This is a genomic window from Fluviicola sp. (assembly GCF_029266855.1).
In the GTDB taxonomy this organism is placed as follows: domain Bacteria; phylum Bacteroidota; class Bacteroidia; order Flavobacteriales_D; family Crocinitomicaceae; genus Fluviicola.
Map to the genome: position 1 here is coordinate 1 of NZ_JAQSWB010000002.1, position 57,671 is coordinate 57,671.

General features: G+C 41.2%; 48 protein-coding genes and 3 pseudogenes (1 of these 51 running past the window's edge). 27 read left to right on the forward strand and 24 right to left on the reverse strand.

Features of this window, described 5'->3' with window-relative positions:
• Positions 1-306 precede the first annotated feature (306 nt).
• Genes greA through K0S23_RS05455 form a run of 3 tightly spaced genes read left to right on the forward strand, consistent with a single transcriptional unit; the run spans position 307 to position 1,953 of the window.
• Positions 307-780 carry a transcription elongation factor GreA gene (gene greA, locus K0S23_RS05445; RefSeq protein WP_300355369.1) on the forward strand — a complete coding sequence of 158 codons (474 nt, stop codon included), beginning with the start codon at positions 307-309 and terminating at the stop codon, positions 778-780.
• Positions 780-1,169 carry an HIT family protein gene (locus K0S23_RS05450; RefSeq protein ID WP_300355371.1) on the forward strand — a complete coding sequence of 130 codons (390 nt, stop codon included), beginning with the start codon at positions 780-782 and terminating at the stop codon, positions 1,167-1,169. The genes greA and K0S23_RS05450 overlap by 1 nt, the downstream gene beginning before the upstream one ends.
• Positions 1,162-1,953 (forward strand): SGNH/GDSL hydrolase family protein, encoded by a 792-nt coding sequence (locus K0S23_RS05455; RefSeq protein ID WP_366944287.1) that lies wholly within the window; start codon positions 1,162-1,164, stop codon positions 1,951-1,953. Before K0S23_RS05450 ends, K0S23_RS05455 begins: the two co-directional genes overlap by 8 nt.
• A gap of 295 nt (positions 1,954-2,248) precedes the next feature.
• Here K0S23_RS05455 and K0S23_RS05460 read toward each other — a convergent pair whose 3' ends face one another.
• The 4 genes from K0S23_RS05460 to K0S23_RS05475 all read right to left on the reverse strand — a co-directional run bounded on the left by K0S23_RS05460 (position 2,249) and on the right by K0S23_RS05475 (position 7,828).
• Positions 2,249-3,274, reverse strand: a complete 1,026-nt coding sequence (locus K0S23_RS05460) for a DUF4886 domain-containing protein (RefSeq protein WP_300355375.1) — start codon at positions 3,272-3,274, stop codon at positions 2,249-2,251.
• A complete protein-coding gene (locus K0S23_RS05465; protein ID WP_300355377.1) occupies positions 3,271-4,527 on the reverse strand; it encodes an acyltransferase in 1,257 nt (418 codons plus the stop codon). Before K0S23_RS05465 ends, K0S23_RS05460 begins: the two co-directional genes overlap by 4 nt.
• Positions 4,528-4,592: 65 nt before the next feature.
• Positions 4,593-6,836 carry a hypothetical protein gene (locus K0S23_RS05470; RefSeq protein WP_300355379.1) on the reverse strand — a complete coding sequence of 748 codons (2,244 nt, stop codon included), beginning with the start codon at positions 6,834-6,836 and terminating at the stop codon, positions 4,593-4,595.
• Positions 6,818-7,828 carry a PorP/SprF family type IX secretion system membrane protein gene (locus K0S23_RS05475; protein WP_300355381.1) on the reverse strand — a complete coding sequence of 337 codons (1,011 nt, stop codon included), beginning with the start codon at positions 7,826-7,828 and terminating at the stop codon, positions 6,818-6,820. The genes K0S23_RS05470 and K0S23_RS05475 overlap by 19 nt, the downstream gene beginning before the upstream one ends.
• Positions 7,829-7,914: 86 nt before the next feature.
• Between K0S23_RS05475 and K0S23_RS05480 the strand changes: the two genes are divergently transcribed.
• Positions 7,915-8,307, forward strand: coding sequence for a hypothetical protein (locus K0S23_RS05480; RefSeq protein WP_300355382.1), 393 nt, complete (start codon positions 7,915-7,917; stop codon positions 8,305-8,307).
• Positions 8,308-8,403: 96 nt separating this feature from the next.
• Here K0S23_RS05480 and K0S23_RS05485 read toward each other — a convergent pair whose 3' ends face one another.
• Positions 8,404-9,366 carry a hypothetical protein gene (locus K0S23_RS05485; protein WP_300355384.1) on the reverse strand — a complete coding sequence of 321 codons (963 nt, stop codon included), beginning with the start codon at positions 9,364-9,366 and terminating at the stop codon, positions 8,404-8,406.
• 190 nt (positions 9,367-9,556) lie between these two features.
• On the opposite strand from K0S23_RS05485, the gene K0S23_RS05490 reads away from it, so the two are divergent.
• Together K0S23_RS05490 and acs are read left to right on the forward strand one after the other, a co-directional pair.
• Positions 9,557-10,072, forward strand: coding sequence for a hypothetical protein (locus tag K0S23_RS05490; protein ID WP_300355386.1), 516 nt, complete (start codon positions 9,557-9,559; stop codon positions 10,070-10,072).
• A 79-nt stretch (positions 10,073-10,151) separates the two neighbouring features.
• Positions 10,152-12,068: pseudogene (gene acs / locus K0S23_RS05495) on the forward strand (acetate--CoA ligase); the annotation flags it as partial.
• Between the two features lies 1 nt (position 12,069).
• Here acs and K0S23_RS05500 read toward each other — a convergent pair.
• The 8 genes from K0S23_RS05500 to purL all read right to left on the reverse strand — a co-directional run bounded on the left by K0S23_RS05500 (position 12,070) and on the right by purL (position 20,812).
• Positions 12,070-12,498, reverse strand: a complete 429-nt coding sequence (locus tag K0S23_RS05500; RefSeq protein WP_300355388.1) for a DUF3995 domain-containing protein — start codon at positions 12,496-12,498, stop codon at positions 12,070-12,072.
• 69 nt (positions 12,499-12,567) lie between these two features.
• Positions 12,568-13,218: a hypothetical protein gene (locus K0S23_RS05505; protein WP_300355390.1), complete on the reverse strand. Its 651-nt coding sequence runs from the start codon at positions 13,216-13,218 to the stop codon at positions 12,568-12,570.
• Between the two features lie 3 nt (positions 13,219-13,221).
• Positions 13,222-13,677, reverse strand: a complete 456-nt coding sequence (locus tag K0S23_RS05510; protein WP_300355392.1) for a DUF1801 domain-containing protein — start codon at positions 13,675-13,677, stop codon at positions 13,222-13,224.
• A 24-nt stretch (positions 13,678-13,701) separates the two neighbouring features.
• Positions 13,702-14,952, reverse strand: a complete 1,251-nt coding sequence (locus tag K0S23_RS05515) for a SpoIIE family protein phosphatase (RefSeq protein ID WP_300355394.1) — start codon at positions 14,950-14,952, stop codon at positions 13,702-13,704.
• 227 nt (positions 14,953-15,179) lie between these two features.
• Positions 15,180-17,060, reverse strand: a complete 1,881-nt coding sequence (locus K0S23_RS05520) for a T9SS type A sorting domain-containing protein (RefSeq protein WP_300355396.1) — start codon at positions 17,058-17,060, stop codon at positions 15,180-15,182.
• A 9-nt stretch (positions 17,061-17,069) separates the two neighbouring features.
• Entirely contained in the window at positions 17,070-17,690 is a 621-nt protein-coding gene (locus K0S23_RS05525; protein WP_300355398.1) for a hypothetical protein, read from the reverse strand.
• A 173-nt stretch (positions 17,691-17,863) separates the two neighbouring features.
• A complete protein-coding gene (rsmG, locus tag K0S23_RS05530; protein WP_300355399.1) occupies positions 17,864-18,496 on the reverse strand; it encodes a 16S rRNA (guanine(527)-N(7))-methyltransferase RsmG in 633 nt (210 codons plus the stop codon).
• Positions 18,497-18,574: 78 nt separating this feature from the next.
• Positions 18,575-20,812, reverse strand: a complete 2,238-nt coding sequence (gene purL / locus K0S23_RS05535) for a phosphoribosylformylglycinamidine synthase subunit PurL (RefSeq protein ID WP_300355401.1) — start codon at positions 20,810-20,812, stop codon at positions 18,575-18,577.
• A gap of 187 nt (positions 20,813-20,999) precedes the next feature.
• Here purL and K0S23_RS05540 point away from each other — a divergent pair, with 187 nt between their 5' ends.
• From K0S23_RS05540 to K0S23_RS05555, 4 genes are all read left to right on the forward strand, one after another.
• The gene (locus K0S23_RS05540) at positions 21,000-22,448 is read left to right on the forward strand and encodes a hypothetical protein (RefSeq protein WP_300355403.1); all 1,449 of its coding nucleotides are present in this window, start codon (positions 21,000-21,002) and stop codon (positions 22,446-22,448) included.
• Positions 22,445-23,209, forward strand: a complete 765-nt coding sequence (locus K0S23_RS05545) for an SDR family NAD(P)-dependent oxidoreductase (protein ID WP_300355405.1) — start codon at positions 22,445-22,447, stop codon at positions 23,207-23,209. The genes K0S23_RS05540 and K0S23_RS05545 overlap by 4 nt, the downstream gene beginning before the upstream one ends.
• Entirely contained in the window at positions 23,209-24,837 is a 1,629-nt protein-coding gene (locus K0S23_RS05550) for an amidohydrolase (RefSeq protein WP_300355407.1), read from the forward strand. The genes K0S23_RS05545 and K0S23_RS05550 overlap by 1 nt, the downstream gene beginning before the upstream one ends.
• Positions 24,838-25,074: 237 nt before the next feature.
• Complete coding sequence (locus tag K0S23_RS05555; protein ID WP_366944289.1) at positions 25,075-26,871, forward strand: AMP-dependent synthetase/ligase; 1,797 nt, start codon at positions 25,075-25,077, stop codon at positions 26,869-26,871.
• 90 nt (positions 26,872-26,961) lie between these two features.
• Here K0S23_RS05555 and K0S23_RS05560 read toward each other — a convergent pair whose 3' ends face one another.
• The 3 genes from K0S23_RS05560 to K0S23_RS05570 form a co-directional block, all read right to left on the reverse strand.
• Entirely contained in the window at positions 26,962-28,014 is a 1,053-nt protein-coding gene (locus K0S23_RS05560; protein ID WP_300355409.1) for a DNA topoisomerase IB, read from the reverse strand.
• Positions 28,015-28,114: 100 nt separating this feature from the next.
• Positions 28,115-28,717, reverse strand: coding sequence for a sigma-70 family RNA polymerase sigma factor (locus tag K0S23_RS05565; RefSeq protein ID WP_300355410.1), 603 nt, complete (start codon positions 28,715-28,717; stop codon positions 28,115-28,117).
• Positions 28,708-29,844 carry a glycosyltransferase gene (locus tag K0S23_RS05570; protein ID WP_300355412.1) on the reverse strand — a complete coding sequence of 379 codons (1,137 nt, stop codon included), beginning with the start codon at positions 29,842-29,844 and terminating at the stop codon, positions 28,708-28,710. The genes K0S23_RS05565 and K0S23_RS05570 overlap by 10 nt, the downstream gene beginning before the upstream one ends.
• A gap of 81 nt (positions 29,845-29,925) precedes the next feature.
• On the opposite strand from K0S23_RS05570, the gene tgt reads away from it, so the two are divergent.
• From tgt to K0S23_RS05590, 4 genes are all read left to right on the forward strand, one after another.
• Positions 29,926-31,056, forward strand: coding sequence for a tRNA guanosine(34) transglycosylase Tgt (tgt, locus tag K0S23_RS05575; protein WP_300355414.1), 1,131 nt, complete (start codon positions 29,926-29,928; stop codon positions 31,054-31,056).
• Positions 31,057-32,169 carry an LptF/LptG family permease gene (locus K0S23_RS05580; RefSeq protein ID WP_300355416.1) on the forward strand — a complete coding sequence of 371 codons (1,113 nt, stop codon included), beginning with the start codon at positions 31,057-31,059 and terminating at the stop codon, positions 32,167-32,169. It begins immediately after the preceding gene.
• On the forward strand, positions 32,169-32,930 hold the full coding sequence (locus K0S23_RS05585; protein WP_300355418.1) for a DUF481 domain-containing protein: 762 nt from the start codon (positions 32,169-32,171) through the stop codon (positions 32,928-32,930). The genes K0S23_RS05580 and K0S23_RS05585 overlap by 1 nt, the downstream gene beginning before the upstream one ends.
• Before the next feature lie 125 nt (positions 32,931-33,055).
• Positions 33,056-33,274 carry a hypothetical protein gene (locus tag K0S23_RS05590; RefSeq protein WP_300355420.1) on the forward strand — a complete coding sequence of 73 codons (219 nt, stop codon included), beginning with the start codon at positions 33,056-33,058 and terminating at the stop codon, positions 33,272-33,274.
• Between the two features lie 342 nt (positions 33,275-33,616).
• On the opposite strand, the gene K0S23_RS05595 is transcribed toward K0S23_RS05590, so the two are convergent.
• The gene (locus K0S23_RS05595) at positions 33,617-34,846 is read right to left on the reverse strand and encodes an MFS transporter (RefSeq protein WP_300355422.1); all 1,230 of its coding nucleotides are present in this window, start codon (positions 34,844-34,846) and stop codon (positions 33,617-33,619) included.
• A gap of 6 nt (positions 34,847-34,852) precedes the next feature.
• The gene (locus K0S23_RS05600; RefSeq protein ID WP_300355424.1) at positions 34,853-36,988 is read right to left on the reverse strand and encodes a DNA mismatch repair protein MutS; all 2,136 of its coding nucleotides are present in this window, start codon (positions 36,986-36,988) and stop codon (positions 34,853-34,855) included.
• A gap of 189 nt (positions 36,989-37,177) precedes the next feature.
• Here K0S23_RS05600 and K0S23_RS05605 point away from each other — a divergent pair, with 189 nt between their 5' ends.
• The 5 genes from K0S23_RS05605 to K0S23_RS05625 all read left to right on the forward strand — a co-directional run bounded on the left by K0S23_RS05605 (position 37,178) and on the right by K0S23_RS05625 (position 43,001).
• A complete protein-coding gene (locus K0S23_RS05605) occupies positions 37,178-37,942 on the forward strand; it encodes an exodeoxyribonuclease III (protein ID WP_300355426.1) in 765 nt (254 codons plus the stop codon).
• A gap of 72 nt (positions 37,943-38,014) precedes the next feature.
• On the forward strand, positions 38,015-39,124 hold the full coding sequence (locus tag K0S23_RS05610; RefSeq protein ID WP_300355428.1) for an outer membrane beta-barrel protein: 1,110 nt from the start codon (positions 38,015-38,017) through the stop codon (positions 39,122-39,124).
• 198 nt (positions 39,125-39,322) lie between these two features.
• Complete coding sequence (locus tag K0S23_RS05615; protein ID WP_300355430.1) at positions 39,323-39,955, forward strand: porin family protein; 633 nt, start codon at positions 39,323-39,325, stop codon at positions 39,953-39,955.
• A gap of 138 nt (positions 39,956-40,093) precedes the next feature.
• Positions 40,094-41,671 carry a replicative DNA helicase gene (gene dnaB / locus K0S23_RS05620; protein WP_300355432.1) on the forward strand — a complete coding sequence of 526 codons (1,578 nt, stop codon included), beginning with the start codon at positions 40,094-40,096 and terminating at the stop codon, positions 41,669-41,671.
• A gap of 76 nt (positions 41,672-41,747) precedes the next feature.
• On the forward strand, positions 41,748-43,001 hold the full coding sequence (locus tag K0S23_RS05625; RefSeq protein ID WP_300355433.1) for an asparagine synthetase B: 1,254 nt from the start codon (positions 41,748-41,750) through the stop codon (positions 42,999-43,001).
• Between the two features lie 15 nt (positions 43,002-43,016).
• On the opposite strand, the gene K0S23_RS05630 is transcribed toward K0S23_RS05625, so the two are convergent.
• Positions 43,017-43,382 carry a four helix bundle protein gene (locus K0S23_RS05630; RefSeq protein WP_300355434.1) on the reverse strand — a complete coding sequence of 122 codons (366 nt, stop codon included), beginning with the start codon at positions 43,380-43,382 and terminating at the stop codon, positions 43,017-43,019.
• Positions 43,383-43,709: 327 nt separating this feature from the next.
• Between K0S23_RS05630 and K0S23_RS05635 the strand changes: the two genes are divergently transcribed.
• The 6 genes from K0S23_RS05635 (at position 43,710) to K0S23_RS05660 (ending at position 51,647) form a co-directional block, all read left to right on the forward strand.
• Complete coding sequence (locus K0S23_RS05635; protein ID WP_300355436.1) at positions 43,710-44,753, forward strand: rhodanese-related sulfurtransferase; 1,044 nt, start codon at positions 43,710-43,712, stop codon at positions 44,751-44,753.
• Positions 44,754-44,785: 32 nt separating this feature from the next.
• The gene (gene lgt / locus K0S23_RS05640) at positions 44,786-45,676 is read left to right on the forward strand and encodes a prolipoprotein diacylglyceryl transferase (RefSeq protein WP_300355438.1); all 891 of its coding nucleotides are present in this window, start codon (positions 44,786-44,788) and stop codon (positions 45,674-45,676) included.
• A gap of 522 nt (positions 45,677-46,198) precedes the next feature.
• On the forward strand, positions 46,199-47,512 hold the full coding sequence (gene rimO, locus K0S23_RS05645; RefSeq protein WP_300355440.1) for a 30S ribosomal protein S12 methylthiotransferase RimO: 1,314 nt from the start codon (positions 46,199-46,201) through the stop codon (positions 47,510-47,512).
• A gap of 348 nt (positions 47,513-47,860) precedes the next feature.
• On the forward strand, positions 47,861-48,214 hold the full coding sequence (locus tag K0S23_RS05650) for a hypothetical protein (RefSeq protein WP_300355442.1): 354 nt from the start codon (positions 47,861-47,863) through the stop codon (positions 48,212-48,214).
• Positions 48,215-48,225: 11 nt separating this feature from the next.
• The gene (locus tag K0S23_RS05655) at positions 48,226-50,508 is read left to right on the forward strand and encodes a choice-of-anchor J domain-containing protein (protein ID WP_300355444.1); all 2,283 of its coding nucleotides are present in this window, start codon (positions 48,226-48,228) and stop codon (positions 50,506-50,508) included.
• Between the two features lie 134 nt (positions 50,509-50,642).
• Entirely contained in the window at positions 50,643-51,647 is a 1,005-nt protein-coding gene (locus tag K0S23_RS05660) for a hypothetical protein (protein WP_300355445.1), read from the forward strand.
• A 173-nt stretch (positions 51,648-51,820) separates the two neighbouring features.
• On the opposite strand, the gene xerD is transcribed toward K0S23_RS05660, so the two are convergent.
• A complete protein-coding gene (gene xerD, locus K0S23_RS05665) occupies positions 51,821-52,726 on the reverse strand; it encodes a site-specific tyrosine recombinase XerD (protein ID WP_300355447.1) in 906 nt (301 codons plus the stop codon).
• Between the two features lie 2 nt (positions 52,727-52,728).
• Between xerD and aroQ the strand changes: the two genes are divergently transcribed.
• The gene (gene aroQ / locus K0S23_RS05670) at positions 52,729-53,160 is read left to right on the forward strand and encodes a type II 3-dehydroquinate dehydratase (RefSeq protein ID WP_300355449.1); all 432 of its coding nucleotides are present in this window, start codon (positions 52,729-52,731) and stop codon (positions 53,158-53,160) included.
• A 98-nt stretch (positions 53,161-53,258) separates the two neighbouring features.
• Complete coding sequence (locus K0S23_RS05675) at positions 53,259-53,666, forward strand: GxxExxY protein (protein WP_300355450.1); 408 nt, start codon at positions 53,259-53,261, stop codon at positions 53,664-53,666.
• Positions 53,667-54,195: 529 nt separating this feature from the next.
• Here the strand turns inward: K0S23_RS05675 and K0S23_RS05680 are convergent.
• The 4 genes and pseudogenes from K0S23_RS05680 to K0S23_RS05695 all read right to left on the reverse strand — a co-directional run.
• Positions 54,196-54,546: pseudogene (locus tag K0S23_RS05680) on the reverse strand (DUF1304 domain-containing protein); the annotation flags it as partial.
• Positions 54,547-55,369: 823 nt separating this feature from the next.
• Positions 55,370-55,720, reverse strand: a pseudogene (locus tag K0S23_RS05685) (DUF1304 domain-containing protein); the annotation flags it as partial.
• 12 nt (positions 55,721-55,732) lie between these two features.
• Positions 55,733-56,569 carry a class I SAM-dependent methyltransferase gene (locus K0S23_RS05690; RefSeq protein ID WP_300355452.1) on the reverse strand — a complete coding sequence of 279 codons (837 nt, stop codon included), beginning with the start codon at positions 56,567-56,569 and terminating at the stop codon, positions 55,733-55,735.
• Between the two features lie 161 nt (positions 56,570-56,730).
• On the reverse strand, positions 56,731-57,671 hold the 3' portion of the coding sequence (locus tag K0S23_RS05695; RefSeq protein ID WP_300355454.1) for a hypothetical protein. 694 nt of this gene lie beyond the right edge of the window; the window shows 941 of its 1,635 coding nt (coding positions 695-1,635); its start codon lies beyond the right edge, outside the window; its stop codon occupies positions 56,731-56,733.

Sequence of the window (57,671 nt, forward strand, 5' to 3'; positions counted from 1 at the left end):
TGTAGAAGTTCCGGGAGTTGGTGAGCGTATTGTGAAGTTCTTCGGAGGAATGCGCCAGGTCGATCTTGAAACAATTTAATTCATTCTGTAAGTAAAACGAATATTAATGAGACAATGCCTCCTCGTTTTTCAGCTATTCATTTAGTTGATTAGTCTGAATATAAAACTTCAGTTTGGCAGTAAAAACAAGTTGAAATAAGAGAAATTGGCTTGTTTCGATAAATAAAAAAACATATATTTGTTGCAACAGGAGAGTCCATTGGGCTCTCTTGTTGTTATTTATAGCTTACAACAGAAGAAAGAATTATGTCAGATTTCGCATATTATACAGAAGAAGGCCTGAAGAAGTTGAAGGATGAATTGCACGAAATGAAAACAGTGCAACGTCCCCGTATATCGGAACAAATTGCAGAAGCAAGAGACAAAGGAGATTTGTCTGAAAATGCCGAATATGATGCAGCAAAGGAAGCGCAGGGATTGTTAGAGATGAAAATTGCTAAGATGGAAGAACTGGTTTCCAAAGCAAGAATCATCGATAATACATTGATTGATAACTCAAAGGTTTTCATATTGTCACGTGTTAAGATCAAAAACGTGAATAACAATATGGAAATGGAGTACACCTTGGTTGCTGAAAGTGAGGCAGATCTGAAGGAGAAAAAAATCTCTGTAGATTCACCGATCGGAAGAGGACTTCTTGGAAAAAAAGTAGGAGACATTGCAGACGTACAAACACCAAACGGAATTATGAAGTTTGAGGTAATGGATATCGCAAGATAATGGCTACGATCTTTTCAAAAATCATATCAGGAGAAATACCTTGTCATAAGATCGCCGAGAATGATGATTTTCTGGCATTTCTGGACATCATGCCTTTGAGAAAAGGACATGCTTTGGTGATTCCTAAGAAGGAAACGGACTATATATTTGATATGGATGACGCAGACCTCGCAGCAATGATGATCTTTGCCAAATCCGTGTCACATAAAATAAAAAAGGTTTTTCCATGCCGGAAAATAGGTGTTACCGTAATCGGTTTGGAAGTTCCACATGCACATATTCATTTAATTCCGATTAATGGAATTGCCGATATGAATTTTTCACAGGAGAAATTGAGTTTAAGCCAGGAAGAATTGGCTCAAATTGCACAGGATATTCAAAATGCATAGAAGAAGTTTAGGCAGAACAAATAGTTTTTTATTTGTTCTGCTACTGATTGTATGTTTTTCATGCTCGGAATCTAAAAAAACAACACATGTACTTTTCGTAGGTAACAGTTATACCTATCGGAATAACATGCCCAAAATTTTCGAGGAGATTGCTGAATCGAAAGGTGAAGAAGTCAGCGTGTCTCACATAACCCGCGGAAAGTATACCTTTTATCTTCAATCGAAAAGGAAAAAATTATACCGCGCTTTACATAACCAGGATTGGGATGTAATTGTCCTTCAGGGATCTTCCAGGGATATGCTGCGGGATTCTGCACGATTCAAAAAAAAGACCTATCCTGCCTTGGATAAAATGATGGAGATGATCCAAAAAAATCAAAAGGATGCTAAGGTGTATTTCTATATGACCTGGCCATACCGGAAAGGTGATCCGAAAACAAAGCGTTTCTCAGACCCGGATTCTATGCTGAGTGCAGTTGCTGCTGGATATAACAACCTGCGAAACAGGTACAAAGTCCCGGTTATCCCGGTAGGAAAAGTTTGGAGAAATTATGCGATTGCTTATCCGGAAGCAGATTTGTACATGAAGGATAATTCACATCCATCGTACGAAGGTTCTTATTTGGTTGCTTGTACAATGTATTCCGCTATATATGGAAAGAGCCCGGTAGGAGCAAGCAGTCTTACAATCCTCGATCAGGATGAATATGCGAGGATCCAGAAATTTATCACTAAGCAATACCGCACACCTGAGTTCCAGTTTTATCTGAAAGACTCCATTTAAATAGGTTCGTGTTCTGAAATCTCATTCGGAATAATCTATGAGTCCGGTACAATCCAACGTATTGGAGAATATTCCAATCTATAAAGTGAAAAATAAGTTAGGTAGAGTATGGATAGAGTATGGATAGAGTATGGATAGAGTATGGATAAAGCATAGATACCCCACCTTGAGACGCAGCGACTGCAAAGCCTGCTACTGTCACCTTGAGACGTAGCGACTGTAAAGTCTGCTACTGTCACCTTTTTTATCATACGAAGTTTGCAGAACGAAGTATGATTGTATTAATGACTAATAGCTATTTATTCGCTCTTTTTATTTTGTTTGAAACGGTTACCCTTTTCTTCAATGTGAAGTTGTTGCAGTTCTGTCTCATGTGTAAAGTCACGGTGTAAGTTCCTGAGGTTTTATAATAATGTTTCGGATTTTTCTTTGTTGAAGTCACTCCATCTCCGAAATCCCAATAATACTCACCTTTGTCGTTTGTTTCATTGGTGAACTGTGCAGCCAGCCATGTTTCCTTGACTCTGAAATCAAGTACAGGAGTTTCCTTTATATTGAAAACACGCGTTTGATTCAATTTGTATAAATTCAGGTTTTTCAGAACCACGTTAGCTGCTGCCTGTTCAATTATTTTCCAATAGGTGCTGTCAACTCTTTTTGGAGCTGTTCCTCCAACAGGTGATTCCTTGAAAATAGATGTAAATGCAGTACAAGCGGCTGTAAAACTTCCCAAAGCATTGGGATGGTAGCGGTCGGTGAAATAAAGGTCAATATCCGGATGCATTTCGCGAATATTTTTCCAAACCATGCCCACCGGAATGACCGGGTAATGCAATGAGTCACTCATCAGCATGTATCCGTTCCAGATCCGTTGCTGCATTTTTTGATACGTGTCATTTGCTTCTTGCTCAGGATATCCTTTTTCGTATCCCCAGGTCATATAGAAATAGACCTGTGCACAGGGACTTGTTTTAAGTACGCTGTCAATAAGGATTTTTGCGTAGGGTATTGATTCTTTCAGTACGATGGAACTGTCTTCTGCAAACTCCCTGGAGAATCCCTGGATCAGGACATAATCCCATTTCCGGCTCTTCATTTTGGCATAGGTACTCGGACGTTCACTATGTGCCTTTAAGGTACTTCCACTTACAGCAATCGAGTCCGCATAAACATTTTTCCCTTTTGATTTGGCAAGATGCTCAAAAATTTTAGGCATGTTGTTCATGTGTGTGAAACTATTCCCGATAAAAAGAACATTCGTAGGCTGCTGGCCAAAACTAAGACTGGTGATTAAGGAAAAAAATAAGGCTAACCTATTCATTTACGAAGCTTTTTTCGTTTAGGATAGAAAAATCCAAAGACTTTATAATACAACTCGGTTAATGGCTCGATATACTTCACCATTATAACAAAAACAGTAATAAAGAACGCGGATATTGAAATTGCAATCCACGGATTAAACTGTCGATGATACCAATCTGACGGATCAAGTCCTATGCCAATAATTCCACCGTAAAGAATAATTACGTGAACGATATAAACAGGGAAGGTTGTTTGCCCCATTTTCAGGAACAAAGGTGCGTTGATTTTAAAGTTTGCATCGATGAGCATTAAGGATCCCAAAAGCATAGCAACCTGGCCCATTCGCGCAAAACCTGTAGTATTGTTCTCAAAACACCCGTGAGCTGTCAATCCGATCCAGTTGGTAAACTGATCTATTTCATGGAAAAGTGATTGCGATGCAATATTGAAAAATAAACCGATCACCAGGAATGTGACTCCAAACCACCATTTACGCACATTCTTTTCGTATTGTCTAATGATTGCACCGATCATTCCTCCCATCAGTACATATCCTGAATAACGAACAAAACTGAAGTCGGAGAATTCACCATAGATCATGTTCTGGATGAATTTCGGAGCTCCCTGCGGGATAAAAGCACTTGGATCCTTAGCAGTTTTTATTCCCTCCATGACACCATAAAGCTTAATATGTTCCTTCAGGTATCCGTAAATGATAAAAATAACCAATGCTCCAATGAGGTAATACAAATAAAGCGGGCCTCTTTTAATGATCTTGTAAATTCCGAAAATTAGTAGCAGGAAGAAAATCCCGAACCCGATTGATTGCAGTACATGAAAGGCCTGGAACCAATCCAGGTGATAAACGAATCCGCGTGTTCCGCCTTTGATCATATCTTCAAATCCGTAATACGTATCCCGGATAAATGTGATCAGGTCAAATTGGATCAGGTAACCCCAGAATAAGAGCATTCTAACCCGCCCGAATCCTTTCTTTACGCGTTCATTCTGGAAATAAGGTTCATCCGTTGAGCGGCTCAACAGATAAATGAATACAACCCCGGTAACACAAAAGAACAGGGGAGAAGTAAGTCCATGCAGATTATGCCAAAAGCTAAAGAGCCAATTGTTATCATCCCGGTATTTATCAGCAAGTGCAGAACCGGTGAAATGGCCTTCAAGCATCATTAGAATGGCTATCGAACGAGCCATATCTATAAATTTCAATCTTGGACGAGCCGCCAATGGCAACTCACCATTCTCTCCTGACATAGTTTGAATTTACAAGCAAAGATACATTTTATCCCGATAGCTATCGGGATTCAATCCAATAAAATCTACTTGGGTGTTTCTCCCAGTACCATCAGGCGGATCGGCGTGCTATATCCTTCGAAATAAATTAGAATCGGAAAGGAGAAAATCCCATCGGGCAATTTTTTTACAGAACTGACTTGAACCACTGTATTTCCCTTAGGAGAAATAGTTGTTTTGTAGGTAAAATCCAGGTAATCGTTCTCTGCTTTTATTGCTGTAATCTTCAGGTTTTTTTCGTGATTATTGTGAACAGAAAATTGAAAGTTTTGTTCTGCTTGCTGTATTTTTCCAAGTGTAATCACATTCGGCACACAATCAACAAAGAAGAAAATGGAATCCGTTTCCAGGTAACTCACGCTCTGGATCTCAATTTTCCGTTCCCGGGCTGCCGCTCTTGAAAAAACGGAGTTTTTCACATCATTCGGATTGTCACTCGTGATTTGGTTTGCGGTGTATTCCCCATAAGGAACCCCTACCAGTTCCAATTTTCCTCCATTGGAGGATGTTCCGTCCAGGTAAGGAGCAAAAATCCCATTGTCATATGCTCTTAAATAATTCCCCAGAGACATAATTCTTCGCTGAGTTAAAGCAACATTGTATTCTGTTTTTGCCAAGGGTGAAGCAAAACCGCGGATATTCAGGCGGATTTGAAATCCCTTTTGAAGTTCTTCCAGAAGAAGACTTTGAAACAACACCAGGTCTTTCACTCCTTGCTCGACGTATTGAAGGAAAAAACTTTCGATATCCTCTTCCGCTTCCACGACCTTTTCCCCGCTCAAACCCTTTGAATATTCTTTCCGGTATTCGGGAAGCATGGCAATGTAATCGTTGTAGCTGTTGATGTAATTTACTTTGGTGGTTGTTTCTTTTGAACGCGGATCCGGAATGTCATTATGGAAATAGAGGGTAACGGGTAAGCGCTTATTTAATTCGGCCAATGTTTCTTTCTTGGTTTCCGGAATGATGATTCGCGGATGTTTATATCCGAAAATATCGCTGCAACAAGTTGGGTTTTTTACATATTGAACCCCAAGCCGGTTGCTTGAAACATACATGCTGTCGCGGTCCTCAAAATAATACAAATCATTTGCCGGACTGTTGAAAGGCAGGCCTAAGTTTTGGGGAGCTTCAAAACGTCCGTTCTTTAACTCTGTGTAGAAAACATCGTATCCGCCAAATCCGTCGAACCAGGATGAGGAAAAGTATAAACGCTTCTTATCCGGGTTATAAAACGGGCTGATATCATTATCCAATGAGTTTGCAGCATTGAGTGCCCTGACCTTGGAGAATTGATTTCCATTGTTTTTCATAACGGAATAGTACAAATCCATTCCTCCCTTTCCGTCTTCGCGATTGGAAGAAAAAATGAGCCATTCTTCGTTTTCAATTACGGCGATGGTTGGTGTTGTATTGTTTGTTCCGGGTTCATTAACGATTTCACTAAGTGGATTGGGGTTGGACCATTTTCCGTTTTGGTAGGAAGAAACCCAAATTTGACAATTAAACTGGTTTTCATTGCCGCCGCAATTGCTGTAGTAGAATCGCTTTCCATCAGGCGAAAAACACCCGTTCCCGGTATTGATTTCAGCCTTGTTCAGAGCTTCCAATAATCCCGGATTTACTTCTTTTAAACTATCTTTCCATTCGGTGAAATAAAGCCTGTTTTTATAATTATCGTCCAGCATTTCTTCCCCGATATTTTCTTTCTTGCTTCTCATGGATGAAAGCACGAACTGTCCCTGAGAGATCGTATGTCCGAATTCTGAATTCACCGTGTTCAGTCCTTTGGGGAGTTCTATTTTTTCCAGGTCAGCGGTGTCTTTTAAAGCCGTTTGGGCCCACAGGCAAGACTCCAGTTCCCGTTTCGATTTCAGGTAGTTGTAAGTGCGTTTGTCTTTGGAGTATTTCTTTTTCGCCCGTTTAAATAATTCGATTGCCGCTTCGTAATTTCCATTGTGTTTCTCCATCAATGCCCATTGAAGCAAACTGGAAGGGTAAATTGCCGTTTCTTCCTTTTCGTAAACTTTTTGGTAATAATAGCTTGCTCTGCGGTAATCTTTATATGCTCTGAGTGATTCTGCATATTTCCAAAGAATACTCACACTGTTGGAATCGAGTTCCATTGCTTTTTCATAATATTGAAGCGCATAAATGTAATCTCCCTTTGCATATTGCTCATCTGCAAAATCCAGGTATTTCCCCAACAGATTTTGTCCGTAACCGGTAAATGAAATGAAAGCAAAAAGGATTAAATATAATCTGGGCATATGCGGTGAATAACTTTTTTGGGTTTAAAACGTGTAATGATGTATTCTACGGAAAGTTCTAATCCTCCGCGAGCTGTACTGGCAGGAATAAGTTTGGAAATATTGGTGTCATAGCTTGCTGCTACCGACCAGTTTTGCATCGCCAGCCCCAGTCTCACGACAACTGCATCCCTTGAACGGAACCACAAGCCACCGTCAACTGCACGATAAGTTCCCAGTTTGTTTATCAGGGTGTAGCGAACCTGTGATCCGATCAGTAGTTCCCTGTATTTTCCCTGTAGATTGAACCCGATTCCCGGGATAACCGCCAATTCTTTATTGATTGCATGATCTAATTGGGAAAAGAAACTAAGGCGAATGTCTCTCGGAACTTTAGATCCGTAAAAACCCTGGTTCGGGCGATTTAAATTGTGACCGCTGATTCCGGTTTTTAGCGAATTTGCTTTACCGTAGTAATAGGAGTGTACGATTCCTGCTCCGCTCGTAAGGTTTGCACGGCTGTCGTTTTGATAAGACTCATTGGTTGGTAAACTGGCGTCAAAAATGAGTCCGTTGAATTGATTGTCGAAGTAAAACTTGTCCATGTTTACTTTCCGGTAATTCAAACCAACCTGGATCCCGACGCTCAAAGTCTGGGTGGAATCACTGTTTAATTTCAGGTTTTTGGAAACACTTCCCAACAATTCCAATGTCTGATAGAATCCGTCTCCCACATTGTCGTGAAAGAGAATTGCACCAAAATTGATTCCCTTTTGTTTCCATTTCATATCTCCGGCAGCAGCAAAGGTTTGAAAAGGTACGGTAACGCTTCTCCATTGATCTTTGTAATTTCCGGTCAGGCGGATGTCTCCTGCGAAAAGTCCCGTATTTGCCGGGTTCTGATAAATTGGCTGTCTGTTAAGATGAGAAAAATGAATGTCCTGAGCAAATAACCTGAAAGTACATGCTGCTACGAAAAGTCCGGTAAGTAGGTAAGAGTTCCCTTTTCTCATTGAATCAAATATACAATAAAATCAATCATGGGTGTACTTCAGTCAAGCAGGAATAAAAGATGAAATAAATTGGGTATTTTCGTTTTATGATGCAAAAGTTTTTTTTAATCATTGGTATTGCTTTACTTCTTTGCTCGTTCAAAAGTGACGGACTAATTGAAAATGTTTATCCCGAACTATTAGGAGACTACGAATTTTACAAATCGGTTGCAGACCGATCTGTTTCTTATGCAAAAGATGGGAAAGACATGTTTACGGTCACGATCAATAAAAAGGATCAGATTTTGTTTTATAAGAATGGAAAAAAAGAGCGGAAAATGACATTCAGCGAAACCAAAATGCCTTTTCTGGATGATCAGAATCATGTGCTCTTTGGAGCTAAGAACAGTTATGAACCAATGTTTTACCGTGGCGATACCATTGTTATCCAAAGTTACCCGATCGAATACCAGGATAATTTTTTCATCAAAAAGAAGTGATTGAATCCTAGTCAGTAATTGGACTGAACATGGCAATATTGCAATGTTGCAATTTTGAAAAATGACAATTTGCCAAAATTGCGAAATTACATTAAATCAAGGTCGTTGGATTTTTAAAGAAGACTGGTCACTGTAAATAAAATACTTGCCGTTCTTGTAATATGCCTGAAGCGGATCTTTTTTTCCAATAACACTTACTTTTTGTCCTTCTCCAATGAATTCCTTCGGTACATGAAAGGCATTCTGATCCTGATTGACAATTACGTACTTCGGGCAGATCTTCGGATCCAATTTCTGATCCAAGGTCAATGTGTAAGTGATTTTCGTTGAGGACATTTGCACCTTTTTTACCTGGCTGGCTGGAACTCTGACCAGCAAGTCTGCCTTGATTTGTCTTGTGATTGATTTTGAGAGGGGGAAGGAAGCTTCTGCCCTTACTTTGATTTTCTTCGGGTGATAAGAAATTAATGGCTTATTTTTCTTAACATAATCATCCGTATGTGCATGTGCTTTTATGATAAATCCATCTTCGGTACTCAACTGAAAATAGTTTTGGAGAGCCTGTTCTTTCTGCTGAATAGCCCGGTATTTTTCTTCAATTTTTGCTTCTTCCAGGAATGCAGCTTCTTCCTTGAATTCCAAAGTAGGAAAATCTGGGGTCAATTTATCCGGGGTAAGTTTACCTGCAAAATCGCGCCATTTCTTTTCCACGGGAAGTAAAGCTTTCGGAAGATTATTAATTTGATTGGTCAAATCTTCTTTCAGGGTTTCTTTTTCCCCGCTCAGTTCCACAAATGCGTCATAATCATCATATTGAACAAGTAAACTGTTTTTCCTGAATTCCGGACTCTCAACAAGACGTTCCAGTTTTCCTGTTCGCTGAGCACGAATGATTTTTTCAGGAATGCTAAAAGTTAAAAATACGGTATCGCGCTGCTGGGTTCCGTTAAGAGTAATTATTTTATTGGAATCGTCATTGGGACTTTTTTCATCACCGGAACAGGAGAATAGGACGAGGAGAACAGGTAAAAAGAAAACAAATGGAATTACCTTCATCATAACTGCGCTTTTTATTAAATGTACAACCAAAAAAGGAAAACGTTGAAAGATTGTGAAAACTTGGGTAAATAATGTTAATAACTTAGTTAACATTTAAATAACATGATTTAAAAATAACAGAGGCTTCTCACCTAAATTTGTAAGAACGAATAATGCAGGGCCTATGCTAGGGACACTATTAAAAAAAAGATTGTCAGACAAACAAATAGCGAATGTTTTCCTGAATGGGATTTTCGAGATCGTCGACAATGGTTTTGTTGAGGTTGTGGATCTGATCAACGAAGATTTAGCTTTTGTTTCTTCGCCTTCAATTCCTGTCGACCGTAATGGGCAATTCACAATGATTGTTGTTGTTGCAAATATTTCGTCACTGGAAACAACTTTTGAAACAGTTCAGGCAAACAGGATTGAAAAAATTATTTTCGAACAAATGGGTTCCCTTATGGGAGTTTCAGCTGCTGATGCAGAGGCGAAAGTGAGAGAATACCAGAAATTTATGCAACGGATCAACCATCCTTCCAAAAACATGGTTTATGCGATGTCTAAAGCAGTGTTTCAAAAATACGATCTGAATGATTTCCAGGATGAATATTTCAGACGCCTGCAATCTCCAAACCCCTTGTTCCTGAAACGAATGGATCAGATCATGGTGAATTTCCTCTGGGATTGGGACTCGTTCTTTAAGAAGTACAAAATTGATGAGTAAAAAATAATTAAAACCCTGACAAGATCGTCAGGGTTTTTTTATGTCAAATTGTTAACTTGCTCACTCTAAGTTCTCGAATAAATTTGAAGTGATGAATAAAATGCAGATCAAAACCCTGGAAGAATACCGGGAAAAATACGCACAAAGTGTTTCGGATCCTGAGGGCTTTTGGGAAGATATTGCCAATGAGTTTCAATGGATGAAGAAATGGGACAAGGTTCTGGAATGGAATTTTACCCAACCGGATATTAAATGGTATCAAGGTGCAAAGCTTAACATCACGGAAAATATGCTGGATCGTCACCTGGAGGCGCGCGGAAATAAACCGGCACTTATTTGGGAGCCCAATGATCCCGGTCAACAATTCGTTAGTTACACTTACAGGGAATTATACGAACAGGTTTGTGTGTTTTCGAATGCTTTGAAAAAACAAGGAGTGGAAAAGGGCGATCGCGTTTGTATTTACATGCCGATGGTTCCTGAACTGGCGATCGCAGTGATGGCATGTGCCCGGATCGGTGCAATTCATTCGGTAGTTTTTGCCGGGTTTTCTGCAACATCTTTGGCTGATAGAATTAATGACGCACAGGCAAAGCTGGTTATCACAGCTGACGGCTTAAATCGCGGATCCAAACAAATTCCGTTGAAGCGTGTTGTGGATGAAGCCCTGGGAAATACACTATGCGTTGAAAAAGTGATTGTTTTTGATTGCTTGGGATGGCAGCCGCATATGAAAGAGGGCAGAGACATTTCGTGGTCGGATGCGATTGCCGGCCAGGAGAAGAAATGTCCTCCCGAACCAATGGACGCGGAAGATCCTTTGTTTATTTTATACACTTCTGGTTCTACCGGAAAACCGAAAGGAGTTGTACATACTTGTGGTGGTTACATGGTTTATACCGCTTATTCATTTCAGAATGTCTATCAGTACGAAGAGAACGATGTATTTTGGTGCACGGCAGATATCGGCTGGATCACCGGGCATTCCTATATTGTTTACGGACCTTTATTAAGTGGCGCCACGACAGTTATGTTCGAGGGAATTCCAACTTACCCTGATGCGGGCCGGTTTTGGCAGGTAATCGATAAATACGGCGTAAACCAGTTCCTGACCGCACCGACAGCAATTCGTTCCTTAATGGCTTTTGGAGATGATCACGTGCTTTCCTATAGCCTGGATTCTTTGAAAGTTATCGGAACAGTTGGGGAACCAATCAATGAAGAAGCTTGGAAGTGGTACCATACACACGTTGGAAAAGAGCGCTGTCCGGTAGTTGATAACTGGTGGCAGACAGAAACCGGTGGAATCATGATTTCGGGAATTGGAAATATTTCACCGCAGAAACCAACATTTGCGGGATATCCTTTACCGGGAATTCAACCGGTCTTATTGAACCAGGAAGGAATAGAAATTGAAGGTGCAAACGAAGAAGGATATTTGTGTGTCAAATTCCCCTGGCCTTCAATTTTAAGAACAACTTACGGCGATCATGAACGCTGCAGGGTTACCTATTTTTCACATTACGACGGATACTATTTCACCGGGGACGGAGCTAAACGTGATGAAGATGGAATGTACCGCATTATTGGCCGTGTTGATGACGTCATTAATATCTCAGGTCATCGTTTTGGAACTGCTGAAATAGAAAACGCGATCAATACGAATAAACTGGTTATCGAATCGGCAGTTGTCGGGTATCCGCATCCTGTGAAAGGTCAATCCATTTATGCATTTGTAGTTTGTGATCGCGAGATTCCTTCGGAAAGCCAGGATTTTGCACGTGGAGAGATTATCGAGTCGGTAGTAGCTGAAATCGGAAAGATTGCAATTCCTGAGAAGATCCAGTTCGTTTCCGGTTTGCCTAAAACGCGCTCAGGGAAAATTATGCGCCGGATCCTGCGGAAAATTGCAGAGGGTGATATGAAGAGCCTGGGAGATACTTCTACACTGCTCGATCCTTTTGTGGTGGATGAGATTGTGGAGAATGCGCTCTAAATCAGCTTGTAAACAACATGAGAACAACAGCCAGGACTCCGATTAGCAGGCAAAGAGGTGAATAGTACTTTGTATCATTCTTTCCGAATGCAGTGTCTTTACGCTTTTTGAAGAAACCCACATAGTTGAAATCACCGATTGCGCGGAAAAGAAAGATCCCGGCAATGATCCACAGCGCTGATTCTTCCAGCCAGTGTGGGAGCTGAAAAGGAATTGTTCCGGTAACGATTAATGGCAAGATTCCGAATCCGAATAAACCGAAGGCAACGATCAGGGTTGCAATGATTCCCGGATTCATGGCAGGTTGTACATCATCTTTTGTCGGGATGACGGCTGTAGAGCCCCATTTTCCGCCAAAAGCCCAGTAGAAATGTATGGAGGATAGAAAGAGGAAAATCAGGAACAATATAAGTGCGATGAAGAATGTCATGTGTTCAAATAGTTTAATAGTTGGTATTATGAAAAAAGGAGTTCATTGTTGAACTCCTTATACTATTTTTTATCCTCTTCTGCGTTCCAGTAAGATCATCATCATCAATGAAAGCACGATGCACTCATCTTCAGCAGCATTGTGTGTCGGGCCGATTTTCTCCAGGGTGAATTTTCTTCCGAACATCGAAGCGTTTTTCTTTAAGCGCATTACTTTTGATCCGTCGGGTCTGCCGACAATGTATTTCGGGTTGAAAAGATACCCGGTAAACATTCCCAAAACAGGAACTTCGCTCATTAAAGTGTCAAATACTTTTGCCCAAGCATTTTCTTCCATGATGTGGAAAGCCAAATGTTCATTGTGGTCATAGACATCGTATCGCGCTCTCCAGATGGAAGCCCATCCTTTACGTGCTACGCGTCCTTTTTCCACGCCGTTTTTATCTGTAAAAACATAGGTTGCAGAGAAATCGATCCATTTGTTTGCTTTAATCGTGAACTCGAGGTTGGTCTTGTTCGTATCTGTGAAAACCTGAATCTCATCAATAAACTTGAACATTTTTTGGCGCACATAAGCTAAAGTCGCAGAGTTGGCATCCTCGATCACAAAATCATTCGACATTGTTCCGATCTTGAAGGTGAACTTCAAGGGATAGTTTAAATTTGCAAGGTCAACGTTTTTTTGAGCGAAAAAGCTCATATTGTCTAGTAATTCACTCATCATCTACTTTTTTAGTACGTGTTCATAATTGGCTATCCAATCCTGGGGAGTCATTTTAGCCACTAATTTACCGATTAATTCGAAAGGAATCTGGTCCGGTTTTTTAAATCGCACACAACTTTTCCCCATATCGAGTTTGGTTTTACTTACCTGCTGAAATTCACTCACGAACCAATCAAGCAATTCTTTATTGGCATACATTCCCATGTGGTAGAATGCGATGAAATTTTTCTGTGAAGTAAAGCTTATAAAAGGAAGCGGTAATTTTGGGTCGCAGTGATAACCTGCGGGATAAAGAGAATGCGGTACCACGTATCCGATCATCCCGTAACTGATACATTCCTTAAAGCCTTCCGGAAGATTTTTCCTGATGGTCTCTCTTAGTTTTGTCATTGCCGCTTGTCTCTCTTCCGGGCAGTTGGCAATGAATTGTTCCGGTGTTGTTCCTTCTGTCTTCATTACTTCGAAGATACCAAAAAAGATTCAGATCCGGATTCCGATTACGAGCATATCATCCAATTGTTCTCTTCCTGCACGCCAGGTTTCGGCAAAGTTTTCCAGGTGCTTTTTCTGATGACTCATTGGGAGAAGCTGCATGCCGGCTAAGAGTTGTTTGAAGTTTTTGGTTTTGAATTTCTTTCCTCTCTCTCCACCGTCCTGGTCTGCATATCCGTCCGAAGCCAAATAAAAAGTATCGCCTTTTGACAGGGAAATTTTATGACTGATAAATTCTTGGTTGTTGGATGTGTACCCACCGATAGGAACACGTGTCGAACAGAATTCCTCTAAATCTGAGCTTCCCTTTCTGACCAGCCAAAGCGGCCTGTTTGCACCGGTAAATTCAATTTCACTTTGTGCCGGATCATATGAGCAAAGTGCTATGTCCATTCCATCCTGGAGTGAATCGTCGTTTTCACTTTTGAGAGCTTCTTTGATTCGCCGGTTAAGATCCTGCAGAATAGCTGAAAGCGGGGCGTCTGCGCAAGAAATATCATTCAAAACAGTGGCTCCGATAATGCTGATCAGGGCTCCCGGAACTCCATGACCGGTACAATCCGCCATTGCAAAAATGGTTTTGTTTCCTACGTTCTTCAGCCAGTAGAAGTCGCCACTTACTACATCTTTCGGTTGGAAAAAAATAAAAGATTGAGGGAAGTGATGTGTAAAATCACGTTCAGTAGGTAAAAAACATTGTTGGATTTTTTGTGCATAGTTGATGCTATCCATGATCTCATTGTTCTTTTCTGCAAGAATAGAAGTCCTGATCTTCACTTTTTGATCCAGGACGTCATTGAGCCTGCGCAGATCTTCTTCTGCTTTTTTTAGCTGGGTTATCTCCATCGATAAAACGCAAATTCCCTCAGGAACCGGTTGGATACTCAGTCTGAACCAGGCGGAAGTACCGTCAGCGTATTCCATTTTGTTTTCAAATTGTTCGGGAACGCGATTCTCCATGCATTTTTTCATAGAGCGGTGCAATTGGCTGTCTTCCAGTTGCGGGAATACTTCAAGCAGGGTTTTACCCAAAAGAACTTCTCTGCTGGTCTTGCTGTGCCGGACCACCGTATCGTTTACATATAAATAACGCCAATCGAAATCGATGATCTGAAAACCTTCCATCATATGATTTAACGTTTCCTGGTAACGCTTTTCTATTCTCAGGGAGCGCTCATATTCAGTGATAATTTGTTTTAGTTCGGCTTCCGAACGACCCTCATACATCTTGTCAAACATAGTGAATCGGTTTTTTAAACTTCTCCTTAAGTATTGGCAACATTAAATACGCGGAAAGTGAATAATGTGTAATAGTGATTGCTGCATTCTTGATTTCAGTTAGGTGAAATATAAGAAATCAGTTTAGAAAAACCAAGTTTTTAGTTTTAAATAAGCTCTTTTAAACAGGAAATGATCGCGAACAATTAGGCGGTAAAACTGATTTTTTGTTCGCGATCAAAGCACTTTTATTCGATAATGATTTTATGAGTTGAAACGTTTTTTCCATCCACAGAAACCGTAAGGAAATAAAAACCGCCCTGGAACTGACTTACGTCTATTGAGGCAGCTGTTAACCCTTTTTTGATCTTCTGATCGTTGCTCCACACTCTTTTTCCGTTCAGATTAGAAAGTGTCAGCTGATAAGCAGTTTCCATTTTTGATGAGAGCAGGACAGTCAGATTGCTTGTTGCAGGATTGGGATAAGCTTTTACGATCTCCAGGTCATGCATGAATTCCTGTTCGATAGCAATCGAATTGGATGTAACAGAATTACCGTTGTTACGCAGTAATTTCACCCGGTAATATCCTGTTTCTTTTAAAAGCGGCTGAAGGTCTTCAAATTGATAAGACAAGGCCTCGAGGCTTAATCCCTGGGCGCTCACTGAGCCGATCTCAAGATAATTAACGCCGTCTTCACTTCTTTCAACAATGTATTTGTCTACGTTTAATTCGCTCGAGCTAACCCAGTTAAGTGTATTGTAGCCTAAATCATTTCTGCCTGTTAGTTGAATGGATTCGATTCCGAGCGGTGAGCAACTAACGACTGCAGTTCCGCCAAAAGAGAGAGGAACAGTTGTGATAGCCGATGAATAGTTGGATAAACAGATCAGATATTGTGTATAAGATCCCGGATTCAATGGAGCTTCCCAATTAGTCATGTCGGATGCTCCGGCGGGAAGTGTGCTTGCCAGGCCGGTATATTCCTCGCAATTTCCGTTATAATTACATCTTATCGGGGCTTGTGTTCCTGCTGAAATATTGGCGCAGGTAGAAGGAGTGTAAGCCCACATAGCCCAATCCAAACAATTGGATGTTGTCGAATTAGGCGTTCCGAGATCAAAAGTCAGTGTGCCACCTGTAAGAACGTTGACAATCATCCAGGTGCTGTTTAATTCTCCGGATAACAAACAACCGTCATTCGTGCCAGAAACATTGACAGCAGGGTTTGCAGCACAGGTTCCCGGATCACAAATTTCATTAATTGCTCCGAATCCGTTCGGATCAATAGCAAAAGCAGCGTTGGAACAAACATTTGCTGCTACGTTGCAATCTCCTGCTACAGTTGGTCCTCCGGTTGGACATGTTAAAGAAAAAGTTAATCCGGACGCCGCTGTGGAAGTTGCATCCATTATAAAGTAATAGGTTGTTCCCGAAGTGAGTGGGATGGAGCCGATTGATCCTGGGGTGGTTGCGGTTCCGACACAATTCCAGCCTGTTGCCGAACATCCTCCGGAAGCGGTTTTCCATCCGATCACATAGCCGCCACCAGTGACAGATGTTGCATTAAATGAATAGTTTCCCGTAGCAGTTGCTGTGTAACTGTAAACCTGTTCCAATCCCGGAGTTGCCGTTGCGCACAATGTTGAAACAAAAGATGAAGCTCCTGTTGTTGTTATAGTGAAAGCTTGACCGCATCCAGGAATAGATGAAATGGAGGCGCATGGCCCTGTTCCACAGGAAGTACATGTTATAGTTGTTGTGATACAAGTTGATCCAGTGCCACAGCCTGTACAATTTGTGCTGATTACCATGTAATAAGTTCCTGAAGAGGCTGCTGTGAATGAAACGGAAGATGTTCCGAAAGCAACTACGGGGCCTGATTGCGAACCGCTATGAATAGTGATACACGCAGCAGGATTCGTTGTAAGGTTGTATGTGCTTCCGGCAACAACGCCAGTAATCGTATTATACTCCCCGGCGAAGTTACAGGTACTGATCGTTGTGGGAGCAGTTCCGGTCGGGGCTACTGCCGTCTCATAAAAAGTTCCGCCAGAACATTGAGCCGAGGTGTTTTTCGACCAAAAAGTAATCGCCGAAACAAGTAGTACTAAGTAAAATATTTTCATAACCAGCTTTTAGTCAACAATTAAATAATCCAATTCATTCAAAATCTGCGCTCTTTTTGTTGGCTCCAAATCTTTCCATTCGCTAAAGCGAATATGTAAACGATTGGCATCTGAAGTCAGCTGCAGATAGGCAGCCGGATAGTCTCTCGCCCAGTCCCATACTTGTTCTTTATAGTTTTGAAAGTCTGAATCAGTGAAGTTTGAACTGGTCCATTGTGGAAATGGTCTCGGAGGAAGTTCATTTAGCAGTTCATCTAAATTATATCCCTGAAGCAGGTTGTTTAATTCGGTGCCGGACTTCAAAGTGATTTGAATACTGTTTCGGTAAATGAATTGAACACTTGTATTGGCTTGTCTCAAGTGCTCGTATTCTGTCACATCAAAGTGCTGGATATTCAGTAGTTCTCTTACGGAAAGGTCTGTCTCGTTCGCTGAAAACGTAAAACTGGAGCTGAAGTAGTTCCAAAGTACCTGTAAGCGAACCGGGTCAATTTCAGCGATTTTTTTAATTCTTGGCGGTAGATGATGCTTTTGAACCATCCTGTTGGAGGCAATGGTTGAATAGCTTGTTTGCGCGGATGCTCCAAAAACGCCCGAAAACAGGCAGAGTAGTAGATATAAGGACTTCATAATCAGTATGATTTGCTACACAAGTATACAGATAACAAATAGTTAAAAAACTAACATCCCAAATGAATGTGCAAATAGATGGTTTTATCGATTGTTTTGCCGTTTTCAACGAATATTGAGGGAGATGACACTTTTAATCCTTTATAGAACAGGATGTTATGACTGGGAAGGTTTTAAGAAGCCATATTTACATAAACCACTGCTTTTGTTTCAAAAAATTCTCCCGAAAAGATTTTTTGCAGTGAATGAATTTTATAAGGATGTTTGACCGGCGTCATTTCTTCTTTCAAATCACCGCCTTTGAGGTATAGAATTCCGTTTGGAAGCGGGTTTTTGTTTTCTTTTAAAAACTTTCCTTTTGTCCAGGGTAAAAAAGCAGGCATTGCAGTCACTGCACGACTTACAATAAAATCAAACTGTTCTTTGATCTCTTCTGCACGTGCGTGCGTGGCACGAACATTTTGAAGTCCCAAAGCCAGTGCAACTTCATTAACTACTTTGATCTTTTTCCCAATGGAATCTACCAAATGAAATTGAACTTCCGGAAACAGGATTGCCAGAGGAATTCCGGGAAAACCACCACCTGTTCCAATATCCAAGACAGAAGAACCGGGTGTGAATTCCATGATCTTTGCAATTCCCAGGGAATGAAGTACGTGACGCTCGTAAAATTCTTCGGTATCCTTCCGCGAAATTACATTGATCTGGGCGTTCCAGAATAAATACAATTCCTCCAGGTGCTCAAACTGTTTTTTTTGAACGACTGTTAATTCGGGGAAATATTTTTCTATTAGCTCAACGCTCATTTCAATATTGATAAAAGACATTAGACGAAAGACTCAAGACAGATTGGTGTATCTAGTCTTGAGTCTAAAAGTCTTTTATTATCCTTCAATTAGTTTACCAAGTGCATTATCAAAAATCTCTTTTGCTTCAGAGATGAATCCGAAATGCTCATCGTCAACCATCATTTTACCTTTTGTAACATGTCCAAGAAGTGTGTAGTTTACACCGCTTCCCATCATGAATTCGATGAATTGTTCTTCGGTTTCTTCCGAAACAGTTACAACAACACGGCTTTGAGCTTCACCAAACAGGAACGCATCTTCGCGTACTTCGGAATCAGTAACGATATCGAAACCAAGTCCGCGCGGCATAGACATCTCAACGAGTGAAACGAACAAACCACCATCGGCACAATCGTGGGCAGCATTGATCAATTCCTGGCTGATTAAACCTTTTACAGCTTCCTGTAGGGTGTATTCTTTTTCCAGGTCGAAATGCGGAGCCGGAGATGCTTCGATTTTATGGTATTTCACCAAATATTCCGAAGAAGCGATATCGTTAACACAATCTCCAAGAATAAAGATCAAATCACCTTTTTGTTTGAAATCAAGAGACATGATTTTCGACTTGTCTTCCACCACACCGATCATTCCGATAGTTGGAGTAGGGAAAACCGGAATCTCTTTACCGCCAATATTACTTTGGTTGTAAAAAGAAACGTTTCCACCTGTTACTGGGGTTTCAAATTTCAAACATGCTTTAGACATTCCTTTGATCGCACCGACAAATTGCCAGTAAGATTCCGGATTGTACGGGTTTCCAAAGTTCAGGCAGTTTGTGATTGCGCTTGGGATTCCTCCTGAAACAACAATGTTACGGGCAGCTTCCGATACGGCAATAGCAGTTCCGATTTCAGGATCTGCGTTCACATAACGCGAGTTACAGTCAACCGTCATGGCTAATGCTTTCTCCGTTCCTTTCAGGTTCACAATTCCGGCATCCGTAGGACGGTTTGTCGTCATTGTTTTTGTTCCCACCATGGAATCGTACTGTTCGTAGACCCATCGTTTGGAAGCGATATTCGGCTGGCTCAACAAGAAGAACCCGATTTCCTTTAAGTTGTCCGGTTGTTCTACCGAATCGATATTAAATTTCTTATATTCCTGGTAATATGCAGGCTCTGAATATTCGCGCTGATATTGCGGTGCACCACCTCCAAGTACCAATGATTCTGCAGGAACATCTCCTACCAATTCACCGTCCATGTAATAGCGAACACGACCATCATCCGTTACAGTTCCGATTTCTTCAGCATGCAAGTCCCATTTATCAAAAATGCGTTTTACGACATCTTCTTTTCCTTTTTGAATCACAACCAACATACGCTCCTGGGATTCAGAAAGAAGGATTTCATAAGGTAACATGTTTTCCTGACGGGTAGGAACACGATCAAGATGGATTTCCATTCCAACACCACCACCGGCGCTCATTTCGCAGGTAGAACAAGTAATTCCTGCAGCGCCCATGTCCTGCATACCAACAATTGCGTCGGTGTTTGCCAATTCCATAGTTGCTTCCAAAAGCAGTTTTTCCATGAAGGGATCACCAACCTGAACGGATGGCAAATCCTGTGCAGATTCTTCCGTGATATCTTTTGATGCAAATGCAGCTCCTGCAATTCCGTCTTTCCCTGTAGAGGATCCTACGATATAAACCGGATTTCCTGGTCCTTTTGCTTTTGCGGAGATTACTTTTTTGGTGTCAATAATACCGGCAGAAAATGCATTTACCAGCGGATTTTGATTGTAAGATTTATCGAAGAATACTTCACCACCAACGATTGGAATACCAAAAGCATTTCCGTAATCACCGATTCCTTTAACAACTCCTTTAACCAACCATTTGGTGCGAGCTTCCTCAATATCACCAAAACGCAATGAGTTCAATTGTGCTACTGGGCGCGCACCCATAGTGAAGATATCGCGGTTGATACCTCCAACTCCTGTCGCTGCTCCCTGGTAAGGTTCCAATGCTGAAGGGTGATTGTGCGATTCAATTTTGAAAACACAACCGATTCCACCTCCCAAATCTACCAAACCGGCATTTTCTTCACCTGCTTTTACCAACATGTGCGGACCATCTTTTGGTAATTGTTTTAACCAGTAAATGGAGTTTTTGTAAGAGCAGTGCTCAGACCACATGACAGAATAAACTGCAGTTTCAGTGAAGTTTGGTGTGCGACCCAGGATTTCTTTGATCATTTCAAATTCATCAGCTCGCAAACCTAATTCAACCGCTTGCTCGAGGGTAGCTTCTTGTTTGATGGAAGTACTCATTTTGTTATAACTTTGATGCAAAAGTAATCATTCCTTTGTTCATGGGAGGCCGAACTTTACCGTTTTTTTCCACAGAATAAAGGATGGAAATTATCAATTATTAATTATCAAGGGGGAAGACTTCTTGATAATTAATAATTGATAATTGATAATTGATAATTGATAATTAATTTAATTTAGAGCCCTCATGGTATTTGCACTAGTACTGATTTGTTTGACATGGCTTGTCTGGAAGTTCAGAACGGACGGTTTGTCGCGGACTAATTTGCTTATTGGTTGGGGGATCAAGATGCTTTTTGGCATCTTATTCATGATCATTCATACCAAGATATATGGAATAGGTGATATCACCGTTGATTGGGAGGAATATATGGATGACAGTGTCACGTTAAATAATGTGGCTTATCAGTCTTTAGGTGATTACTTCAAATTTTTATTCGGAACAAATTCGGAATCGGCTGTTCAGCATTACCTTGCGAATACGAATCATTGGTCGGCGGGAGATCTGGATCTGATGAATGATTCCCGAAACGTCCTGCGCATAAACAGCTTACTCGTATTCATTTCGCGCGGAAATGTTTATGTACATATCTTATTCTTTTCCTTCTTTTCCTTCATCAGTTTAAGAGAGATCTTCCTGGCATTCAAAGACCGGATCTTTTATGATAAACGCTGGTTTTGGTTTGCACTTTTCCTCTTTCCAACTTTAAGTTTCTGGACCAGTTCTGTTTTGAAGGAGCCCTTAATGATCCTTGGTCTGGCATTTATATTCAATGCATTGTTCGGACAATTATCCTGGAAGTTTCGTCTGTGGAGACTAATCATTGGGTTTTTGCTGATGCTTTGTTTTAAGCCTTACGTTTTGGCCTGTTTGGTGCTAAGTATTCCTGTCTTTTTACTGGGGAAATTTGTATTCAAAAAGAGATTGTGGTTAGTGCCTTTAAGTCTGTTGGCCGGCGCAGTCATTCTCTTTGCGTCATTTTCAAATTTGAGAACAAATGTAACTCATCGTTTGACACGTATGCAGTTTGATTTCATGAATGTCGGAAGAGGTGGGGTTCATGCATATGCCGATTCCTGCTACTATTATTTCAGAACAGATCAGTATCCCGATCTGAATTTTTTAAAAAACGGTAATCTGCAGGTTAAAAAGACACTTGTGGCCAAAAAAGTAACTTTCGGAATGACTTATCCTTTTGATGATGTGGTGTTGTCACCGGCCGACGGCCCATGGCGAATAGATTTTACCGGGGAAGCCTGCGGGAGTTATATCGAATTGACCTCAATCGGAAATGATCCCGAACAACTGGTCAGAAATATTCCCGAGGCAATTTCAAATGCTGCTTTCAGGCCAACATTTTGGGATCCGGGAGGTAAGCTGAAGTTTGTCAATTTTATGGAAACGATCTGTTTGTTTATTTTTCTGGCTTTCGGGTTTTGGTATAATCGCCGGAACAGAAGCCACGAGGAAAAGAATATCATTCTTTTTTTGCTCTCGTTTTCGGTTCTGTTGTTAGTGTTAATCGGGTGGACAACACCGGTTTTGGGTGCGGTAGTCCGCTACCGGATGCCGGCATATTTAGCACTGTTTATAGTGGTCTTTATCGGTTCAAGGCCGTTCAAATTTAAATTATGAAGAAATACGTTTTAATTACCGGGGCAACCGCTGGTTTTGGTGAAGCAACAGCCCGGATATTTGCTGAGAATGGCTGGAACCTGGTTTTAACAGGAAGAAGGATGGATCGTTTGGAGTCTCTGAAAAAAGAACTTCGAATGAAAGCGGTTGATATCGTGCTTTTGAATTTTGATGTCCGGAATGAAAATGACGTAAACGCAGCTGTTCAGCAATTATCTGATGAGGTGAAAAGTAATCTTTCCATTCTGATCAACAATGCAGGTCTGGCAGTTGGGCGAGGTCCGATAGATTCCGGTGTGACTGATGACTGGGACCGGATGATCGATACCAATGTAAAGGGTTTACTTTACGTTACACGAGCAATTTCTCCGATCTTGAAAAAGAACGGGGGAGGACATATCGTAAATATTGCCAGCATAGCCGGGAAAGAAGTGTATGCGGGCGGGAATGTTTATTGTGCAACCAAACATGCTGTTGATGCTTTGTCGAGATCCATGCGTATCGATTTGGTACACGACGGTATCAAAGTGACGAATATTGCACCAGGCGCGGCAGAAACCGAATTTTCCATTGTCCGGTTTAAAGGCGATGAACAAACAGCGAAAAATGTATACGATGGTTACGACCCCTTAATGGCGGAAGATATTGCAGATGCTGTCTATTATGTTTGTTCCAGGCCGAAACATGTCTGTATCAACGACCTGGTGATCATGCCGAGTGCCCAGGCGAGTGCTACTATATTTCATAAATCTCATTCATAATGCGTTACTTCTCATTCTTTTTAATTGTCCTTTCGAGTGTTTCATGTATGAAAGGCAAATCGGTGGATTTGGTGATCCATAATGCGAAAATTCATACAATGGATGATAAAAACTCCGTTGCGCAGGCAATTGCAATCCGCGATGGAAAAGTAATAGAAGTTGGTCCTGATCGCCAGATTATGAACAAATACAGTGCAGATGAATACATGGATGCTGAAGGGAAAGATATTTTTCCGGGGTTTGCTGATGCACATGGGCACATGATGAGTTTAGCCCGGCAAAAGCTATCGGTTAACCTGGTGGGCGCTGCGTCCATGGAGGAATTAATAGTGCGGGTAGAGAAGTATTCCCAGCGAAAAGAACGTTCGGTCATTGTCGGAGGGGGCTGGGACCAAAGTTTGTGGAATGTAAAAGAACTGCCGACAAACGAGCTTTTGAATGAAAAATTCCCGGATAAACCAGTGGTTTTGTACCGGATTGACGGGCACGCAGTTTTAGTAAATGAAGCAGCACTTAAAAAATTCGGGATCAATGAATCTTCCCGGATCGACGGTGGTGCGATTTTGAAAAGAGAAGACGGAAGTCTTAACGGCATCTTACTGGACAATGCAATTTCACTGATCAGCAATCAACTGCCGGATTTTTCAGATCGTGAACTGACCGGGGCATTATTGGAGATCCAGCAGGAATTATTCGGATATGGAATTACTGACGTTCACGAAGCAGGTCTCACACCGCATGATTTTAAACTGATCCGGCGCCTTGTAAAAGAAAATAAACTGACAATAGGGATTTACGGAATGCTTTATCCCGAAAAGGAAAATGCAGATTTTGCCAAGAAACACGGTTTCCTGAAAGAGAAAAACCTGTTGGTACGTTCTTTTAAGGTAATGGGAGACGGTGCGCTTGGATCGAGAGGAGCACTTTTGAAACAAGCTTATTCAGATGATCTGCACAATCATGGCTTACTAACCACTTCAATCTCAGATATGCAACGCTATTCATCATTGGCAGAGCTAACAGGATATCAATTGAACATTCATGCGATCGGGGATTCTACTAATCGCCTGGTGCTTGAATTGATCAAGGCTTATTCGGCAAAGAATCCGGATCACCGTTGGAGGTTAGAACATGCTCAGGTGATCGATCCAAAAGATTTTGATCTGTTGGCAGTTTCCGGTGCGTTTCCTTCCGTACAGCCAACACATGCAGTAAGTGACCAGCGCTGGGCGGAATCGCGTTTGGGGAAAGCCCGTCTAAAAGGTGCCTATGCTTATAATACCTTATTACAGAAAGCCGGGATGCTGGCAATCGGTACCGATTTTCCGGTTGAAAGCACCAATCCGTTTTTGACTATTCATGCAGCTGTCAACAGGAAGAATGCCGAAAACGATCCGATCGATGGTTTCTTAATGAGTGAAGCCCTAACGGAAGAAGCTTGTTTGCGTGGAATGACTATTTGGGCAGCTTTTGCCAGTTTCCAGGAAGGAACAAAAGGAAGTCTTGAAAAGGGGAAGGATGCTACTCTGGTTATTTTAGAGAATCCGTTTTCTTCCAAAGGAAGCTATAATCCGAACTTCTCAAAGATTACTTTCATTAGGGGTAAGAAGGTGTTTTCTATGGAATAAAAGAGGGTTCGCCGGCAAACGAACCCTACAAACCAAAAAACCAAAAACGATCAAACACAAGTCATTATTTTTTGTAACTTTCCAACTAGTTCATGAATTGCACTTGATCGAAGTTAGAAACTATATTCCCACAACATAAATGTAAGGACAAGTTTCTTAACGAGGTGCTGTGAAAAAACAAACACTGGTTTTGGATGAACATTTTTGCGCTATTGCTTAATTTTTAATACATATATTGTGAGTGCTATTACAACTGATATGAATGAAGTAAGACGACTGTTTGACGTGCCTGCTTATCAATTGAATAACTTTCCAAGTGCTTCCATGTTTGTTACCAAAACTGAGGGAGTCTGGAAACCTATGACGACCGAAGAATTTGTAGCACTTACAAATCACATTTCCAGGGGACTCGTAGAGCTCGGTGTTTCAGTTGGTGAACGTGTGGCATTGGTTTCGCCCAACCGTGTGGAATGGAATATCCTGGATATTGCAATCCAGCAAGTAGGTGCTGTGGTGGTTCCTGTTTATCCGAATATCTCGGTTAATGACTATGTGTATATTTTTAATGATGCCGGAATCCGCCATGCATTTGTAGCAGGTGAAGAGCTTGCTCACAAAATTCAAGGTGTAGCTTCGCAAATCCCAACTCTTGATAAGATCTTCACATTCGATCAGCTGGAGGGTTTTCCGAATTACAAGGACCTGATTTCTTTGGGAGCGGCAATTCCACAGAATAAGATCACGGAATTAAAAGCGAATGTCAGGAATCAAGACCTGGCTACGATCATATATACTTCAGGAACAACCGGGAATCCGAAAGGAGTGATGTTGTCTCACAATAACCTGCTTTCCAATGTAATTGCCTGTAAGACGAGTATTCCGGCTGATGAGCATTCCCGGGTCTTAACATTTTTACCGGTTTGTCACGTATACGAGCGGATGCTGCATTACTTATATATGTATTGCGGTTCATCGATCTATTTCGCGGAATCATTGGATACTATCGGGCCAAACCTGTTAGAGGTGAAACCACATGTTTTCACTGCTGTTCCCCGTTTGTTGGAAAAAGTATTCGACAAGATCATGCTCAAAGGTGAAGAGTTGACAGGTTTAAAACGGAAAATATTCTTTTGGTCCGTTAGAGTTGCCGAACAATACCATACCGGGAAATTAGGCTTTTGGTATAAGATAAAACTTGCGATTGCCCGAAAACTGGTGTTCTCAAAATGGCAGCAGGCACTGGGGGGTGAAGTAAGGGCGGTTGCGTCCGGTTCTGCTGCACTTCAGCCTCGTTTGGCCCAAATCTTCCTTGCTGCAGGAATTCCCGTGTTGGAAGGTTATGGTTTAACAGAAACTTCCCCGGTTATTTCAGTGAATTGTTTGAAGAAAGGAGTTCGTATCGGAACTGTCGGACCATTAATTGATGGTGTGAAAGTGAAAATTGCAGAAGACGGAGAGATTTTGGTGAAAGGACCCAATGTAATGATCGGGTATTACAATTTACCTGAAAAAACGGCTGAGGCGATTGATTCGCAGGGTTGGTTCCATACTGGAGATATCGGCACATTCGAGGAAGGGAAATTCCTGAAGATTACAGACCGCAAGAAAGAAATTTTTAAGACTTCCGGAGGGAAATACATTATTCCGCAGGCCATGGAAAATACTTTTAAGGAGTCGCGTTTTATTGAGCAGATCATGGTTTTGGGAGAGGGACAAAAATTCCCTTCTGCATTCATTGTTCCTGCGTTTCCTTTTGTAAAAGAATGGGCAAGCCGCAAGAATATTCAAATCGGAACAACGAACGAAGAGATTGCTCAAAACCCGGATGTAATTGCGCGTATTCAAGAAGAAGTTGATCGCATCAACGGAGGATACGGAAGCTGGGAGAAGATCAAGAAATTTGCGTTGCTTCCGCAGGAATTCGGAATTGCAACAGGAGAACTGACACCGACTTTGAAATTGAAACGTAAAGTGATCCTGGAGAAATATAAAACGATTGTGGATGATTTTTATAAGGATGATCATCATGAGTGATTTAGTAAGCACGAACCGGAAGCTCGTGCCAGTAGACGGGGAATAATAAAATACACGATAACGAAAAAGTAGGGGGCGATTAATCGCTTCCTACTTTTTTTTAGGCTGTGTTGTTTTTTTCAAAATGGTTAATAGCAACTTTTCTTCGGAACCAAGCCATGTATCGGGAGACGGAATGTTCTTAATGTATTTTTCCAGTTGACTGCTCTCGTAAAGAGTTAAAATTTGCGGATGCACATAATATTTTTTGCAGATAGTTCGGGTGTTGCCCAGTCGTTCACTAACCAGATCCAAAACTTCTACCATTGTTTTCTTGCGAGCAGTTTCATTATCCGCGAAGTCTGAATTCAGAAAACCTTGCAGTGCGCAAACACTTGCCGACCAAGTCCGTAAATCTTTGGTGGTAAACGAGTCTTCAGTATGTTTTCGAATATAGGAATTCACTTTTCCCGAATCCAATGTATGACGATTTCCGGCCTGATCATAATATTGAAAGAGTGCTTTTCCCGGAATATCACGACATTGTTTGACAATACGTGCCAATCGTTTGTTTCGTAACGAAATGGTGTGATGAATTCCTTTTTTTCCTATAAAGGAAAAGTGAATTTTTTCTCCCGAGATCTCCACGTGTCTGTCCTTTAACGTGGTCAATCCGTAAGATTTATTTGTTTTTTCATATTGGTTATTCCCAACCCGGATGTGTGTTTCATCCATTAGTGCCAGGACAGTAGCAATTACCTTATCTTCACTTAAGGTCTTTTTTCTCAGGTCGCTGGTGATTTGTTTGCGAAGCTTCTTTATCGCATTTCCAAAATCGATTAAACGCGAAAATTTCGATTCGTTCCTGGACATCTGCCATAGCGCATGATAGCGGTATTGTTTTCTTCCACGGAGATCCAGTCCGGTACATTGAATATGTCCGTTGGCATCTTTGCAAATCCAGACGTTCTCCCAGGAAGGTGGTATGGCTAAAGCTTTAATTCGCTGTAACTGTTTCTCCGAGTCTAATTTCCTATTATTGTAATAATATTCAAAACTCTCCCCTTTTCGAATACGGGAGATTCCTGGATCCGAAACCGAGACGTAAACTAAATCAGCCATTTCGGGAAAGGCATTCAAATCGAAAACTTCAGCTATAATCATAACTTAATTTATCGATTGATTTTTGACCAGATGTTACATTTAAGAATTTTTAGGGGTTTTTCTCGTTGACCGGGAATAGATGAATTCCGTCCTTAATTGGTTATATAGTGTCTTTTGTTTGCTCCATCATTTGTGCCAGGAAATCACGCGCTCTGAACAGCTGCGCTTTAACGGTTCCCAACGGAAGATTCAATTCGTCAGCTATTTCCTCGTAACTCAATTCTTCAAAGTATCTTTTTTCGATCAGTTCCCGGTAACGCGGTTTCAGCTTACTCACTAAGTTGCGCATGTGTTTTACTTTCTGACTGTGAATGATGTGTTCTTCCGGGTCGCGGGTATCGGATCTTGCATCAATACCAACAGCTTCACCGTCTTCATTGGTGTAACCGGTATCCATCGAAGTTAATTTGATTCTTTTTTTGCGGATAAAGTCAATGCAGTTGTTCGAGGCAATTTTAAAAAGCCAGGTAGAGAAAGCAAAACTTGGGGAGTATTGTTCCAGCCGGCTGAAAGCTTTTCCGAATGCCTCGATTGTTAAGTCGTCTGCGTCATCTGAGTTGCGAACCATCTTCATCATCATGAAATAGATAGATTCCCGGTACCGGTCCATTAACTGCGCATAAGCCGCCTGGTCGCCATTTTTAGCCTGGTCAACCAAAACCAAATCGATGCGTGCCTTATCCGATAAATGATCTACTTCCATTTCGAAGAATTTTTTTGCAATGCTGAATAATAAAAGAATGGAAGAATCAAAGTATATGCCAAGTCGGTTAAGGGCAAGAGAGCAATGAATCCCGGTGATTTTAACTTCTTAAAACAAAGTCCCAAAAGCCACCATTTTATCACTGTCACAAAACCAAATCCTGCCAAGGCATGTATCCACCATCCACTTTGTAAGATCAAAAGAACAAAAGATATCATCATCAGAATCAGGCTTGTCGGATATATTCCTAACATTGCTTTCTTGAAAACCTTGTATCGTGGGGATGTAGTGTAATGCCGGGACTTCTGAAGCACAAAAGATTCCCAGTTTTCCTTGGCTTCGCTATATTGAAATGTATCAGGGTCCAGCTGGATCGTGTAATTGTTTTTCTTTGCAGCCTCCTGGATGAACAGATCATCATCACCCGACATCAGTGAATAGTGAGATTTGAATCCGTTGGTTGATTTAAAAACTTCTTTGGTATAAGCCATATTTCTTCCTACTCCCATATAAGGAGCCCTGCTCAAGGCCATGGAAAAGTAGTTCACGGCGATCATAGTCGTATCGAAACGGATGATCTTATTCAGGAAACCCTTCTTTTTAGTATATGGCCCGTAACCCAAAACAATCTGTTTTTTATCACTAAAGCGTTCAACCATTTTCCGGAGCCAAAGATTACTTGCCGGTGTACAGTCTGCATCCGTCAGTACCAAATGTTCGTAACGTGCTTTTTTAATGCCTAAAGTCAGGGGGAATTTCTTGCTTGGCAGCAGATGCTTGCTTCGCTCCACTTCCATGACAACCAGGTTCGGATACTGGCGGCTTAAGGCATCCAGGAGGTACTTCGAATCGTCCATGGATTGGTTATTGATGACTACCACTTCAAACGGAGCCGGATAATCCTGGTCCAGGATCTTTGGCAGGTTTTCGTATAAATTGTCTGATTCGTTGCGTGCAGCAATAACAACCGATACCGGCGGTAATTCGCCCGATGCCGGTTTGTTCTTCCAAAAAGCTAGTCTCCCAAAGAAAAGTACGGAGTATATCAGCTGAATGGCTAATAGTCCTGCAAAAATCCAAAAGATATAAAATACGCCTGTTTCCTGTAATTCTGGGATAATTCTCATTAAAGTGTCTTCTTCGCTTACAAAGATGGGGCTCTTTCCGAAATCCACTTATCTTTGCAGCGTTTATTTTTCAACACAATTATGCACTTTGAACTGAAGCATACAGATCCGCACTCGAAAGCAAGAGCAGGACTTGTTCATACGGACCACGGAACAATTGAAACTCCGATATTTATGCCCGTTGGAACACAAGGGACAGTAAAAGGTGTTCACCAGCACGAATTGCGCAATGATGTGGAGGCACAAATCATTTTGGGAAATACCTTCCATTTGTATTTGCGTCCGGGTTTGGATGTGATCGGAGGGGCTGGAGGTTTGCATCAGTTTATCGGCTGGGACCGGCCAATCCTGACGGATAGCGGTGGTTACCAGGTTTATTCCCTGGCTACAAGCCGGAAAATAACCGAAGAAGGTGTTCGCTTTCAATCACATCACGACGGAAGTTATCACTTTTTCTCACCGGAACGGGCTATCGATATTCAACGCACAATCGGTGCCGATATCATCATGGCTTTCGACGAATGCACACCGTATCCTTGTGATTACAATTATGCAAAACGTTCGATGCATATGACACACCGCTGGTTGAAGCGCTGTATCACTCAAATGGATTCCACAGAACCGAAATACGGATACTCTCAGGCGCTTTTCCCGATCATACAGGGCAGTGTTTACCCGGATCTGAGAAAAGAATCGGCTGAATTTATTGCCGAACAAAATGCGGTGGGAAATGCTATCGGGGGATTATCTGTGGGCGAGCCGGATGAAGACATGTACAGCATGACCGATTTGGTTTGTTCTATTTTACCGGAAGATAAACCGCGTTACCTGATGGGAGTCGGGACTCCGGTAAATATTCTGGAATCCATAGCTCTGGGAGTTGATATGTTTGATTGTGTTATGCCATCCCGAAATGCGAGACATGGAATGTTGTTTACTTCCGAGGGAACGATCAACATTAAAAATCACCAATGGAAAATGGATTTTTCTCCCCTGGATGTCAATGGGACGGCTTATGTAGACCAGGTTTATACCAAAGCATATTTACATCACCTGATCAAAGCAAAGGAAAATTTGGCAATCCAAATTGCGACAATTCACAATTTAGCCTTTTATTTGGCGTTGGTTAAAGAAGCGCGTAGAAGGATTTTGGATGGAACGTTCAGAACCTGGAAAGATGAGCAGGTGAAAAAATTAGGAAGAAGAATTTAAATGCTTAAAATCTTAGATCGGTATATCATTCGAAAGTTCCTTTCAACATTCTTTTTTATGTTGGGAGTCATTATGCTTTTGGCAATGGTATTCGATGTTGCCGAGCGTCTATCTGAATTTATCGACAACCAGGCCCCGCTCCGCGCAATCATTTTTGATTATTACTTTAACTTCCTGCTGTATTATGGAAATACTTTTTCTTCCATGATCGTCTTTATTTCCGTGATTTGGTTTACGGCAAAGATGGCCCAGGAAGCGGAGATTATCCCGATGCTGAACAGCGGAAGACCATTTATCCGGATTCTCCGGCCTTATATGATCGCAGCAACGATACTGATGCTCCTGTCGCTGATTCTGAATCATTTCGTTTTACCCAGAGCAAACCGCGTCCGTTTGGACTTTGAAGAATCTTTTTACAGGGACCGTCTTCTGGTAGAAAATTACCATGCGGAATTTCCCGGGAACGAGCTGATTCATTATGCCAGTTATAATTCCCAGGAGAATATCATTAACGATTTTGTTATTGAGAAATATGATGATCACAGCAGACTGGTGCATTTTTTGAAAGCCCGCACTGCTACCGTGGCACATGGTTCTTCAAACTGGCACCTGACAGATGTTTTCGAGCGGCTCGTATCCTATGACGATACCATTGCTTTTAAGGATCAGCTGATCAATCAGAAGATCCGTTTAGTTGAAGAGCACAAAAAAGACACCATATTGCCTTATCGTATTGAAGACATGGCAATTCGCGATAATATTGCAGAAGCGATGACTTTTTCGGAATTAAAACAATTTATTAAAAAGGAAAAAGATAAAGGAAACAGAAATGTTCCCACATTTGAAATAGAGCTTTATCAACGGACAAGTTATCCATTTGCAACATACGTTCTGACCCTGATCGGGGTAAGTGTTTCAAGCCGGAAGAAACGAGGTGGTATCGGAGTGAATATAGCAATTGGTTTGTTATTCGTTTTCATTTACATCTTTGCAATGAAAGTAACAACCGTAGCAGCTACAACGGTTGGATTTCCACCGATTGCTGCAGTTTGGCTGCCTAATTTTATTTTTGGCATTTTAGCCATATTTATGTATCGCATTGCACCGAAGTAATGAAACGAATCCCTTTATTTTACTTCCTGTTTGTTTGTCTTTTTGGTTCAAACGCTCAGATTGTCAATATTGAAAACAGGCGCATATATGAAGATACTTCCGGATGGAGTGGTGCGCTTGACGCAGGATTTGCCGTTACCCAAAATTCACCCGATATTCTATATTCCGGAAATTTACGTCCCAGGGTGCAGTATAAAACGCGGAAAAATCATTTCTTGCTGATCTCGGATCTGAATTATACTGCATCGAATAAAACAACGTACGCAAATTCGGGAATGTCCCACTTCCGCTATGCCAGGCGAATCCGCAACAGTGCATGGAAATGGGAGGCCTATACCCAAATTCAGTACAACCAGTTGCTGAATCAGCGCGTGAGGTATTTAATCGGAACAGGGCCAAGATGGAAATTTATTGATACGAATAACGTCCGGTTTTTTGTTGGAACATCTACCTTTTGGGAATATGAGGAATTGACCGAGGACGGAATCATCAATGACAATTTCCGGTCGAGTACCTACTTGAGCTGGTTTATCCGCACCAAAACGGGATTTAGTTTTTCAGGTACCACTTATTACCAGCCCAGATGGGATAAATTCAGCGATTTCCGGTTTTCAGGACAGTATTCGGTTAATCAGGCAATTACCAAGAGATTGGACATGCGGATTGAGTTTAACCTTTATTATGACAGTGCTCCGCCTGTGAATGTGCGGAAAACTGTCTTCAGTTCATCAGCCGGAATCCACCTGCGTCTGGGCGAATAAGCTCTTTTTCCTTTTTTGTATCCGATCAGTTTTTAACTTTCTGATCCTTTTTTAACATATGTTGATTCTTTTGTTGTTTTATTAGAGGTATCTTGAGGTGAATTAGAAACTAAAAAACAGGTATTATGAAAAAGGTAATTTTAGGAGTTTCGGCAATTGCATTGTTGGGCTTGGCATCTTGTAAAAAAGATTATAATTGTGAATGTACTTATCAAAATACAGGTAGTAGTACAACAATTACAGAGAATAAAACAATTAAAAATTCATCTTTGGATGATGCGAAAAAGACTTGTGATGGTTATGAATCAGAAGGAAGTGTCACCAAAACTTGTACGCTTTTGTAAGCGCAGTTGGTATGAAGAATTTAATATTGGGAGTTTCAGCAATAGCATTGTTGGGGCTGGCATCTTGTAAGAAAGATCGCAATTGTGAGTGTACGTATCAGGATACGGGTAACACCACGATAATAGAAAACAAAGCAATTAAGAATGCGACGTTAAAAGACGCTAAGAGAATATGTGATGATTATGAATCTAGCGGATTCACAAAAACGTGTACGCTTCAATAAAAGTTGCAGATTGTTTAATATAAACCGGTTAAAGTTTTGTGAATACAAGCTTTAACTTTATAAATTGCCGCGTGCTGATAAATTGATTTCATCTATTTCAGGACGCGGCATTGTTTTTTTAAAATTCGTCCAGGTGATTATTTGACACATCCTTTTTGCGGGTAAGCAGGAATAAAATAAGAACGATCAGGGTGCAGAAAAAGAAACCTATTCCTGCAACGATTATTACAATGTGGCTGTTGCCTTCACCAATCCCGTCGAAGATCTTATTTCCCATAAACATGGATAAGAATCCGAATAATGCAAGTGCAACTCCGGAGTAGGTTGCCATTAATTTTTTCGGTGCGTACTGGATGATTAAACTTAAAAATATCGGGACAACTAAAATTTCACCGATAAAGTTTAAACTGATAAAACTGATAGTGAAGACTGAATTGTCCGAACGTCCGTTTGCCATCATAAGAATGGCCGCAAGGATTGAAAGGGTGGCCATTGCAAAACCGATAATGATTTTGAGCAGTGGCGAAAATTTGAAACGGTTCCATAGGATTCCAAAAACCAGATAACCCGTCAGCGGAATCAATGATGGAATCATATTTACAAACAAGTTCACATCAGATCTGAAGCCGGTGTAGTTAAAGTTCGACATGGACCTGTCCAACAACTGCTCAAACAACCAATAAATAAAGAGTCCTAAAATTGACAGGAAGATCAGTTCATTCGCCCGGTTACCAAACTCAAGATTCAGTTGATTTGCTTCAGACTGATCTTTGGGATACCTGATGAAGAAGCAAAGCCCGATGATAACCACAAAACAGATGATGCAGGAGGTGAAACCGCTTTCAAAAGTATCTGCAAGATCAAAATAATGAAATGCCCGTGGAGCAAGAAAAGATCCAAGATTAATAGCAAAAAGACTCAAAGTGACAGCGCCATCTATTTTGTTTTTTTTCGCAGAATACACGCTTCCGATCGATTTCAAGATGGCCGGGGAGAATAAGGACTGTCCCAGGATGAAAACAAACATTCCCAGGTAGAACATTCCCAGTTGCTTCTGCATGAACAGTAAAATCCCGCTTATTTGAAGCACGGCACTCACAATGATGGAAAGCTTAGGGCCTAACAGAAAGTCCACGATCAATCCACCGAAAACACGTGCAAATAAGAGAGCGGATGCAAATGTCAGAAGTAATTCATTGGCATCATCACCATACAAATTCATGGCATCACTGATGAGGTAGCTGAAAGCGAAGGTTTGTAAACCATAAAAGGCAAAGCGTTCAAGGAAGAGCATGCTGTTCAGAACGCCCGATTGTCCGAGGTAGTAGTAGTTGTTGGTAGTTGACATTATTTTTTATTTAATCCACATTAATTTCTCCCGTTCCACTTTTAAGCGCATAAACCCGAAAACGACCGTAAGCATATGACCCTTAATTTCTTCAACCGTGCCGCTTTGTTTGGTTTCGATCATTTTTACAGTTGAACCGACCACAATTTTATCACGCTGGTAAATGTCTTCTTCCGGTTTTTGTGTTTTCCGTTTTTTGGCCGCCGGTTTTTGAGGTTTGGCCTGTGCCTGAATCAGTTCGACCTTTCGTTTTGCTTCTTCGATTTTGGATTTCTCCACCATCAGGTATTTGCGGACATCTTCCAGTAAAGGGTTATTTGCATCCTTCTTTCGCGTCCTGGTCTGGTACCTGTCAATAAATGACTTCATTTTTTTACCTGCATTGATAAACAGGTTGTTCTTTTCAGCTAAATCCTGGTGTGTACGCAAGCGTTCATCAATGCGCTGTTTCTTTTCAATGAATTCCTCCCGGGCATTATTGGCCAATTCCTGTGCTTCAATATGCTCTTTATTCAAACGCTGCAGATACATTTTTTCACGGTTCAGCTCATTGAGCAGCTGATCCATTTTTACGCGACTCTGATCTAATTTCCCTTTGGCCTGTTCAATTAAGTCGAGCGGAATCCCATTCATTTGAGCTACCTCGAAGGTAAATGAACTTCCAGGTTGCCCCATTGAAAAACGGTATAATGGTTCAAGTGTTTCGGTATTGAAAAGCATACATCCGTTCACCGCATTTGGTAACCGGTCTGCCTTAAGTTTGATATTGGCATAATGTGTTGTGATAACACCGTAAGATTTTCGTTTGTATAGTTCCTCGAAAAAAACTTCGGCTAAAGCACCACCCAATTCAGGATCTGATCCCGTTCCGAATTCGTCCAGTAAAAGTAAGGTTCTCCTGTTGGCCACCTTCAAAAAGAATTTCATCCGCTTCAAACGGTATGAATAGGTGCTGAGCTCATTTTCAATGGATTGATTATCCCCGATATCGGTTAGAATTTGCTGAAAGAAGCAAAACTTGCTGTTTTCGTGAACAGGTATCAATAAACCGGCCTGAAGCATAAGCTGCAATAAACCGATTGTTTTTAAGGTAATTGATTTACCGCCGGCATTCGGACCTGAAATAACGAGCATGCGGCTGTTTGCGTCCAGGATCAGACTTTGAGGAAGGGTTGTTTTTCCAAGAGCTTTATTCGTTTTCCACAGAATCGGGTGGAAAGCATCGATCAGTTCTATTCTGGTATTTCTTACAATTCCCGGGAGATTGGCATTCAGGTCAAGAGCTAATTTTGTTTTTGCATTGATAAAATCAAACTCCGTGAGCAAGACCTGGTAAGCTTCGATTAAAGGTAAGTGGTGTGCAATGTCTCTGGTTAATTCCTGGAGTATGCGGAAGATTTCTTTTCGCTCATCATCCAAAGACATTTCCAGTTCATTGTTTAAAGGAATATTGATTGCGGGTTCGATAAACGTCAGACTCCCGGTTTTGGAAGATCCGACAACCATTCCACCGATCTTCCGCTTGTGGCTCGACTGTACGGTTAAAACCCTGCGCTCATTGATAAAAGCTTCCTTTGTATCGCCAAGAAGTCCTTCCTTCAGATACCTGCGCATTTCCTTGTCAAAATTCCGGTTGATCTGGTTCCTCAGTTTCAGAATCTGCTGCCGGATAGCATATAATTCAGCAGAAGCATCGTCCTTAATCTGGCCCCGGCGATCAAATACCTTTTCAATTGCTTCAATAAGTTCACGTGTAAAATGAACATTATTGAGAATTGCAAAGAGGTTCGGGTAGTCCTGTGAGCGTTTGTCAAAGAAATGCAGCATGTGATTGACGAGCTCTGAAGCGCGTGTAATGCGCACAAAACCTTCCTGCTGCAGAACTGCATTGTGAATAGGAAGTAATTTGATCTCAGCTTGTAATTCTTCAAAGTCTAGCGCGGGGAAAGATTCGCCTTCTACCCGGATACTTTTGAATTCATTTAGCCGGAGCAACTCAAATTCGATCGCATCAAAATCGTTGTTTGGCTCCAGGTTTTCCAATCTGCTTTGAGCAGTTGGGCCAATACTGAATGCAGCCAACCATTCCCTGATTTGGTTAAATTCTAAATCGTGAAGCGTTTGCTGATCAAATCCTTTCATGCTGTAAAAATAATGTCAATTTGGAAGCTGGCAAAAGAGAGTGGTGAAATGTTAGGAAATACATCGTTTTGAACCGGGAAAATTTGTTCTAGGGTTATAACCCTAGAAGGGTGGTTAATTTTTTTTTGCTTATATTATTATGAAAGCTCACATCAAACAATTTTCTATTTTTACTTCCAAATTCACTCTATGAAACTTCTTTCTTTTAACGTTAACGGAATTCGCGCAATCGCTGGAAAATCTTTTATTTCTGACATGCAGGAGATGCAGGCTGATGTAATTTGTTTGCAGGAAACAAAAGCATCTGTAGAGCAGGTGCTGGAAACGGTGAATCCTTTGGGTTATCCGTTTGTCTATGCAAATGAAGCAGGCAAGAAAGGATATTCGGGAACCGCAATTATTTCAAAGACAGAACCGATTTCAGTTGTTTACGATATGGGGATTCCCGAACACGATGACGAGGGAAGGGTTATCTGCGCCGAATACGACCAGTTTTACCTGATCACGGTTTACGTTCCCAATTCCGGGAGTGAATTGCTTCGCTTGCCTTATCGTCAGGCATGGGACGCGGATTTCCTGCGTTACTTAAAAGCATTGGAAGCGAAAAAACCGGTCATTGTCTGCGGAGATTTCAACGTGGCTCATAAAGCAATCGATTTGGCACGACCAAAAGCAAACTACAACAAATCTGCAGGGTATATGCAGGAAGAAATAGACGGTATGGATGCGTTCATTGGTAGCGGATTGGTTGATTCCTGGCGTGTATTGAATGGGGATGAGATCAAATATTCCTGGTGGAGTTACCGAGCAGGAGCAAGAGGGAAGAATATCGGCTGGAGAATTGATTATTTCCTGGTTTCCGAAGCATTTGTTCCGAAGTTGAAAGCGGCAACTATTCACAATGAGATTATGGGATCGGACCATTGTCCGGTTGGTTTGGAGTTGAGCTTGTAAAACTTAATAATTAAAATCGAATCGGGTACTTTGTATAAGTTGTTAAACTCAAACACGTAATTCATAAAAATCATGAAATACTTAGTGCCTGTTTTTTTGATGATAAATGGTCATTTATTTAGTCAGGTTGCCAATACCGGGATGACCGCTAATTATGATTCATTGGAGGTCGGAAAAATAAAGATTGGTGGTTTGGTCGATGCTTATTATGGCTTCGATTTCAATCAACCTGAAACTTCTGACAGACCCTATTGCGTATCATCTTCTCGCCATAATGAGATCAATATCAATTTGGCTTACGTTGAATTGCAATACATCAATAAACGTGTACGCGGGAGATTGGTTCCTGGATTCGGAACTTATGTCAATGCTAACTATGCGAATGAAAAAGGCAGTTTGAAAAACCTGATTGAAGCAAACGTAGGAGTTCGCCTTTCAAAGAAAAGAGATATGTGGCTTGATGCCGGAATCCTTGGATCTCCATTTACCAATGAAACAGCTATTTCCAAAGATCACTTGATGTACACACGTTCATTTGCACCGGAATATGTGCCCTATTATTTGACTGGTGTAAAAGTGAGCGCACCGATCGGAAATAAGATTAAAGTATACGGATATATTCTCAATGGCTGGCAGGTAATAAGCGACGTTAATAATCCGCTTTCTGTTGGGACTCAGATTGAGTATCGGCCTTCAAAGACTGTATTGATTAATTGGGATACGTATGTTGGTGATGAGTCATCCAAGTTAACACCGGATAATCGCACACGCTATTTCACAGATGTTTATTTAATTTATAATTCCACAAAGAAATTTTCAATGACTTCATGTGCGTATATTGGCGCACAGGATAAAAAAGATTCTCTGGGGATTAAATCACAAGCCATTTGGTGGCAAGCTAATGTGATAGCTGCTTACCAGTTTACCAAAGCTATTTCATTGGCTGGTAGAGTCGAGTATTATAATGATCTAAAATCCGTTCATGTTATTCCGATTACCTCTGTAAAAGGATTTGATACTTATAGTGCAGGGTTGTGTTTTAATCTGAAAGTCGGTGACAACGCTTTTTTCCGTCTGGAAGGAAAATATTTCTATTCAGACAGGAAAATGTTTATCGATCAAAACAATCAGGAAACGAATTGGAGCAGCTTATTAATAACGAATCTGACAGTTTGGTTTTAGTATAGCAAATCATACTTCCAAAATGAATTCCCGTTTTTCAAAATGAAATGGATTTCCTGCTTTGGCATGTGATTCACTTTTTCATAAAGTCTTCTGTAGTCCTTGTTTTACTTAGCTTTTAAGTTTTTTTAAGAGTCAAAAAACAGGCTGGGGTATGAAATTGGACTTTGGTGTTTCAAACGATCAAACTATTGAAACATGAAAAAGTTTACAGCAATGCTTATAGCATGTATTTCAATATTCGGGATGAATTTGAATGCGCAGGAAGATTTCAGAAATAATTTAAAACTGGGAATTAAAGCCGGGGCGAATTATTCCAATGTTTGGGACGAAAACGATAATGATTTTGAGGCCAACGGAAAAGCCGGGTTTGTCGGTGGGGCCTTTTTACACATTCCAATAGGTAAGTTTTTAGGGGTTCAACCGGAGCTGCTCTTTGCTCAAAAAGGATTCCAGGGCTCGGGAGTTTTTCTGGGAGAGGAATACTCTTTTAGTCGAACAACCAATTACCTGGAGGTACCACTGTTATTTACCTTTAAACCATTTCCTGCTCTTTCGATTGTTGCAGGACCTCAGTATGCTTTTTTATTAAGCCAGGAAGATAATTTCAGATCTGGAACTTATTCGGAAACTGAGTTCAGGGATTATGACAATGAAAATCTACGCCGCAATACGTTGGGTGCCGTGGTCGGTTTCGATGTAAACGTCAATCATTTTGTGGTGTCTCCGAGAGCTGGATGGGACTTTCAAACGAACCATGGCGATGGTTCCTCATCCACTCCACGCTATAAAAATCAGTGGCTTCAACTAACATTGGGTTATAGATTCTAGTGGTTGAACGATTGATTTGGAAAGGCCTTTCATTTTTATGGAAGGTCTTTTTTTGTTCATAACGTGTTCATTAACTTGTGGTAACTAATTCTTGAAGTTTCATTCAAAAGGCAAGTTTTGATTCTGTATCTTTGCCCCATGGAAGAACAACAAGCAAACAATTCCCGTAGGGTAGGAGCTCGTACCAAGAATACTATTTTACCGCTTGCAAATGAAATGGGGAAAATACCACCTCAGGCAATTGACGTCGAACAGGCTGTTCTCGGAGCGATGATGCTGGATAAAAATGCCGTGACTGATACCATTGATATGTTATCGGCGGAAAGCTTTTACGACCCGAAACATACTTATATCTACGGGGCGATCAGAGAATTATTCGGAACTTCCAATCCGATTGATTTATTAACGGTTGCCGAAAAATTAAAACAACGCGGTGAGCTGGAAGCTTGCGGAGGTGTTGTTTATTTATCTTCCCTGACTCAGCGTGTCGGCTCTGTTGCACATATCGAATATCACGCTAGGATTATTTCTCAAAAACACATTCAGCGCGAGATTATCCGCATGTGTTCCGAAACACTCAGAGATGCATACGATGAAACATCTGATGTATTTGAATTGCTCACAAAAGCAGAAGGTGCTTTGTTCGGGATTGCTGAAAACAACATGAAAAAATCCGTCTCAACCATGAATATCGTGGTGAGCGAGGCAATAAAGGAAATTGAGCAGGCAGCTAAGAACAGCGACGGACTGTCTGGGGTTCCTACCGGATTCAGAAAGCTCGACGAATTGACTTCCGGCTGGCAGCGTTCGGATATGATCGTAATTGCGGCGCGTCCGGCGATGGGTAAAACTGCTTTCGTATTGTCCATGGCCAGAAATACAGCTGTTGATTTCAATATGGGTGTAGCGGTTTTCTCCCTGGAGATGTCTTCCGTTCAGCTGGTTAAACGTTTGATCTCGGCAGAAAGTCAGATTTCAGCGGAAAAATTAAGAAAAGGAAAACTGGAAGAATACGAATTCCAACAGTTATACAGCCGGGTTACGAAGTTAGCCGAAGCACCGATCTATATCGATGACACGCCTGGTTTGAGTGTGTTCGATTTGCGTGCAAAATGCCGTCGATTGAAAATGCAATACGACATTCAAATGGTGATCATCGATTATTTGCAGTTAATGTCTGCAGGTGGTGGAAAAGGAAATGGGAATCGCGAGCAGGAAATTTCAACCATTTCGCGTTCCATCAAAGAAATTGCCAAAGAATTAAATATCCCGATTATCGCTCTTTCCCAGCTTTCTCGTTCGGTTGAAACCCGGGGAGGAGATAAAAAACCGGTGCTTTCCGACTTACGTGAATCGGGAGCGATTGAGCAGGATGCCGATATCGTAGGATTCTTATATCGTCCGGAATATTACGGAATTACTACTGCAGAAGACGGATCTTCCAATGAAGGTGTCGGAGAAATTATCATTGCAAAACACCGGAACGGTGGATTGGAAAATGTCCGCCTGCGTTTCGTTGGAAAATATGCGCGTTTCGAAAATATGGAGGATCAGTACAACAGTGCTCCCGGAAATGATTTTAACCCGAATGCGATGAGCGCCGGGATGTCCATGAACAGAGGTTTCGACGAATCTCCGCGAACAATTACATTAGGAAGTAACATGAATAATGTGCCGGATGAAGATTTCAACGGTCCTGATGAAACGCCATTCTGAATCACTTCACAATTTATGTTGTAAATCATCGTTAGTTTACTTTTTGAATTAATTTTAGTGTCTATCACAAAAGAGTATGAGATTTTTACTTGCAATCGCATTTTTGATCGTTGTTAAAAGCGTTTCAGCCTCTTCCATTCTTGTGCCGATGGACGAGAAACAGAGCAATCATTTGAAGGCTTACGGTGTTTCTTTCTGGGTGCTTGAAAATGGAGTGGTGATGGAGTGGCTGCTGAATTACCGTGGCGGCTCTTTTCTATTTCCGCATTTGCGGACAATCGAAGAAGAATTGATTATTCGCGGAGTAAGCTATGAAATTGTAGCCGACGGACAGGTAAATGCCATTCGAACTGAAATAGCCAATCCGGAAGTCAACATGGAAATTGTACAACTGGAAAAAGCTCCGAAAATTGCAGTCTACACGCCCAACAGCGCTTTGCCCTGGGATGATGCTGTGACCATGGTCCTGGATTATGCCGAAATTCCATACGATAAGATTTACGATTCTGCCATTGTTATGGGAGTTTTACCCAAATACGACTGGCTGCATTTGCATCACGAAGATTTCACAGGTCAATACGGTAAATTCTACGCCTCTTTCCACCGGGAATCCTGGTACATCAATCAGGTTGCAGATGCAGAAAAAGATGCATCCAATTTGGGCTTTGCGAAAGTTTCGCAGTTAAAATTAGCCGTAGCCAATAATCTCCGGAATTTTGTAATGGGCGGCGGATTCCTGTTTACCATGTGCAGCGGAACGGATAGTTTTGATATTGCGCTTTCAGCTCATGAAACGGATATTTGTGAACGGATGTTCGATGGTGATGCAAGAGACCCGAATTGTCAGAACAAACTGGATTATAACATGACCTTTGCATTCAAGGACTTTATACTTGTGCAGGATCCGATGGTATACGAATATTCCAATATTGACGGAACCGATTTGCATCGTTTGCCCGAAAACCAGGACAAATTCACCCTGTTTGATTTCTCTGCCAAATGGGATATTGTACCGGCTATGCTGACCCAGTGTCACACAGACGTAATTGACGGATTCATGGGACAAACAACCGATTTCAGACGCGATCTGATCAAGTCGAATGTATTGGTCATGGGTGAAAATAAAGCATTAAACACAGCGCGATATATTCATGGTGAATTAGGGCAGGGAACCTGGACTTTCTACGGGGGACATGATCCGGAAGATTTTCAGCACAAAGTCGGAGACCCGCCAACAGATTTGAATCTCCATCCGAATTCACCGGGCTACCGTTTGATCCTGAATAATATTCTATTTCCTGCAGCTAAAAAGCAGAAGCGGAAAACTTAATTATTACGAATTATTTTATTTAGGAGCATCCATTTTATTTTCAATCGATTTAATAATGGAAGTCAAGATTTTCAATAACTCTTCGCATTGCGAAATTAGTTTTGTTGCAATGTCATGTTTTAAATAATGTGTTTTTCGAAGTAAGCTTAACCAATAGAGTGTTTCATTTGTCTCCTTTCTGGAAATCTGAAGTTTGTGAATGAAATCTTTAGTCGATTGACCTCGGAGGGCCTCTGAGAGATTTGCACCGATCAATGTTCCGGAACGCAAAAGTTGTTTAGAAAGAACAAATTCCTTTTTCTCTGAAACCAATGCTTGGTATGTTTCAATGATATCCACGGCGAAATCGAAACTTTTCTTTTGAATAATATTTTCTTTCATCAGTATTATGTTTCTTATTTAAGAGAATGAAAATTATGAATTGGTTATTTTTTTTAATTAGGAGGAATTAGGAATTATCCCCTAAAAATCCAAAATTCAATTTCGGTCGTATGTATCTGTGAACAGTGTTTTTTTTCTGTTAATAGTGTGTGTTAGGTACGACTTACTTGTCTGAATAATTTAGGACTTAAGTTTAAAATTCAAAACTCCAAATATCGAAAGGTGTTTGGAGTTTTTTGTAAAAGGTATGCTGTCTCAAGTCTTGTGTCTTTCGTCTCAAGTCTTTTTTTTACCTTTGCATCACTTTTTACAAAAAACAAACATAGCATGCAACTGTGGAACACATTTAGTAAGGAGGAATTAGAGCAAAAATTGCGCGAGGCCGGTCATGAATTTGCGACCATCTCATTCTATAAGTATGCAAAAATTGCCAATCCTCAAATTTTCAGAGATTACCTCTATCAGTTATTGAACAATCTTCAGGTTGTCGGTCGTATTTATGTAGCCCACGAAGGGATCAATGCACAGATCTCTGTTCCAACCAATCGACTGAATGATTTTCGTTCGGATCTTTACTCCATCGATTTCCTGGATGGTGTACGATTAAACATCGCTGTAGAGGAAGAAGGAGCAGAATTCCCGTTCCTGAAGTTGAAAGTGAAAGTTCGGAATAAGATCCTGGCAGATGGTTTAAGTGATGAATCTTTCGACGTAACCGATATCGGAAAGCATTTGAAAGCAGAGGAGTTCAATGAATTGACCCAGGATCCGAATACCATTTTGATTGACTTTAGAAATCACTACGAACACGAAGTAGGCCATTTCAAAGGTGCAATTCTTCCCGACGTAGATACCTTTCGCGAATCCCTGCCGATCATTGAAGATGCTTATTTGAAAGGAAACGAGGATAAGAATATTGTTATGTATTGTACCGGGGGAATTCGCTGCGAAAAAGCTTCGGCCTGGTTCAAGCACCGCGGATTTAAGAATGTGCACCAGCTGGAAGGCGGAATCATTAAATATGCCAACGAGTGCAAGGAGAAGGGATTGGAAAATCGTTTCATCGGTAAAAACTTTGTCTTCGATGAACGCCGCGGAGAACGGATCACAGACGATATCGTTTCAAATTGCCATCAATGCGGAGAACCGGCAGATGTTCATGTCAATTGCGCAAACGAAGCTTGTCATTTGCTGTTTATTCAGTGTGAGAAATGCAATGCGAAATACGAAAGCTGCTGTACTCCGGAATGTCAGGACATTATCCACCTTCCCCTGGAAGAGCAAAAAGCACTGAGAAAAGGATTGGAAAACAGCAATAAAATATTCAAAAAAGGAAGAGCTGATCATTTATTGCAGAAATTGAATCAATAAAACAACTATCTTCGACCTACAAAATTAAGCACGTGGAATTAGCAATTGACTGGAATGTAGAATCTCAATTAATAGACGGATGGTCTACACCTAACTTATACGGATTGTTGTTCGTGGGTGGAATGATCTTCGGATACTACATTATCAAAAGAATGTTCAAATCGGAAGGGATCTCTGAAAAATACCTGGATAAATTATTGCTTTATGTAGTTCCGGCAACCATTATCGGTGCACGTTTAGGTCATGTGTTTTTCTACGGACCCTGGCATGATGGATTTAATTCAAAAGGACACTTCGAAAAAGGATACTTGGATCACCCCATGGAAATTTTAAAAGTATGGGAGGGCGGTTTAGCCAGTCATGGTGCAGCGATCATCATTTTGATTATGCTGTACATTTATTCAAAGAAAGTTGTCGATCGCCCTATGCTTTGGATCCTGGATCGTATTGTTGCACCCATCGCCATTGCAGGATGTTTTATCCGCTTGGGAAACCTGGTAAATCATGAAATTATCGGGACTCCGACAGATTTACCCTGGGGATTCAACTTTAATCATGCATTGGAAGAGGAGTACTTGGTAGACGGAAAAGTCGTTCCGCGCCACCCGAGTCAATTATATGAAGCGATCTGTTACCTGATCTCCTTTATTGTATTGTATCGAATGTACTGGAAAACAAAAGCAAAACTTTCTCCCGGTAAATTGTTCGGAGTATTCATGATTTTGATCTGGACTGCACGCTTTTTCATTGAGTTCATCAAAGTAGGACAAAACGAAAATGACAACATTTGGTTTCTTAAGACCGGACAGTGGTTGAGCATTCCATTTATTCTCATCGGATTGTACTTAACATTCCGGAAAGTTCCTGAAAAAGAGCAAGCCAAATTCGACGAAGCAGTCGCAACGCCGCTTCCTTTAAAATAAGAGTCCGCCGCGGCGGACGAAGACTGAGGCTCCGTCTCACAAGACGGGCAAGCCGAAGGAAAAGCGCTAGTCCGCCGCGGCGGAAGGCTCCGTCTCACAAGACGGGCAAGCCGAAGGAAAAGCGCTAGTCCGCCGAGGCGGAAGGCTCCGTCTCACAAGACGGGCAAGCCGAAGGAAAAGCGATAGTCCGCCGAGGCGGAAGGCTCCGTCTCACTCGATCCGAGGCGATCATTTGTTTGATCTGCTTTGATCAAGACGGAAAAGCCGAGGGATATAGACTATTTCCTTTATCCATGCTGTATCATCTATGAAGCATGGATAAAGAATAGATATAGTATGAATAAAGCATAGATACAGCATAGATACCCCACCTTGAGACGTAGCGACTGTAAAGTCTGCTACTGTCATATTTTACGTGCTTTTACCTTCCGAAAGAATACTGAGCATAGTTGAAGTGTCAATTCTCCTGAACTTCAAAGAATTTACCGTATCTTTGTGCCCCTTTTAGTATTGATTGATTTCATGAAAACAAAAACACTTCGTAAGAATAAAGTAAATGTCGTAACACTTGGATGCGCAAAGAATACCTTTGACTCTGAAGTTTTGATGGCCCAATTGAAAGCCAATAAATTTGAAGTGGAACATGAAGCCAAACAGGATGATTCTGAAATTGTGATCATCAATACATGTGGTTTCATCGACAATGCGAAACAAGAATCGATCGATACTATTTTGCGTTATGCAGATGCCAAAAATGAAGGACTCGTTGACAAAGTATATGTTACGGGTTGTTTGGTTCAGCGTTATAAAGACGATCTGGAACAGGAAATTCCCGAAGTGGATGCATTCTTCGGTACAAGGGATTTACCACGACTACTTAAGACATTAAAAGCAGATTACAAGCATGAATTGGTTGGAGAGCGTTTATTGACAACTCCTTCTCACTATGCTTACTTCAAAATAGCTGAAGGATGTGACAGACCATGTTCGTTCTGCGCCATCCCCCTGATGAGAGGCAAACACCTTTCTACGCCAATGGATGAATTGGTAAAATCGGCGAAAAGCCTGGCAGCTCAGGGAGTGAAAGAAATTTTGCTGATCGCACAGGATTTGACTTATTACGGATTAGATATTTACAAAAAACGGAACCTGGCTGAATTGTTAGACGAGCTTGCAGCCGTTGAAGGAATAGAATGGATCCGTCTGCATTATGCGTTTCCGGCAGGCTTCCCGATGGATGTACTTGACGCAATGGTGAAACATCCGAATGTGTGCTTGTATTTGGATATGCCTTTGCAGCACGGGTCAACAAAAATACTTCAGTCGATGCGCCGTGGAATTACCCGCGAGAAAACAGAGGCTTTGGTAAACACCATCAGGGAAAAGGTTCCCGGAGTTGCTATCCGCACCACTTTAATAGCAGGTTATCCGGGTGAAACGGAAGAAGATTTCCAGGAAATGTATGAGTTCGTAGAACGTATGCGTTTTGACCGTTTGGGGATCTTCACCTATTCTCACGAGGAAAATACCCATGCTTATTCATTGGAAGATGATGTTCCAGACGAGGTGAAACGTCAGCGCGCGGATGAGATCATGGAGCTGCAATCAGGCATCAGCTATGAATTGAACCAGCAAAAGATTGGAAAAACATTTAAGGTTCTTTTTGACCGTATCGAAGGAGACTATTTCATTGGTCGAACCGAGTTTGATTCACCTGAAGTAGACAATGAGGTATTGGTAAAGAAATCAGAAGGATATGTAAGTATCGGAGATTTCGCCTTAGTAGAAATTACTTCTGCTGATCATTACGACCTATACGGTAAATTCGTTTCCTGATATTTGTTTATCATTAAATTTCAGTTAAATATTTGCTCAACTGCTTAATTCGATAATTCATAGGTGGATTATAGTCATTTGTCGGGTGTCGTTTTTGTAAGTGCCTGATTTCTGTGTACTTTTGTCTCGAAACAAATACTATTACTTAATTAAAATGGCGTTACTATTCACCGGTGGAATCTGAGTATGGAAGAAATTGCTTCCGGCTTGTCTCAGATGACTTAAATAAAACCGAAAAACAGCACATTCTTTCTGTCCAGGGTTAACCCCTGATTTCATCTTCTTGAATGTTCGAAGCATTCGAAACGAAGTGTAATTGTCTATTTTCGAACAATTAAACAAGTTACTATGAAAAAAAAGTTACTATTCATTGGGCTTTGTGTATGTTCATTGGCTCACGTGAGCTTTGGACAATCCCAAACTAACTCTTTAAAGCAATCAACACCTGTTGTTGTTTCATCACATCCTCAATTAAGTGCTCAACGTGCAAAACTGGATTCAAAACAAGCTGAGATCAATCAGGCTGTTTCCACATCCAGAGCCCAGGCAAGCAAATTAAATGACGAATTCCGTGTGTTGAAAGAAGAATACATTCGATTGCTTTCAGCTGAACTGGAGAAAACCACTGATGCGCAATTGAGAGATCAGTTGCAGGAAGAGATCACGCGTTACTCAGAAATAGCGAATCCTCAAACACGTTAATCACTGAACTTATGAAAACAAGAATTTTAAAAACAGTTGCTTTATGCGGCTTATTTGCACTTGGATTTATCTCAAAATCCAACGCACAGGCTTTCTCGGAAGGTTTTAATGATATCACTTTACTTGCCGGGAATGGCTGGGTAATGACGAATGCGAGTGTCGCGGTTGGTTCAACTAACTGGTTCCAGGGAAATCCCGTAGGAGCCGGCGGACCGTTTGATGCTTACAATGGTGCTACAAATGCTTATATTGGTGCGAATTACAACAATACTGGAAGCACTGGAACGATTAGCAACTGGTTGATGACTCCTAACCGTACATTTAGAAATGGCGATGTGATCACATTCTACACAAGAAAACCAGCTCCGGATTCATATGCTGACAGGCTGGAAGTACGTTTAAGTACGAATGGAGCAAGCACGAATGTTGGTACAGGAACTGCAGTAGGAGACTACACCACATTATTAATGAGTGTCAATCCATCATTGGTATTAGGCGTTTATCCAACAACCTGGACATTATATACCATTACTATTTCAGGCTTGCCGGCGCCTACTTCGGGTCGTATAGCATTCAGATACTTTGTAACCGGTGCAGGTCTTAACGGAAGTAATTCGGATTACATCGGAATCGACCAGGTTGATTACACACCGTACGTTTGCCCTGCTTTCACAATGACAGCAGCCGGTGCTTTAACCACCGGAACCGCAGGGGCAGCATATTCAACAACGTTGACACAAACGGGAGCTCTTGGAGCACCAAGCTTTGCAGTTACTGCAGGGGCTTTGCCTCCGGGATTAACAATGAGTACAAGTGGAACAATCTCCGGAACACCAACTGCTACAGGTACATTTAACTTTACTTCGACTGTAAGTGATGCAAGCGGATGCTCCGGTTCATCAAGTTATTCAATTACGGTTGTTTGTCCTGCAAACCCAATTACCTTTGCAACCGCGCCGGCTTTATGTGATAATAGCGGGACGTATACTTTGGTACAAGGTTCACCTGCAGGTGGAACATATTCCGGAACAGGAGTTACAGGAAATAATTTTAATCCTGCTTCGGGAACACAAACCATTACTTATGACTATACTGATGCATATGGATGTGCATTTAATTCCAATTACACCATTACTGTAAATACTGCACCGACTGTAACACAAAGCGCGATTTCACCGATATGTGATAATTCGGGAACACTTGCATTGACGGGCGCAAGCCCTGCAGGCGGAACTTACAGTGGAACAGGAGTTACAGGAAGTGATTTTGATCCTGCAGCCGGAACACAGATGGTAACCTACACCTATACGGATGCGAATAACTGTACCAATCAAGCTACTACAACGATTATAGTAAATACTGCTCCAACGGTTAGTCAAAGTGCTATTTCAGCAGTGTGTAGCAACGCGGGACCATTGGCATTGTCGGGCGGTAGCCCTGCAGGTGGGACCTACAGTGGAACAGGAGTTACAGGAAGTGATTTTGATCCTACAGCCGGAACACAAACTGTGACTTACACTTACACGGATGCAAACAACTGTTCGAGTGAAGCTACTGCAACTATTACGGTGAATGCTGCTCCAACAGTTACACAAAGTGCTATTTCAGCAGTTTGTAATAATTCAGCAGAATTTGCATTAACAGGCGGAAGTCCTGCAGGCGGAACCTACAGTGGAACAGGAGTTACTGCAAGCGGTGATTTTGACCCTTCGTCAGGAACACAGACTGTAACTTATACGTATACCGATGCAAACAACTGTACAAGTACCGCTTCAACTATGATCACGGTAAATACAGCACCAACAGTTGCCTTTACTTCTCCCGTTGCAACAATGTGTATCAACCATGCGCCATTGACACTTTCAGGCGGAAGCCCTGCAGGTGGAACTTATTCCGGAAATGGAGTGAGCGGAGGAGTTTTAAATCCTGCTACAGCTGGTGCCGGTGATCACGTGATTACTTATTCTTACACAGATGCAAATAGCTGTGAAGGTGAAGCAACATTTTCTATCAATGTAGATCCTTGTTTGGGTCTTACAGAAAATGGAGAAGCATTCGGTTTGGAAATTTATCCGAACCCGACAACCGGTAAATTTACAGCAAGTGTAACTTCCGGAGCTGACTTTTCAATTGTGAAAGTGTTAGATATCCAGGGGAAAGAGATTCAATTCGGATCTTCCAATACTTCCGCAACTGCTATCGATGTTGATTTCTCAAATCAGGTTCCGGGAATGTATTTTGTAAATGCTTTGGTTGACGGTCAGCCCTTTACTTTCCGAATTCAAAAACAATAATTAATACCAATAACCAAGCGAAAGCCGTTCTGTTTTTAGAGCGGCTTTTGTTTTATCAGGGAATCTTGTCCCCGACCAATTAATCTGTTTGAAGAGAACTGTTTTGCGTTTCAATAAAAATTTTACTTTTGGGTATGGACATTCAAAACCGACTACTTGAACAACTAAAGGCAAAATTACCTCCCGATACTTCATTGGGAAAGTTGTTGATGGATGATCTGGATCTATCCAGAGATTCTGCCTATAGAAGAGCCAGGGGGGAAACCGCTTTAAAACCTGAAGAAATCAATTTACTCTGTCAGAAATACGATTTGTCGATTGATAAGATCATTGGAGTTTCAGGAAAGAGTGTAACATTCCAGTATAACCCCATTCAACGTTCGGAATTCTCCTTTGACACTTATTTAAGTGGAATTATGGACGGTTTTAAGCGGATGGTTGCTCAAAGAACCCAGGAGTTATACATGTCTAACCTGGATCTGATCATTTTTCAATTATTGAATTCCCCGGCCCTTTTGAGATTTAAGCTGCTTTATTTCGGGAAGTGCTACCTGAAACTGGGACAGTTGGAAAACGTTAAGTTTCACAAAGGATGGAAAGGAGATATTTCAGATGAGCAGTTACAGCAAATGGCTAATTTCTATATCCGGGTTAAATCCACGGAAGTAATCGGTTACGATGCAGGAAAAGGCCTCATCCGCGAAATAGTGTCTTTTTATGAGCTGGGTTATTTTGAAACTCCCGAAGATGCGCTCTTCCTGATTGATGAGGTAGCTTCGCTGGTTGAACACATCAAAAAGCAGGCTGAGATTGGGCGTAAGTTCATTAAGGGACAACCCGTCATTACGGATGCCGATAATTTCCATCTGTATTTACATCAGACCTACATCCAGGACAATACGATCATTTCGGAAACGAATGCTTACCGGATGCTGTACATTACACATAACATGATGAATTACCTGTACACGATTGACCAGGATTATGTCAATAAGTCCTTTGCAGTTTTTCATTCCATGCTGAAAAGTTGTGTGAAGATCTCAGAAGAAAACCAGCGACAGCGCAATGCTTATTTTGATAGCCTGAATCTGTTTATAGATCGGGCACGGATTCGGATTCAGGGAACAGATTTATTTTAGATAAAGGTTGCCTTCGACACCGCTGCGCCTATGCTGTAGCTTCAGCGAAAGCATTCAGTCACCTTTATCAAAATAAGATTATATATTTTGGTCATTGAGCTAATTACACGATTTGGTCACTGAGCGTTGAAAACCTTGACCGAAGCGTCAATGGTAGTCGAAGTGCCAAATCATTAATTCAACGTGTTTCTCGGATGATAACTCAAAATGGCCTCGCGCAAAAATCGCTGATCCAAGTGCGTGTAAATTTCTGTGGTCGTAATGCTTTCATGCCCAAGCATATCTTGAACTGCACGTAAATTCGCTCCGCCTTCTATCAAATGTGTTGCAAATGAATGCCTGAAGGTATGCGGACTAATGTTTTTCCTGATTCCGGCCAAATCTGCCAGGCGTTTGATAATGGTGAAAATCATTACACGGGTCAATTGTGCGCCGCGCCGGTTTAAGAAAATATAGGCCTCGTTTCCCTTCTTTATCGGGGCGTTTTCCCGGTCGTTTTTCACATAATAACTTACTTCCTCTATCACGCTGGGACTTACCGGAACCAAACGCTCCTTGTTTCCCTTTCCGATCACACGGATAAATCCCTCATCGAAAAAACAATCTTCAAACTTGAGGGAAACCAGTTCACTCACACGCAGTCCGCAGCTGTATAGCGTTTCGATAATTGCTTTGTTTCGCTGACCTTCATTTGAGCTTAGGTCAATTGCAGCTATCAATGAATCAATTTCTTCGATTGTCAATACTTCCGGTAATTTTCTGCCGATTTTAGGTAGCTCCAAACTTTCCGACGGATCATCTTTCCGGACTTCTTCCATCAGTAAAAAATCAAAAAATTGTTTCCATCCACTGATAATCCGTGCCTGGGAACGAGCACTTAATCCCATGTCATATAACTCGGCAACAAACTGTTTTAAATGCCCGGTTTGAATATGCTCCGGGGAAAGTGTGTAAGATTCACAAAAGTCGCGTAATTTAGCAACATCTTGTTGGTAGGCAAAAATGGAATTTTCAGCTAGGCTGCGTTCTATCTTCAGATAATGAACAAATTGTTTAATATAACGTTCCCAATTTTTCAATGATGCGTATTCTAATTCTCAATGGCCCGAATTTAAATCTTTTAGGAACACGAGAGCCTGAAATTTACGGAAATCGTACTTTTTTGCACGTTTTGGAGGAATTGAAGAAAACCTTTCCCGGGGAAATTGATTACATCCAAAGCAACGTGGAAGGTGAATTGATTAATGCGCTTCACGATTCAAAGCACGATGGAATCATTCTCAATGCCGGCGGATATACACATACCAGTGTAGCAATCCGAGATGCTATCTCCGGAATTACGGTTCCGGTAGTTGAAGTACATATCAGTAATTTGGCTCAGCGCGAAGAATTCCGGCAAAATTCATTCATCACAGCAGTATGTGAAGGTTCCATTATGGGTTTCGGAATGGACAGTTATCGCCTGGCTTTGGAATGGTTTAAAGGAAATCCACGAGGGAAAATCGGGTATTAAGTAGTTGACCACGAAGAGCACAAAGCACACGAAGTTTTTTGATTCAGAGGTTGAGAATAATGATGTTTTTTCTTAACTTAAATAGAAATCATTATTCAATGGAATTTAAAAACTACGAAAAAGAAGAAGCTCTGATGAAGATCATTTACCAATGCGCATTGAAAGTTCATTCAGCTCTCGGTCCTGGATTATTAGAATCAGTTTATGAAACTTGTTTGTTATATGAACTAACGAAAAACGGAGTTGTAGCTGAAAGACAAAAAATGTTACCGATTAGCTATGACGGGATAATTATTGACTCCGGATTAAAATTGGATTTATTTGTAGAACAAGAAATAATTGTCGAATTAAAACCGGTAGATATTTTATCTCCTGTTCATCAGGCCCAGATTTTGACCTATATGAAATTGGCAAAAAAAGAATTCGGTTATCTAATCAATTTTAATGAAAAGCTTTTGCGAAACGGCGTAAGGCGTTTCACCTTAAAAGGGAATATTGATCAATAACAATTCTTTGTGAGCTTTGTGCTCTTCGTGGTTTATCATCACGAGTAAATTATTGGTGTTTGTCATAAAGGGTTTAATTCTCTGATTCTGACTCAAGAAAAGTAACCGTTTCTCTACTTGAACTGATCGGAGGCATAAATCTATACTTGTTGTCAGTTTCCATCGTTATCAATCTTCCCAATCCCAAAGCTATGATCCGGTTGATGCTGTCGTTATTGGTGTTAAGGACATAAAAATCTCTCCAGGTTAAGGAATGAGCGTAGACTTTCCCGATTCCTTCAATATAACCTGTGTTTTCATTTGCATCCATTGCAAATTCGTGGTTTTCATTGGTGAAAAGGGAAACCCCAATTCCTTTGCCGTTTTCATCATCAATAAAGCCAATTGCAATCAATGAATCGTTATCGTTTCTTTTGAGAATTTCAGAAGCAGATACCGTATCGATTTGGTTTCTTCCGTTATTTGGCAGGTAATAATACCTGGTCTCTTCCTTTTCGGGTTTGACATCACTTTTCCCCGCAGAGAACCCCAGCAATGCAATTCCAACCAGTGCTGGAAGTGCCTGAACAAAGAAAATCTTTTTATCCGCAGTCAATGCACCGTAAATTCCGGCAACAGATACACAGATCAAAAAGAAAAGACTGACATTGAACCGCCATTCCGGGTTACAGATAAAGAAAGTCCAGATCAATCCTGCTGCTAAAAAGCCGTTATACAATCCCTGATTGGCAGCAAGTGCCTTGGTTTTCGGGAATAAATCCTTTTCGAAATTTTTGAATGTCTTAGGGCCTTTGGTTGTCCAGGCAAACATTTCCAGCCACATCACATACAAGTGAAAAAGTGCTACGATCCCGATTACAATTTTGATAGTGATTTCCATAGTTCTAAAATTTAATACCGAATTTTCAAATCTCAGCTCCTAATACGTAAGAGTTTGATTACATTGGGTTTTCGACCCCAGTCATATCAAAAATAGGATAGAAAAACAGGAGTATAAACAAAATAAATCCAATCATTAAAATACTCAAAATTCTATTCTTGGAAAATAGCCAGATAATGGTTGGTATGCTTAACGAAGCATAAGCAATTGAATGCATAATGGATTTGTGGTTCAATAACATATATTCACCCATTGATCCTCTCATGTTATTGTAGCTTTTTAATTCAAGATACAGACAAAAAAAGCAAAATGTAATGAACATTAATTTGATAATGATAAGCCTGTATTTCATTCGTTTTTACTGAATTGATTAGTATAAACCTTGATGCTGAATAATTTTCTCCACGACCTGCTTTTTATGCTTTAATATATTTACCAAACTCAATGAAATAAGTGAGTTAACTTTTTCGTCTTTGGATTTTAGCAGAACATAATTATCCATTCGTGGGTTTTCAGAATAAATTACTCCCCAATTATTTAAGGTTACTTTAAAAGCCTCTTGATTATTGACTGCGTATTGTGAAGGTCCATAGAAGTTTAGCTGGTTGGATTTTCCGAGTTCATCCATAAAATGAGTTGAATAGAACAAAGAATCTGAAAAATCTTCCTTATTGTTAGTGTAAAGTGGAAATGGGTCGCTAAGTTTTCTTCCCTTTGAATCAATTAAATAAATCTCTGTTTTATCTAGTTTGGGTTCATTAATAATAGAGGTTTTTTCCTTTTTTATGTCACATTTCTCATCACATTTCCATTGGGAAAACACCAATAATCCGATCCCAACCAAAGCAGGTAAAGCCTGAACAAAAAAGATTTTTTTATCTGCTGTCAATGCGCCGTAAATTCCGGCAACAGATACACAGATCAAAAAGAAAAGACTGACATTGAACCGCCATTCCGGGTTACAGATAAAGAAGGTCCAGATTAATCCTGCCGCTAAAAAGCCGTTATACAATCCCTGGTTGGCAGCAAGTGACTTGGTTTTCGGGAATAAATCCTTTTCGAAATTTTTGAATGTCTTAGGGCCTTTGGTTGTCCAGGCAAACATTTCCAGCCACATCACATATAAGTGAAAAAGTGCTACGATTCCGATTACAATTTTGATAGTGATTTCCATAGTTTCGAAAGTTTAAATTCCCCCTTCGGAGGGGGATAAAGGGGGAGGATTTGATGTTTTTACTTTTGTTCCAACAATAGAATACATCATCGGGATGAAGTTTCCGAGATGTTTGATCCGGTATTTTCCGGGGGCGAATTCTTCAGTATGTGAAAAACAATTGTAGTTGGAGAAATCATATTCCTGCAGATCCTGAAGTTGAATCCCCTGTTTGAGCAAACTGGTTATTACTTCACTCATGCCATGGTTCCAGCTTACGGAAGTTGTTTTGATATCAGCTTCCCTGTCGGCATATGTTCCGCTTGCTGTTTCTACGATCGGATCGGATTTAAAATAACGGTATCCTATTTTTTGAAAATCGTCATCAAACATCCACACTACCGGATGAAATTCCACAAAGACAAAGGTTCCGTCCGGTTTTAAAAAGTGGTTTATAACTGAGGCCCATTTGTCCAGGTCCGGCAGCCAGCCAATTGTCCCGTAGGAAGTGAAAACAATATCAAATTGGCCTTCCAGGTGTTGCGGCAAGTCATAAAGGTCACAACAAACAAACGAAGCATCGGCCCCGGTGAGTTTGGCAAGTTCACGTGCCTTATCGATCGCTTTATCTGAAAGATCTGCTCCGACAGTGCTGGCACCCATCCGGGCCAGTGAAATGGTGTCTTGTCCGAAATGACATTGTAAATGTAAAATGCGCTTTCCTGCTACATTTCCAAGTAAGGCGAGTTCTGTTTCCTGAAGCGAACTTTTCCCGGCTAAAAAGCCCTGTAAATCATAAAATTCGGATTCCACATGCGGGTCAACCCGCTGGTTCCATTGTTCTTTATTTATTTCCTTATAGTTCTCCATGCCTTTCGAATTCAATTAAAGGTCGGAATTTTATTCGAATTAGAATGAAAGATTTTAGAGGGTGAAGATCGTTGTGGTAAGGCTAGGTGGTGGTTCTCATGGAATCGCAGTCACCCGAGTTCAAATTCAGAACCAGGATGACTGCAATGGATTCCCGTGTTTTATTTATTTGCTTTTGTGCTTGAAGGAGCCGTCAAAATTCCTTGTTCAGCAGGTTTGTTGTATAAGTCCGGACGCAGGTATTTACCGGTTTCCCGTTCTGATTTTAGTTCTTCAACTTGTCTTGCTTCAGGATGTTGTTGTAAATATGGATCATTTCGTTCAGCATAAACGGCCCATGAAACTTCCATTCCTGTTGTTCCACCGGCAATTACGAAGCGACCGTCTTTGATCTTTTCCGCGATGAAAATCGGGGCATAGCCTCCAATAGGTGTCAATTGATAGGATGCGTTTTTATTTACGGCGTCAAACCAATCAGGGAGCTGAACAACGGCAATACCATTGGCGTCAAATGCTACTGTTCCGCGGTAAATATTCAATACCTCATTGGATTCAATGGAAAAATGATTGAGGTATTTGTTCGCCGGATCCTGTGGGTGATCGATCCGGAAGTTTTTTGTTCCGGAAACCGTTAAATCTCCAAGCGCAATGATATTGTCCAATGAAGCAAGTCCTCCTCCGTTTAATGGGTCATTTGATTGACCAAGTACACCGATATATCCAAGACCTCCTACACCAACAGAATTTGAAGTCAGAGGGCCTGTCAGATCAAAATTCTGTCCGAATACTCCATAACCGTCTCTGTAATTTGTTTGCCCGGAAACACCATTGAATCCGACACCTTCAACACCCATTCCGCCGCTTGTTCTCAGGTTGTTTCCTCTCACTGCCGCATCTGCTGTGGAAGCAGCTGTTACTTCACCTGATAAGGCTCTCGCAGCGCCGGTACTTTGTCCGAAAATAGCTGAATTATTCACGCCGCTGCTGTTTGTAACTGCCTGAATAACCGAAAAGGTATTTGCAGCGTTATTGTTTACTGCGTTAATCGAATTTCCTGTTCCTGTGAAAAGGATTCCCAATGCAGCTGTGTTCGACCCTGATC

What these genes read in the sequence shown, in the direction of transcription:
- K0S23_RS05465 (WP_300355377.1), bottom strand. Translation starts at nt 4,527, where the DNA reads ATGTCAGGAGAGAATGGTGAGTTGCCATTGGCGGCTCGTCCAAGATTG.
- purL (WP_300355401.1), bottom strand. Translation starts at nt 20,812, where the DNA reads ATGAGTACTTCCATCAAACAAGAAGCTACCCTCGAGCAAGCGGTTGAA.
- K0S23_RS05450 (WP_300355371.1), top strand. Translation starts at nt 780, where the DNA reads ATGGCTACGATCTTTTCAAAAATCATATCAGGAGAAATACCTTGTCAT.
- K0S23_RS05675 (WP_300355450.1), top strand. Translation starts at nt 53,259, where the DNA reads ATGGAATTTAAAAACTACGAAAAAGAAGAAGCTCTGATGAAGATCATT.
- K0S23_RS05475 (WP_300355381.1), bottom strand. Translation starts at nt 7,828, where the DNA reads ATGAGAAAAGGGAACTCTTACCTACTTACCGGACTTTTCGTAGCAGCA.
- K0S23_RS05520 (WP_300355396.1), bottom strand. Translation starts at nt 17,060, where the DNA reads ATGAAAATATTTTACTTAGTACTACTTGTTTCGGCGATTACTTTTTGG.
- K0S23_RS05510 (WP_300355392.1), bottom strand. Translation starts at nt 13,677, where the DNA reads ATGAAGACAGAAGGAACAACACCGGAACAATTCATTGCCAACTGCCCG.
- K0S23_RS05560 (WP_300355409.1), bottom strand. Translation starts at nt 28,014, where the DNA reads ATGATTATAGCTGAAGTTTTCGATTTGAATGCCTTTCCCGAAATGGCT.
- K0S23_RS05600 (WP_300355424.1), bottom strand. Translation starts at nt 36,988, where the DNA reads ATGAAAGGATTTGATCAGCAAACGCTTCACGATTTAGAATTTAACCAA.
- K0S23_RS05500 (WP_300355388.1), bottom strand. Translation starts at nt 12,498, where the DNA reads ATGACATTCTTCATCGCACTTATATTGTTCCTGATTTTCCTCTTTCTA.
- K0S23_RS05690 (WP_300355452.1), bottom strand. Translation starts at nt 56,569, where the DNA reads ATGGAGAACTATAAGGAAATAAATAAAGAACAATGGAACCAGCGGGTT.
- K0S23_RS05570 (WP_300355412.1), bottom strand. Translation starts at nt 29,844, where the DNA reads ATGAGAATTATCCCAGAATTACAGGAAACAGGCGTATTTTATATCTTT.
- K0S23_RS05550 (WP_300355407.1), top strand. Translation starts at nt 23,209, where the DNA reads ATGCGTTACTTCTCATTCTTTTTAATTGTCCTTTCGAGTGTTTCATGT.
- K0S23_RS05585 (WP_300355418.1), top strand. Translation starts at nt 32,169, where the DNA reads ATGAAACGAATCCCTTTATTTTACTTCCTGTTTGTTTGTCTTTTTGGT.
- K0S23_RS05655 (WP_300355444.1), top strand. Translation starts at nt 48,226, where the DNA reads ATGAAAACAAGAATTTTAAAAACAGTTGCTTTATGCGGCTTATTTGCA.
- K0S23_RS05630 (WP_300355434.1), bottom strand. Translation starts at nt 43,382, where the DNA reads ATGAAAGAAAATATTATTCAAAAGAAAAGTTTCGATTTCGCCGTGGAT.
- K0S23_RS05635 (WP_300355436.1), top strand. Translation starts at nt 43,710, where the DNA reads ATGCAACTGTGGAACACATTTAGTAAGGAGGAATTAGAGCAAAAATTG.
- K0S23_RS05650 (WP_300355442.1), top strand. Translation starts at nt 47,861, where the DNA reads ATGAAAAAAAAGTTACTATTCATTGGGCTTTGTGTATGTTCATTGGCT.
- K0S23_RS05625 (WP_300355433.1), top strand. Translation starts at nt 41,748, where the DNA reads ATGAGATTTTTACTTGCAATCGCATTTTTGATCGTTGTTAAAAGCGTT.
- K0S23_RS05660 (WP_300355445.1), top strand. Translation starts at nt 50,643, where the DNA reads ATGGACATTCAAAACCGACTACTTGAACAACTAAAGGCAAAATTACCT.
- dnaB (WP_300355432.1), top strand. Translation starts at nt 40,094, where the DNA reads ATGGAAGAACAACAAGCAAACAATTCCCGTAGGGTAGGAGCTCGTACC.
- rsmG (WP_300355399.1), bottom strand. Translation starts at nt 18,496, where the DNA reads ATGAGCGTTGAGCTAATAGAAAAATATTTCCCCGAATTAACAGTCGTT.
- K0S23_RS05615 (WP_300355430.1), top strand. Translation starts at nt 39,323, where the DNA reads ATGAAAAAGTTTACAGCAATGCTTATAGCATGTATTTCAATATTCGGG.
- tgt (WP_300355414.1), top strand. Translation starts at nt 29,926, where the DNA reads ATGCACTTTGAACTGAAGCATACAGATCCGCACTCGAAAGCAAGAGCA.
- K0S23_RS05610 (WP_300355428.1), top strand. Translation starts at nt 38,015, where the DNA reads ATGAAATACTTAGTGCCTGTTTTTTTGATGATAAATGGTCATTTATTT.
- K0S23_RS05480 (WP_300355382.1), top strand. Translation starts at nt 7,915, where the DNA reads ATGATGCAAAAGTTTTTTTTAATCATTGGTATTGCTTTACTTCTTTGC.
- K0S23_RS05545 (WP_300355405.1), top strand. Translation starts at nt 22,445, where the DNA reads ATGAAGAAATACGTTTTAATTACCGGGGCAACCGCTGGTTTTGGTGAA.
- K0S23_RS05525 (WP_300355398.1), bottom strand. Translation starts at nt 17,690, where the DNA reads ATGAAGTCCTTATATCTACTACTCTGCCTGTTTTCGGGCGTTTTTGGA.
- K0S23_RS05460 (WP_300355375.1), bottom strand. Translation starts at nt 3,274, where the DNA reads ATGAATAGGTTAGCCTTATTTTTTTCCTTAATCACCAGTCTTAGTTTT.
- K0S23_RS05470 (WP_300355379.1), bottom strand. Translation starts at nt 6,836, where the DNA reads ATGCCCAGATTATATTTAATCCTTTTTGCTTTCATTTCATTTACCGGT.
- aroQ (WP_300355449.1), top strand. Translation starts at nt 52,729, where the DNA reads ATGCGTATTCTAATTCTCAATGGCCCGAATTTAAATCTTTTAGGAACA.
- K0S23_RS05580 (WP_300355416.1), top strand. Translation starts at nt 31,057, where the DNA reads ATGCTTAAAATCTTAGATCGGTATATCATTCGAAAGTTCCTTTCAACA.
- rimO (WP_300355440.1), top strand. Translation starts at nt 46,199, where the DNA reads ATGAAAACAAAAACACTTCGTAAGAATAAAGTAAATGTCGTAACACTT.
- K0S23_RS05540 (WP_300355403.1), top strand. Translation starts at nt 21,000, where the DNA reads ATGGTATTTGCACTAGTACTGATTTGTTTGACATGGCTTGTCTGGAAG.
- K0S23_RS05485 (WP_300355384.1), bottom strand. Translation starts at nt 9,366, where the DNA reads ATGATGAAGGTAATTCCATTTGTTTTCTTTTTACCTGTTCTCCTCGTC.
- K0S23_RS05565 (WP_300355410.1), bottom strand. Translation starts at nt 28,717, where the DNA reads ATGGAAGTAGATCATTTATCGGATAAGGCACGCATCGATTTGGTTTTG.
- K0S23_RS05505 (WP_300355390.1), bottom strand. Translation starts at nt 13,218, where the DNA reads ATGAGTGAATTACTAGACAATATGAGCTTTTTCGCTCAAAAAAACGTT.
- greA (WP_300355369.1), top strand. Translation starts at nt 307, where the DNA reads ATGTCAGATTTCGCATATTATACAGAAGAAGGCCTGAAGAAGTTGAAG.
- K0S23_RS05605 (WP_300355426.1), top strand. Translation starts at nt 37,178, where the DNA reads ATGAAACTTCTTTCTTTTAACGTTAACGGAATTCGCGCAATCGCTGGA.
- K0S23_RS05595 (WP_300355422.1), bottom strand. Translation starts at nt 34,846, where the DNA reads ATGTCAACTACCAACAACTACTACTACCTCGGACAATCGGGCGTTCTG.
- K0S23_RS05590 (WP_300355420.1), top strand. Translation starts at nt 33,056, where the DNA reads ATGAAAAAGGTAATTTTAGGAGTTTCGGCAATTGCATTGTTGGGCTTG.
- K0S23_RS05455 (WP_366944287.1), top strand. Translation starts at nt 1,162, where the DNA reads ATGCATAGAAGAAGTTTAGGCAGAACAAATAGTTTTTTATTTGTTCTG.
- K0S23_RS05515 (WP_300355394.1), bottom strand. Translation starts at nt 14,952, where the DNA reads ATGTTTGACAAGATGTATGAGGGTCGTTCGGAAGCCGAACTAAAACAA.